The 56,715-nt window shown below is 72.5% G+C and carries 50 protein-coding genes, 1 tRNA gene and 1 pseudogene (2 of these 52 only partly in view); 38 read left to right on the forward strand and 14 right to left on the reverse strand.

The features are described 5' to 3' along the window. On the reverse strand, nt 1-1,153 hold the 5' portion of the coding sequence (locus ABH941_RS27415; RefSeq protein ID WP_370132203.1) for an ATP-binding protein. The gene continues 317 nt to the left of window position 1, outside the view; the window shows 1,153 of its 1,470 coding nt (coding positions 1-1,153); its start codon is at nt 1,151-1,153; its stop codon lies off the left edge, out of view. Nucleotides 1,154-1,356: 203 nt separating this feature from the next. Between ABH941_RS27415 and ABH941_RS27420 the strand changes: the two genes are divergently transcribed. The 3 genes from ABH941_RS27420 to ABH941_RS27430 all read left to right on the forward strand — a co-directional run bounded on the left by ABH941_RS27420 (nt 1,357) and on the right by ABH941_RS27430 (nt 2,265). Beyond that, complete coding sequence (locus tag ABH941_RS27420) at nt 1,357-1,557, forward strand: hypothetical protein (protein WP_370132204.1); 201 nt, start codon at nt 1,357-1,359, stop codon at nt 1,555-1,557. 17 nt (nt 1,558-1,574) lie between these two features. Further along, nucleotides 1,575-1,844 carry a hypothetical protein gene (locus tag ABH941_RS27425; RefSeq protein WP_370132205.1) on the forward strand — a complete coding sequence of 90 codons (270 nt, stop codon included), beginning with the start codon at nt 1,575-1,577 and terminating at the stop codon, nt 1,842-1,844. Nucleotides 1,845-2,121: 277 nt separating this feature from the next. Beyond that, a complete protein-coding gene (locus ABH941_RS27430) occupies nt 2,122-2,265 on the forward strand; it encodes a hypothetical protein (RefSeq protein ID WP_370132206.1) in 144 nt (47 codons plus the stop codon). A gap of 89 nt (nt 2,266-2,354) precedes the next feature. Here ABH941_RS27430 and ABH941_RS27435 read toward each other — a convergent pair. Continuing rightward, nucleotides 2,355-2,437, reverse strand: a tRNA-Leu gene (locus ABH941_RS27435). A 217-nt stretch (nt 2,438-2,654) separates the two neighbouring features. Between ABH941_RS27435 and ABH941_RS27440 the strand changes: the two genes are divergently transcribed. The 3 genes from ABH941_RS27440 to ABH941_RS27450 all read left to right on the forward strand — a co-directional run bounded on the left by ABH941_RS27440 (nt 2,655) and on the right by ABH941_RS27450 (nt 5,521). After that, nucleotides 2,655-3,977, forward strand: coding sequence for a M20/M25/M40 family metallo-hydrolase (locus ABH941_RS27440; RefSeq protein WP_370132207.1), 1,323 nt, complete (start codon nt 2,655-2,657; stop codon nt 3,975-3,977). A gap of 229 nt (nt 3,978-4,206) precedes the next feature. After that, a complete protein-coding gene (locus ABH941_RS27445) occupies nt 4,207-4,449 on the forward strand; it encodes a chaplin (RefSeq protein WP_370132208.1) in 243 nt (80 codons plus the stop codon). A gap of 271 nt (nt 4,450-4,720) precedes the next feature. After that, a complete protein-coding gene (locus ABH941_RS27450) occupies nt 4,721-5,521 on the forward strand; it encodes a chaplin (RefSeq protein WP_370132210.1) in 801 nt (266 codons plus the stop codon). A 70-nt stretch (nt 5,522-5,591) separates the two neighbouring features. Here ABH941_RS27450 and ABH941_RS27455 read toward each other — a convergent pair whose 3' ends face one another. Beyond that, nucleotides 5,592-5,801 (reverse strand): DUF5703 family protein, encoded by a 210-nt coding sequence (locus ABH941_RS27455; protein ID WP_279591927.1) that lies wholly within the window; start codon nt 5,799-5,801, stop codon nt 5,592-5,594. A 327-nt stretch (nt 5,802-6,128) separates the two neighbouring features. On the opposite strand from ABH941_RS27455, the gene ABH941_RS27460 reads away from it, so the two are divergent. Next, the gene (locus ABH941_RS27460; protein WP_134010953.1) at nt 6,129-6,749 is read left to right on the forward strand and encodes a hypothetical protein; all 621 of its coding nucleotides are present in this window, start codon (nt 6,129-6,131) and stop codon (nt 6,747-6,749) included. Between the two features lie 157 nt (nt 6,750-6,906). Here ABH941_RS27460 and ABH941_RS27465 read toward each other — a convergent pair whose 3' ends face one another. Together ABH941_RS27465 and ABH941_RS27470 are read right to left on the reverse strand one after the other, a co-directional pair. Continuing rightward, on the reverse strand, nt 6,907-8,928 hold the full coding sequence (locus ABH941_RS27465; protein ID WP_370132211.1) for an ATP-binding domain-containing protein: 2,022 nt from the start codon (nt 8,926-8,928) through the stop codon (nt 6,907-6,909). Next, nucleotides 8,925-9,905, reverse strand: a complete 981-nt coding sequence (locus tag ABH941_RS27470) for an aldo/keto reductase (protein ID WP_134010955.1) — start codon at nt 9,903-9,905, stop codon at nt 8,925-8,927. The genes ABH941_RS27465 and ABH941_RS27470 overlap by 4 nt, the downstream gene beginning before the upstream one ends. Before the next feature lie 238 nt (nt 9,906-10,143). Here ABH941_RS27470 and ABH941_RS27475 point away from each other — a divergent pair, with 238 nt between their 5' ends. From ABH941_RS27475 to mshC, 6 genes are all read left to right on the forward strand, one after another. Then, a complete protein-coding gene (locus ABH941_RS27475) occupies nt 10,144-11,211 on the forward strand; it encodes an LLM class F420-dependent oxidoreductase (protein ID WP_370132263.1) in 1,068 nt (355 codons plus the stop codon). 31 nt (nt 11,212-11,242) lie between these two features. Beyond that, nucleotides 11,243-11,944, forward strand: a complete 702-nt coding sequence (locus ABH941_RS27480; protein ID WP_370132212.1) for a histidine phosphatase family protein — start codon at nt 11,243-11,245, stop codon at nt 11,942-11,944. Between the two features lie 59 nt (nt 11,945-12,003). Continuing rightward, nucleotides 12,004-12,588, forward strand: coding sequence for a DUF3090 domain-containing protein (locus tag ABH941_RS27485; protein WP_134010959.1), 585 nt, complete (start codon nt 12,004-12,006; stop codon nt 12,586-12,588). After that, nucleotides 12,558-13,436: an SCO1664 family protein gene (locus tag ABH941_RS27490; protein WP_370132213.1), complete on the forward strand. Its 879-nt coding sequence runs from the start codon at nt 12,558-12,560 to the stop codon at nt 13,434-13,436. The genes ABH941_RS27485 and ABH941_RS27490 overlap by 31 nt, the downstream gene beginning before the upstream one ends. 136 nt (nt 13,437-13,572) lie before the next feature. Then, nucleotides 13,573-17,736, forward strand: a complete 4,164-nt coding sequence (locus tag ABH941_RS27495) for a beta-galactosidase (protein WP_370132214.1) — start codon at nt 13,573-13,575, stop codon at nt 17,734-17,736. Nucleotides 17,737-17,853: 117 nt separating this feature from the next. Then, nucleotides 17,854-19,080: a cysteine--1-D-myo-inosityl 2-amino-2-deoxy-alpha-D-glucopyranoside ligase gene (gene mshC / locus ABH941_RS27500; protein WP_370132215.1), complete on the forward strand. Its 1,227-nt coding sequence runs from the start codon at nt 17,854-17,856 to the stop codon at nt 19,078-19,080. Between the two features lie 161 nt (nt 19,081-19,241). Here the strand turns inward: mshC and ABH941_RS27505 are convergent, their stop codons facing one another. Further along, nucleotides 19,242-20,405, reverse strand: a complete 1,164-nt coding sequence (locus tag ABH941_RS27505; protein WP_370132264.1) for a glycosyltransferase — start codon at nt 20,403-20,405, stop codon at nt 19,242-19,244. A 79-nt stretch (nt 20,406-20,484) separates the two neighbouring features. On the opposite strand from ABH941_RS27505, the gene ABH941_RS27510 reads away from it, so the two are divergent. Further along, a complete protein-coding gene (locus tag ABH941_RS27510; protein WP_370132216.1) occupies nt 20,485-21,231 on the forward strand; it encodes a glutamate racemase in 747 nt (248 codons plus the stop codon). Nucleotides 21,232-21,299: 68 nt separating this feature from the next. Here the strand turns inward: ABH941_RS27510 and ABH941_RS27515 are convergent, their stop codons facing one another. Further along, entirely contained in the window at nt 21,300-22,247 is a 948-nt protein-coding gene (locus ABH941_RS27515) for a polysaccharide deacetylase family protein (protein WP_370132217.1), read from the reverse strand. 148 nt (nt 22,248-22,395) lie between these two features. Here ABH941_RS27515 and ABH941_RS27520 point away from each other — a divergent pair, with 148 nt between their 5' ends. Beyond that, nucleotides 22,396-23,277, forward strand: coding sequence for a spermidine synthase (locus ABH941_RS27520; RefSeq protein WP_370132218.1), 882 nt, complete (start codon nt 22,396-22,398; stop codon nt 23,275-23,277). Between the two features lie 36 nt (nt 23,278-23,313). Here ABH941_RS27520 and ABH941_RS27525 read toward each other — a convergent pair whose 3' ends face one another. Beyond that, nucleotides 23,314-23,997, reverse strand: a complete 684-nt coding sequence (locus tag ABH941_RS27525) for an O-methyltransferase (protein ID WP_370132219.1) — start codon at nt 23,995-23,997, stop codon at nt 23,314-23,316. An 81-nt stretch (nt 23,998-24,078) separates the two neighbouring features. On the opposite strand from ABH941_RS27525, the gene ABH941_RS27530 reads away from it, so the two are divergent. Next, nucleotides 24,079-24,657: a nucleosidase gene (locus tag ABH941_RS27530; RefSeq protein ID WP_370132220.1), complete on the forward strand. Its 579-nt coding sequence runs from the start codon at nt 24,079-24,081 to the stop codon at nt 24,655-24,657. Nucleotides 24,658-24,687: 30 nt separating this feature from the next. On the opposite strand, the gene ABH941_RS27535 is transcribed toward ABH941_RS27530, so the two are convergent. Further along, nucleotides 24,688-25,779: an O-antigen ligase family protein gene (locus ABH941_RS27535; RefSeq protein ID WP_370132221.1), complete on the reverse strand. Its 1,092-nt coding sequence runs from the start codon at nt 25,777-25,779 to the stop codon at nt 24,688-24,690. 125 nt (nt 25,780-25,904) lie between these two features. On the opposite strand from ABH941_RS27535, the gene ABH941_RS27540 reads away from it, so the two are divergent. Then, nucleotides 25,905-26,441, forward strand: a complete 537-nt coding sequence (locus tag ABH941_RS27540; RefSeq protein ID WP_370132222.1) for an NUDIX domain-containing protein — start codon at nt 25,905-25,907, stop codon at nt 26,439-26,441. Here ABH941_RS27540 and ABH941_RS27545 read toward each other — a convergent pair. Then, nucleotides 26,420-26,938, reverse strand: a complete 519-nt coding sequence (locus ABH941_RS27545) for a PTS fructose transporter subunit IIA (RefSeq protein ID WP_370132223.1) — start codon at nt 26,936-26,938, stop codon at nt 26,420-26,422. The two genes, ABH941_RS27540 and ABH941_RS27545, sit on opposite strands and share 22 nt — an antisense overlap. Nucleotides 26,939-27,089: 151 nt before the next feature. Here ABH941_RS27545 and ABH941_RS27550 point away from each other — a divergent pair, with 151 nt between their 5' ends. From ABH941_RS27550 to ABH941_RS27560, 3 genes are all read left to right on the forward strand, one after another. Beyond that, nucleotides 27,090-28,091, forward strand: a complete 1,002-nt coding sequence (locus ABH941_RS27550; RefSeq protein ID WP_370132224.1) for a ketopantoate reductase family protein — start codon at nt 27,090-27,092, stop codon at nt 28,089-28,091. A 124-nt stretch (nt 28,092-28,215) separates the two neighbouring features. Then, nucleotides 28,216-29,394 carry an acyl-CoA dehydrogenase family protein gene (locus ABH941_RS27555; protein ID WP_370132225.1) on the forward strand — a complete coding sequence of 393 codons (1,179 nt, stop codon included), beginning with the start codon at nt 28,216-28,218 and terminating at the stop codon, nt 29,392-29,394. A 62-nt stretch (nt 29,395-29,456) separates the two neighbouring features. Beyond that, nucleotides 29,457-30,260, forward strand: coding sequence for an SDR family NAD(P)-dependent oxidoreductase (locus ABH941_RS27560; RefSeq protein WP_370132226.1), 804 nt, complete (start codon nt 29,457-29,459; stop codon nt 30,258-30,260). 12 nt (nt 30,261-30,272) lie between these two features. Here ABH941_RS27560 and ABH941_RS27565 read toward each other — a convergent pair whose 3' ends face one another. Beyond that, nucleotides 30,273-31,730, reverse strand: a complete 1,458-nt coding sequence (locus tag ABH941_RS27565; protein ID WP_370132227.1) for a PucR family transcriptional regulator — start codon at nt 31,728-31,730, stop codon at nt 30,273-30,275. A 110-nt stretch (nt 31,731-31,840) separates the two neighbouring features. Here ABH941_RS27565 and speB point away from each other — a divergent pair, with 110 nt between their 5' ends. The 6 genes from speB to ABH941_RS27595 all read left to right on the forward strand — a co-directional run bounded on the left by speB (nt 31,841) and on the right by ABH941_RS27595 (nt 38,665). Beyond that, complete coding sequence (speB, locus tag ABH941_RS27570) at nt 31,841-32,791, forward strand: agmatinase (protein ID WP_370132228.1); 951 nt, start codon at nt 31,841-31,843, stop codon at nt 32,789-32,791. After that, entirely contained in the window at nt 32,788-33,207 is a 420-nt protein-coding gene (locus ABH941_RS27575; protein ID WP_370132229.1) for a nuclear transport factor 2 family protein, read from the forward strand. The genes speB and ABH941_RS27575 overlap by 4 nt, the downstream gene beginning before the upstream one ends. Nucleotides 33,208-33,255: 48 nt before the next feature. Beyond that, complete coding sequence (locus ABH941_RS27580) at nt 33,256-34,722, forward strand: cytosine permease (protein ID WP_370132230.1); 1,467 nt, start codon at nt 33,256-33,258, stop codon at nt 34,720-34,722. A gap of 218 nt (nt 34,723-34,940) precedes the next feature. Next, on the forward strand, nt 34,941-35,930 hold the full coding sequence (locus tag ABH941_RS27585; RefSeq protein WP_370132231.1) for a serine/threonine-protein kinase: 990 nt from the start codon (nt 34,941-34,943) through the stop codon (nt 35,928-35,930). 54 nt (nt 35,931-35,984) lie between these two features. Further along, entirely contained in the window at nt 35,985-37,109 is a 1,125-nt protein-coding gene (locus tag ABH941_RS27590; RefSeq protein ID WP_370132232.1) for a nitronate monooxygenase, read from the forward strand. Next, the gene (locus ABH941_RS27595) at nt 37,106-38,665 is read left to right on the forward strand and encodes an acyl-CoA synthetase (RefSeq protein ID WP_370132233.1); all 1,560 of its coding nucleotides are present in this window, start codon (nt 37,106-37,108) and stop codon (nt 38,663-38,665) included. The genes ABH941_RS27590 and ABH941_RS27595 overlap by 4 nt, the downstream gene beginning before the upstream one ends. A gap of 471 nt (nt 38,666-39,136) precedes the next feature. On the opposite strand, the gene ABH941_RS27600 is transcribed toward ABH941_RS27595, so the two are convergent. Next, nucleotides 39,137-40,753, reverse strand: coding sequence for an acyl-CoA synthetase (locus ABH941_RS27600; RefSeq protein ID WP_370132234.1), 1,617 nt, complete (start codon nt 40,751-40,753; stop codon nt 39,137-39,139). Between the two features lie 147 nt (nt 40,754-40,900). Between ABH941_RS27600 and ABH941_RS27605 the strand changes: the two genes are divergently transcribed. The 7 genes and pseudogenes from ABH941_RS27605 to ABH941_RS27635 all read left to right on the forward strand — a co-directional run bounded on the left by ABH941_RS27605 (nt 40,901) and on the right by ABH941_RS27635 (nt 47,738). Further along, nucleotides 40,901-41,704, forward strand: a complete 804-nt coding sequence (locus ABH941_RS27605) for a crotonase/enoyl-CoA hydratase family protein (protein WP_370132236.1) — start codon at nt 40,901-40,903, stop codon at nt 41,702-41,704. 14 nt (nt 41,705-41,718) lie between these two features. Further along, nucleotides 41,719-42,761 (forward strand): annotated as a pseudogene (locus ABH941_RS27610) (Zn-ribbon domain-containing OB-fold protein). Continuing rightward, nucleotides 42,761-43,852: a thiolase domain-containing protein gene (locus ABH941_RS27615; RefSeq protein WP_370132237.1), complete on the forward strand. Its 1,092-nt coding sequence runs from the start codon at nt 42,761-42,763 to the stop codon at nt 43,850-43,852. The pseudogene ABH941_RS27610 and the gene ABH941_RS27615 overlap by 1 nt, the downstream one beginning before the upstream one ends. After that, a complete protein-coding gene (locus ABH941_RS27620; RefSeq protein WP_370132238.1) occupies nt 43,849-45,042 on the forward strand; it encodes a thiolase domain-containing protein in 1,194 nt (397 codons plus the stop codon). Before ABH941_RS27615 ends, ABH941_RS27620 begins: the two co-directional genes overlap by 4 nt. 164 nt (nt 45,043-45,206) lie before the next feature. Next, nucleotides 45,207-45,449: a DUF397 domain-containing protein gene (locus ABH941_RS27625; RefSeq protein ID WP_243876924.1), complete on the forward strand. Its 243-nt coding sequence runs from the start codon at nt 45,207-45,209 to the stop codon at nt 45,447-45,449. Between the two features lie 545 nt (nt 45,450-45,994). Then, nucleotides 45,995-46,489: a hypothetical protein gene (locus ABH941_RS27630; RefSeq protein WP_030256225.1), complete on the forward strand. Its 495-nt coding sequence runs from the start codon at nt 45,995-45,997 to the stop codon at nt 46,487-46,489. A gap of 43 nt (nt 46,490-46,532) precedes the next feature. Next, nucleotides 46,533-47,738 (forward strand): acyl-CoA dehydrogenase family protein, encoded by a 1,206-nt coding sequence (locus ABH941_RS27635; RefSeq protein WP_370132239.1) that lies wholly within the window; start codon nt 46,533-46,535, stop codon nt 47,736-47,738. Between the two features lie 37 nt (nt 47,739-47,775). Here ABH941_RS27635 and ABH941_RS27640 read toward each other — a convergent pair whose 3' ends face one another. After that, nucleotides 47,776-48,873, reverse strand: coding sequence for an aminoglycoside phosphotransferase family protein (locus ABH941_RS27640; protein WP_370132240.1), 1,098 nt, complete (start codon nt 48,871-48,873; stop codon nt 47,776-47,778). A gap of 450 nt (nt 48,874-49,323) precedes the next feature. Here ABH941_RS27640 and ABH941_RS27645 point away from each other — a divergent pair, with 450 nt between their 5' ends. From ABH941_RS27645 to ABH941_RS27665, 5 genes are all read left to right on the forward strand, one after another. Then, entirely contained in the window at nt 49,324-50,823 is a 1,500-nt protein-coding gene (locus ABH941_RS27645) for a hypothetical protein (protein ID WP_370132241.1), read from the forward strand. Nucleotides 50,824-51,087: 264 nt separating this feature from the next. Then, nucleotides 51,088-52,512, forward strand: coding sequence for a HEAT repeat domain-containing protein (locus tag ABH941_RS27650; RefSeq protein ID WP_370132242.1), 1,425 nt, complete (start codon nt 51,088-51,090; stop codon nt 52,510-52,512). 111 nt (nt 52,513-52,623) lie between these two features. Then, nucleotides 52,624-53,835: a glycosyltransferase family 4 protein gene (locus ABH941_RS27655; RefSeq protein WP_370132243.1), complete on the forward strand. Its 1,212-nt coding sequence runs from the start codon at nt 52,624-52,626 to the stop codon at nt 53,833-53,835. Continuing rightward, nucleotides 53,832-54,974 carry a glycosyltransferase gene (locus ABH941_RS27660; RefSeq protein WP_370132244.1) on the forward strand — a complete coding sequence of 381 codons (1,143 nt, stop codon included), beginning with the start codon at nt 53,832-53,834 and terminating at the stop codon, nt 54,972-54,974. The genes ABH941_RS27655 and ABH941_RS27660 overlap by 4 nt, the downstream gene beginning before the upstream one ends. Next, nucleotides 54,971-55,837, forward strand: a complete 867-nt coding sequence (locus tag ABH941_RS27665) for an SGNH/GDSL hydrolase family protein (RefSeq protein WP_370132245.1) — start codon at nt 54,971-54,973, stop codon at nt 55,835-55,837. Before ABH941_RS27660 ends, ABH941_RS27665 begins: the two co-directional genes overlap by 4 nt. Here the strand turns inward: ABH941_RS27665 and ABH941_RS27670 are convergent, their stop codons facing one another. Continuing rightward, nucleotides 55,838-56,715, reverse strand: the 3' portion of a protein-coding gene (locus ABH941_RS27670) for a WD40/YVTN/BNR-like repeat-containing protein (protein ID WP_370132246.1). Its footprint extends 214 nt past the window's final position; the window shows 878 of its 1,092 coding nt (coding positions 215-1,092); its start codon lies off the right edge, out of view; its stop codon occupies nt 55,838-55,840.

Consider the following 56,715-nt stretch of genomic DNA (forward strand, 5'->3'; position numbering starts at 1 on the left):
GACTGGGGTAGTCGCCGAAAAGCTGATCGGGAGCGAAGTGTTGGGTCCAGTGGCGGCACAGGCGTTCGAGGTGGGGGCCCAGGACGTTGCCGACGAAGCGCCGTTGGGCTCGTTCCCACAGCCTTCGGGCGTCACGGGTGTGCTCCAGGTCGGACCAGACCGGGCGCATGACGGCGTGGTAGAAGGTGACCAGAGGCTCGGCGATGCGAAAGCTGGTGCGGTTGTCCTTGAAGACGTCGGGATCACGGGTGATCAGGCCGCAGTCCTGCAGCACGGTAAGCGGGTGGGCGAGGTCGCTGGATTTGCGGCCGAGGAAATTGGCGATGCCGCCGCGGTTGGAGTTGCCTGCGGCGATGGCAGCCAGGACGGAGTGGTACATCGCGGTGTCGTGCAGGTCCGGTTCGTCGGCCAGCAGATAGCGTGCTTCACGGAAAAGGGGGCTGGTCGGGGAGAGGACGGTGCGCAGGACCCAGGCATCGAAGTCGTCAGGTCCGGCGGGGGTGTCGTCCCGGGCGAACTCGCGGCGGTAGGCAGGGGTGCCGCCGACGATGGCGTTGACCTTGAGTGCGGTCAGCGGGTCGGTGACGCCCCAGAATTGGGCGGCGAGTCGGTGGTCCAGTGTTGGCACGACGAGTTCGAGGCCGGCGCGTCCACGCAGGGGCGCGTTGCCGCTCAGGAGGCGTCCCATGAAGGACATGGCCGAACCGCACAGCAGCAGCCGGGCCCGACTGTGATCGCGTTCGGGGCGCAACGGGGCCAGGGCGTTCTGAAAGATGGAGGGCAGGCGCGGGTTGGCGCGAGCGAGGTAGGGGAATTCGTCGATGACCACCGGAATCGCACGGTCGCGCCCGAGCGCGAGCAGGGCATCGACGACTTGGTGCCAGTCGTCGAAGGCCAGGGGTGCGGGTGAGTCGAGGTGGGCCGCGATCTGGGCGCCGATCTGACGTAGGGACTCGCCGTCGGTGGCTTCGTCGGCGGCGAAGTAGAAGCCTCCAGTGGCTTGGCACAGGGCCCGGAGCAGGAAGGTCTTGCCCTGGCGACGGCGCCCGGAGACGACGCCGAGGGTGGCACCAGCGCTGGGATCGGTGGCGAATGCAGCCAGGGCGCGCCATTCGTACTCGCGGTCGAACATCTCCACCGGGCGGGGCAGCATGGTGATCCCATTCCTCTCCGCAGAACCTTAAAGCCCAGTCTATGGTAACTCGACTTATGGTAACTGCAGGCACCCGGGTGTCCACCGGAACGGTCACGGATCACCCCCTGGTGGCGAATCCCGCCGCGGCCCCGGCTCGTTGACGCAGCGCCCGATAACGTGGACAGCCCACCGCGCAGGCAATGGGATGCGGAGGCCAGATCTTGTCCCACTCCGATCAGGTGCCGGAGCAGCGGGACGCTGCTCCCTCGGTCGAGGAGCTTCTTGAGCGCAGCGCCGCGCTGAAGGGCGAGCTGCTCGCCTTCGGACAGCAGCGAAGGTTCGCCTCGCAGCTGAACAAGCGCCTGCGGCAGGCGGCGGCACGGTCGCCGAACGTTTTGTCGCGCAGCGTCGTCCCGCCCTGACTACGGCCGAGGCGGAGATGGTGCTGGCCTGGCGCGACGTGGTCGAGGGCACCTTCGAGGTGCGAAGCGTTCGCGACGGGGTCCTCCAGGCGCACAACCTCATCGACGACCTGCCCTACCGCATCCGCTCGAACGCCGGGTCCGACGCCCTGCGCCCGCTGCGGCCGGGCACGTTCGTGATCACCCGGATCGTGCCGCTGGCCGACGACTGGATGAACTGTGCGCCTACCACGTGCACCGTCGCGAGCAGGCTATCGCCGCCATGGACGCCGAACACGCCGCCCTAGCGCGCGCCACCGCCCCGCCTGCCGGCACTCTGGCGCCGTTGCCCGAGGACCTACTGGACGCTGACTCCGTCGGCCTGCTGTACGACGAGACCGTGGGCCTGCACTTCCTGCGCGACTTGGGGCACCTGGACGCCCTCCTCGCAACGCCCGCACTCGCCCGCGACCGCGCCTACGCGTCGCGGCTGCGCAGCTACCTGCACGACGACTGCATCCCCCGGTCGTCCTGCGCCGCCTGGCGGCCCGTCACCCCGACACCGTCGACCAGGTCTTCCGCGCCGTGCTGCGCAAACCCGCCCTCACCTGGGACCACGACGGCGATGCCCTGTTGCGCCGCTACAAGCCCGAGCACTACGCCCGTCCGCCCGAACCCGCCCTCGTGGTGATCGGCGAGCGCCTGGCCGAACTCCTTCGCCAGGGCTGACCGGCCTACCAGCAGCTCTGACCTTCGAACCGGACCGGAAAACAGTGATCGCCGAGGCGGGTGCCCCGGCGATCATGTACCGAACGAAGTGTCCGAGGGGGGACTTGAACCCCCACGCCCCGAAGGGCACTAGCACCTCAAGCTAGCGCGTCTGCCATTCCGCCACCCGGACCGGGTGGTCATCGCGGCGTTGCCGTCGCGCTGACGTGGATAACCATAGCAAAGATCAGCCGGGGTTCCGAACGCGTTCCCGGCGGCTCGACCTGCGGAGATTAGGGGCAGGGGTTGGGATCGGGGGGTGGACGGGAGAGGATGGCGGGGTCATGCCGGTGGACCCCCGGGGTGGAGTGGAGGGGGCCCTGGTGCCGTACGGAGAGAGGCTGGACAGCGTGAGCGAGACCAATGCGACGCGGGTGACCGGGGAGAGCGAGGTGGCCGACCTCTGCCGGGAGCTGATCCGGATCGACACCAGCAACTACGGCGACGGTTCGGGGCCGGGGGAGCGGGCGGCGGCCGAGTACGTGGCGGAGAAGCTCGCCGAGGTGGGCCTGGAGCCGCAGATCTTCGAATCCGCCAGGGGCAGGGCCAGCACGGTGGCCCGGATCGCGGGCGAGGACCCCTCGCGACCTGCGCTGCTGATCCACGGGCACACCGACGTGGTGCCCGCCAACGCGGACGACTGGACCCACCACCCCTTCGCGGGGGAGATCACGGACGGCTGTGTCTGGGGCCGTGGCGCCGTCGACATGAAGGACATGGACGCGATGACCCTCGCGGTCGTCCGCGACCGGCTGCGCAGCGGACGCAAGCCCCCGCGCGACATCGTGCTGGCCTTCCTGGCCGACGAGGAGGCCGGCGGCGTCTTCGGCGCGCACCACCTGGTCGACAAGCACCCCGGTCTCTTCGAGGGTGTCACCGAGGCCGTCGGCGAGGTCGGCGGCTTCTCCTTCACCGTGAACGAGAACCTCCGCCTCTATCTGGTGGAGACCGCGGAGAAGGGGATGCACTGGATGCGCCTCACCGTGGACGGCACCGCGGGCCACGGCTCGATGACCAACAACGACAACGCGATCACCGAGCTGTGCGAGGCCGTCGCCAGGCTCGGACGGCACAAGTTCCCGGTCCGGGTCACCAAGAGCGTGCGGCACTTCCTGGACGAGCTCTCCGACGCGCTCGGGGTGGAGCTCGACCCCGAGGACATGGACTCCACGCTGGAGCGCCTCGGCGGCATCGCCAAGCTCATCGGCGCGACCCTGCGCAACACCGCCCAGCCGACCATGCTGGGCGCCGGCTACAAGGTGAACGTCATCCCGGGCCAGGCCACGGCGCATGTCGACGGCCGCTACCTGCCGGGCTTCAAGGACGAGTTCCACGAGGAGCTGGACCGCGTCCTCGGACCGCGGATCCGCCGCGAGACGGTGCACCAGGACAAGGCGGTGGAGACCGACTTCGACGGACCGCTGGTCGCGGCGATGCAGTCGGCGCTCAGCGCGGAGGACCCGATCGCCCGCGCCGTCCCCTACACGCTCTCGGGCGGCACGGACGCGAAGTCCTTCAGCGAGCTGGGGATCCGCTGCTTCGGCTTCGCCCCGCTGCGGCTGCCGCCGGAGCTGGACTTCGCCGGGATGTTCCACGGGGTGGACGAGCGGGTGCCGGTGGACGGGCTGACGTTCGGGGTCCGGGTGCTGGACCGATTCATCGACGCCTGCTGAAGCACTGCGGAGGATTCTCTCGAAGCCCGCCGGGCCCGGATTTACGGGTGCGGCGGGCTTCGGTCTTTTCCGTACGCACGCGCCCCGCGGCGCCCTGCTTTCGCTCGGGCGTTTGAGTGGATCACCGTTGCGGGTGAGAAAACAACCCGACTAGTACCCCGTTTGCCGCAGCCTCGTTCACTCATATGCAGCCCGCCGAACGGGCTGCGACGTCGACTAGGAGGACATTATGCAGGTCAAGAAGATCGCTGCGGTTGTTGCTGCCACGGGTGGCCTGGTTCTCGCCGGCGCGGGTGCCGCGTCCGCCCACGGGGGGGCCTCTGCCGAGGGCGCTGCCTGGGGTTCCCCGGGCGTGCTCTCCGGCAACGTCATCCAGGTTCCGGTCCACATCCCCGTGAACGTCTGCGGCAACACCGTCAGCGTCATCGGGCTGCTGAACCCGGCCTTCGGGAACGACTGCCAGAACAACTGACACCTGCCGGTTGATTCCGGACTTTTCTCACACCTGCGGTCCCGGGAGGCGCGCCATGCCTCCCGGGACCGCATCGTCGGCACGGCGTCAATCGGGTGGGGAACTCTCACCCGGACTGGTGAAAGGCGTATGCCGCCATGAACCGGGGCCCCGGCTTCTCGTTACGTGAATTATCACGTCACTGCAGGCCAATGTCCCATACACCATCACAGACAAACTGAGGGCAGGGCAATCCATGCGACAAGCTGCCAGACGCGGACTTCTCACGGTCATGGCGACCGGGAGCGTCCTCGCATCAACCGCAGGCTATGCCTACGCGGACGCCGGAGCCGCGGGCTCGGCCTCCGACTCGCCCGGGGTCGGTTCGGGGAACGCCGTCCAGGTGCCCGTCGACGTTCCGGTGAACGTCTGCGGCAACACCGTCGACGTGGTCGGGCTGCTCAACCCGGCCATGGGCAACAACTGCAAGAACGGTGCCGAGCACGCCAGGGGTTCCGAGGGCTCCAAGGGTTCCGAGGGCTCCGGGGGTGGGGCCGGGAGCCAGGGCGGTACGCATGACTCGCCGGGCGTCGGCTCGGGCAACTCCGCCCAGACGCCGGTGTCGGTGCCGCTGAACCTCTGCGGCGACTCGGCGAACGTCGTCGGCGCGGGCAACAGCGCCCACGGCAACAGCTGTGCCAACCACGGCGGCGGCACAGGCGTGCACACGCCGACCCCGTCGGCCCCGCCGGAGAACTGCTCCTGCACCCCGCCCCCGCCGCCCCCGGCCGACAACTGCCCGCCGCCGACCCGGGACCACCCGCAGCCGCCGCCCCCGCTCACCCCGCCGGCCAAGCCGCCGGTGACCACGCGCGGGCACCACAGCTCCCCGCCGCCTCCGCAGACGGTGACCAAGGTCGGCCGGACGAGCCACATCAGCACCTCGACGACCCGCAGCACGGCCGCCTCACCCACCCAGGCGGTCCTCGCCTCCACCGGCGCCGGCGACACCATGCTGATGCTGCCGACCGGGGCCGCACTGGCCCTCGGCGGGCTGCTGCTCTACCGCCGCTCCCGCGCCGGGCAGAGCTGACCTCTTCAGGGTTGATCGAGGGACGCGGAAGGGGTGGAGCACACGTGCTCCACCCCTTCTTCCGTCTGCCTCAGTCCGAGAGCAGCGACCAGGTGCGGACCTGGCGGATGATCTTCCGTCGGAGCACGACCTTGCGGCGGCCGTCCGGGAAGAGTCGCAGCCGGTCCAACTCCCAGTGCCCGTACTCGGCCTGCTCCGTCAGCAGGCGCCTGGCCTCGTTCCGGGAGACGTCGCGGGTCAGGAGCATGGAGCGGAACTCGTACTCGGGCTGTTGGATGATCTTCGGTGCTGCCAAGTCTTTCCTCCTGCAGAGCGCTCTGGGTCAAGCCTACGACGGGCCGCACGCGCGGCTGATCGGATCTGACAGGGGTTCAGCCCGGTGCCGAACCTGGTCCGGACAGGGTCCCACGAAGGACCGCGGCTGGACAGGGGACCGAACCGCCCTTCGCACGGACGGGTGAGCGCCGGTCCGCGCCGGTCCGCCGCGGGGCGCGGAGGGGTGTGAGGGGGTGCGGGGAGCGCTCCCCGGCACATCCGAGTGCTCAAATCGGGCGCGACCGGATAACTTCTGTGCACTACGGGCCCAACAGCGGATAGCGTCAGCACCATGCCTGATGTCGCGCAGCCCACCATCGCCGAGGTACGAAGCGCCGCCGAGGCGGTCAAGGCCGCCATCGACCGCCATCTGGCCGCCGTGGAAGCCCGTACCGGTGAGAACGACCCCGGTGTCGCCACCGCCTACGCGGCCCTCGCGGAGGCTGCGGACGCTTACGACGAAGTCCTCTACGACGCCTACGACGAGGTCACCCCGTTCGAGGTGCCGCACGACAGTGATCTCTCCCAGTACGCCGATCCGGACGACCCGGAGGCCATCAGCGTGCTGATCCGCAGGGACTACCTGATCACCGACCCGCTGCGGCTGCGGGCCGCGGCGCTGCGGATCGACGGCACGACCGCCGCGGACCCGGGCCCGGTGTCCGCCAGCGTCAGCGGGGCGCTCGGCGCGCTCTTCGGCGAGTACGAGCCCGACGAGATCGCGTCCCGGGCCGAGGAGTTCGGTCTTGAGGAGGGCGACTCCACGCTCTGGGTCACCGCAGCGGACCCGGCCGAGCCGGGTGACTGGCTCTCCGAGCCCTTTGACGACGCCGACCCGGACCTGCTGATCTGTCGCTTCGACGTCAGCGAGGTCTACGACGACGAGCTGGAGCCGCTTGATCCTGAGCGGTAGGGGGTTCTGCAGGATTATCGGCTGCGGACCGTAGCGGGCTGGTCGCGCGCGCTGTTCAAACAACACAGCCCCGCGCCCCTGGACGTTTGCAACTGGCCCAGTTGCAGCCACATAGGGGCGCGGGGAACTGCGCGACCAGCCAGGCACACGCCGCAGGTCAGCTCCCGAGCTCGGCCACCTGTTCGGCGAGAACGCCTCGCAAGCGGGTGGTCCGGGGCAAAGCCGGAACCGTGGCCACCGCCTGCGGGAGTGCGGGGCCGACCGCATGCACCACGGAGAGGTGCTGCTCGGCGCGGCTGAACGCGGTGTACACCCACTGCCGGGTCAGCTCGGCCGCCGCTTCGGGGGCCAGCAGCACCACCACGCCGGGCCAGCGCCGTCCGACGGCCTGATGGGCGGTCAGTGCCCAGCCGTGGCGGACGGTTCCGGCGACCTGCTCGCGCGGCACCCGGACCTCTTCGCCCTCGCAGTCCAGCACCAGCCCGGCCGAGCCGCCGGCCCGCAGCGTCCCGGGACGGGCCAGGCCGGGGGCGGGGGAATGTACCACGGCGTCGCCGGGATCGAAGCCGCCGAAGGTGCCGGGCCCCGGGTTGAACCGCTGCTTCAGTGCCGCATTGAGCGCGCGGGTGCCGGCCGGGCCGCCGTGGCCGGGCGTCAGCACCCGGACCTGCTCGGCTGGGATGCCCAGGGCACGCGGAATGGAGTCGTGAACCAGCTGCAGGGCCCGGTGCACCGCCTCGGCGCCGTCCTTGGCCGTGACGATCACGACCTCCTTGCCGGGCGCCTCGACCGGAAGCAGTTCACCGATGCCGATCCCGGACGCCAGCTCACCGATCGGGCCGAAGTCGGGTGTGCGGGAGGCGACGACCGGGCAGGCCTTGGCGGCCAGCACGTCGGCGAACACCCGTCCTGGGCCCGCCGACCAGAGCACCGCGGGGTCGCCGCTGAGCACCAGCCGGGCGCCGTCGGCGACCGACTCGACCAGGGTGGCCGCGAGCTCCACGTCCAGCGCGGGGGCGTCGCAGACCACCAGCAGGTCCAGTGCGAGCGTCCCGTCCGAGGCGCGGCCCGGGCCCTCGGCGCCGGAGAGCAGCCCGGCGAGGGTGACGGCCGCCTCGTCGTCCAGGCGGCGGCGTCCGTCCACGGTCGCGGCGGCGACCCAGGCCCGCAGCCCCAGGCCGCGGGCCGCTCGGACCAGGGCGACCGGCTCGGCGCGGGCGGCCTCGCCACCGGTGTGCAGCACCAGACCGGCCCCGGCGACCGCCTTGACCAGCGCGGTGGCGGAGGCCGACGGCGCGGCCCCGGCTGCGCCGTCCCAGTCCAGCGGGGGGACGTCGGCGCCGGCGCCGGTGCCCTCGGCTTCAGCCTCGTCCGGGTGAACCTCTGTGGCCGGGTTGACCGGATCGCCCTCGAAGGTCGACACCAGCCGGATCAGGCCGTCGGCGAGGCTCTCCTCCGCCAGGGCGAGCCGGTCCAGGGCGAGCAGGACCCGTACCGGGGTCTCCTCCTCGTCGTCCTCGGCGCGCGGCGCTGCTCCGGGCTGCTGGATCTCCTCCTGGAAGGCCATCACCCGGCCCTCGCCGAGGATCGCCGCGAGCGACCCCTCCGGGTCCGGGACGCCCTGCTTGCGCAGCCCGTCGCCGACGGCGGACAGCTCGACCGCGGTGTGGCCGCGCAGGGCGGCCCGCTCCAGCAGCCAGACCGCCAGCGCCTCGGCGCGACGCAGGTCGTCCGGGCCGCAGGCGTCGCCGAGCAGCCCACGCGCGAAGGCGTCGGCGTGCTCGGGGCGTACGCCGGGGACCGAGAGCAGCGCCCAGGGGTCCTCGCGCAGCGCTGCCGGAGCGCCCTCGCCCAGGGTGGCGACCACCGCGGTGACCAGCTCGGCGGGGGCGCCGCCGGCGGCCAGGACCTCGGCGGTGGCCTGCAGCACCTCGGCCCGGGCGGCGTCGGGCGCGACCGCGTCGGCTTTCCCATCCGCTGAGCCGGGGCCCGAGGCGGTAGCAGCACCCGCAGGGCTCGGGCCGCCGGTCGGGCCCGAGCCGCCCAGGGCCCGGATCGCCTCAGCGAGCTGCTCGGTGGAGGGCAGCGCGGCCGAGGGCAGGGCCGGGTCGGGAACGGCGGCGTCCTCCGACGTCGCAGGTCCGTCCTCCGTCAGCGTCCGGTTCGGCTCGTCGGTCACAGCGCGCTCCAGTCGTGGTCGGGGTAGAAGTGGATCGGCGCCGAGATGTCGTCCAGCGCTCGGCAGATCTCCTCCGGGAGCGTAAGGGACTCCACTGACAACGCCGCCGTGAGCTGCGCGGCTGTCCGTGCGCCCACGATCGGGGCGACCACCCCGGGACGGTCGCGCACCCAGGCCAGCGCGACCTGCAGCGGCGTCGCCGCGAGCCCGTCCGCCGCAGTGGCGACCGCGTCCACGATCCGCCGCCCCCGTTCGTCCAGGTAGGGCTGGACGAACGCGGAGTAGTAGGGCGAGGCCCCCCGGGAGTCGGCCGGCGTCCCGTGCCGGTACTTGCCGGTCAGCACGCCGCGGCCCAGCGGGGAGGCGGCCAGCAGGCCCATGCCGCTGTCCAGGGCGGCGGGCAGCACCTCGCGCTCTATCCCGCGCTGCAGCAGCGAGTACTCCATCTGGGTACCGGCCAGGGGCGTGCGACCCGGTACCGCGCGCTGCCAGGTCGCGGCCTTGGCCAGCTGCCAGCCGCAGAAGTTGGACACCCCCACATAGCGTGCCCGCCCCGAGGACACCGCCAGGTCGAGGGCGTGCAGGGTCTCGTCGGTGGGTGTGTCCGGGTCGAACGCGTGCACCTGCCACAGGTCCACGTAGTCGGTGCCGAGGCGGGCCAGCGAGGCGTCCAGGGCGGCCAGCAGATGGCCCCGCGAGCCGTCGAAGCGCCGGTCCTGGTCGGGGACGCTGCCTGCCTTGGTCGCCAGCACCAGGTCCGAACGCCGGACGAACTGCTCGATCAGCCGCGACAGCAGGTACTCCGAGCCGCCGTCGGCGTAGACGTCGGCGGTGTCGACGAGGTTGCCGCCGGCCTCGACGAAGGTCTTCAGCTGTTCCGCGGCGTCGATCTCGTCCATGTCCTCGCCCCAGGTCATGGTGCCGAGGCCGAGCCGGGAGACGCGGAGCCCGGTCCGGCCCAGATGTCGCAGTTCCACTCAGCTTCTCCTCGGGATGTCCGCGCGCGAAGGTCCACCGACCACAGGATCGCGTGGGGGCACGGGGGGTCGCCCCCCGAAAAATTGGAGCATGACGGGTGAGCGTAGTGGGCCTGTGGTCCGATGCGATGCAGGCCACAGCAGGGGCTGTGACGCAGTTGGCCGTACTGGCCGGTAGCTTCCGCCGGTCGCCCCCGATACAGTCGCGATGACGTCCACACCCTTCGGAGGCAGCACCGTGCGACTCGGCATCAATCTCGGCTACTGGGGCCTCGGCAACGACGCCGACAACATCGCCGTCGCCCAGGAGGCGGACCGGCTCGGCTACGCGGTCTGCTGGGCCGCCGAGGCCTACGGCTCCGACGCCGCGACCGTCCTGGCGTATGTCGCAGCCAAGACCGAGCGCATCGACGTCGGCTCGGCGATCTTCCAGATCCCGGCCCGCACCCCCACCATGACCGCGATGACCGCCGCCACTCTGGACACCCTCTCCGGCGGCCGGTTCCGGCTCGGGCTGGGCGTCTCCGGACCGCAGGTCTCCGAGGGCTGGTACGGCGTCAAGTTCGACAAGCCGCTGGCCCGCACCCGCGAGTACGTGGAGATCATCCGCAAGGCGATGGCCCGCGAACGGGTCGTCCACGACGGCGCCAACTGGACCCTCCCGCTGCCCGGCGGCCCCGGCAAGGCGCTGAAGCTGACGGTGCACCCGGTGCGCGAGCACATCCCGCTCTACATCGCCGCCATCGGCCCCAGGAACCTGGAGCTCACCGGCGAGATCGCGGACGGCTGGCTGGGCATCTTCTTCGCCCCCGAGCAGGCCGGGCTGTCGCTGGAGCACCTGACGGCCGGACGCGCCAAGGCCGGGAAGACCCTGGAGGGCTTCGACGTGGCCCCCAACGTCCCGATCGCGGTCAGCGCCAGCGACAAGCCCGAGGATCTGGCGGCGGCGGGCAACCTGTTCCGCTCGTACACCGCGCTCTACGTGGGCGGCATGGGCAGCAAGGAGCAGAACTTCTACAACCGGATCACCCGGCGGATGGGCTACGAGCAGGCCGCCGACGAGATCCAGGAGAAGTACCTGGCCAAGGACTACGCCGGCGCGGCCGCCGCGGTGCCGCAGCAGCTGATCGACTCCACCACCCTGATCGGCACCCGCGACCGTCTCGCCGACCGGCTCCAGGCCTACGCCGGCGCCGGGGTCACCACGCTCAACCTCACCCCGGGCGGCTTCACCCTGGACGAGCGGGTCGAGGCGCTGCGCACCGCAGCCGAGGCCCTGGAGCAGGCCGGGCTGGCCGAAGGCTGACCTTCCCGGCCCAGCGTTTACGCTGGACCGCATGCCGACTCTGCTGCTCGTCCGTCACGGCCGTTCCACCGCCAACTCCGCCGGGATCCTGGCCGGGTGGGCACCCGGTGTGGATCTTGACGCGCACGGCGAGCAGCAGGCCAAGCACCTGGCCGAGCGGCTCGCCGCGGTGCCGGTCAGCCAGGTCGTCAGCAGTCCGCTGGACCGCTGCCGGCAGACCCTCGCCCCGCTGCTGGAGGCCCGCCCGGAGCTGACCCAGCGGTTGGACGAGCGACTCGGCGAGTGCCGCTACGGCGACTGGACCGGACGGCCGCTGGCCGAGCTGGCCGGCGAGCCGTTGTGGAAGACGGTCCAGGCGCACCCCTCCGCCGCGGTGTTCCCCGGCCCGGAGGGCGAGTCCCTGCGCGAGCTCAGCCACCGCGCGGTGGAGAGCGTCCGCGAGTGGGACGCCGAGGTGGAGCGGGAGCACGGCCCCGACGCGGTGTGGCTGGCCTGCAGCCACGGCGACGTGATCAAGACGATCGTCGCCGACGCGCTGGGCCTGCATCTGGACAACTTCCAGCGGATCTCGGTCGAGCCCTGCTCGGTCACCGCCATCCGCTACACCCCGCACCGCCCCTTCCTGCTGCGCCTCGGCGACACCGGCGACCTCAGCGGCTTCGCCCCCAGCACCGACAAGCCGGCCGCCCCGGCCGGTGACGCCGTGGTCGGCGGCGACACCGGGGTGCGGTGACCTCCGGGCCGGATAGGTAGGGTTGGATCGAACAGCGACGACCAGATCTGGAGCAATCCGTGCCCCGCCAGGTGTTCTTCTACGATCCGCCCGAGCGATTCGTGGCCGGTACGGTCGGCGAACCCGGTCAGCGTGCCTTCTACCTGCAGGCCAGCGCCCGTGGCCGGGTGACCAGCGTGCTCCTGGAGAAGACCCAGGTGGCGGCGCTGGCCGAGCGGGTCGAGGAGCTGCTGGACGAGGTGGTCCGGCGCAGCGGCGGCAGCACCGCCGTGCCGGCGGTCGCACCCGCCGAGATGATCGACAGCGCCCCGCTGGACATGCCGGTGGTGGAGGAGTTCCGGGTCGGCACCATGGCCCTGGCCTGGGACGAGTCCATCGACCGGCTGATCGTCGAGGCCCAGGCGCTGATCGAGGTCGACCCGGAGAGCGACCTGGACGGCGACCCCGACGCGCAGGACCTGTTCGAGGACGACGAGAACGGGCCGCCGATGCTGCGGGTCCGCCTCAGCGGAGCGATGGCCAGGGTCTTCGCCAAGCGCGCGCTGGAACTGGTCTCGGCCGGCCGCCCGCCGTGCCCGTTCTGCAGCCTTCCGCTGGACCCGCAGGGCCATGTGTGCCCCCGTCAGAACGGATACCGGCGCTGAGCACCCCGCAGGAAGCCGAGGCGCCCGACGCCGACCCCGTGGCCTCCGCAGCCCTCGCCGCCGACCCGGAGCGCGCCCTGGCGCTGCTGCGCGGAGGTGAGCTGGAGATACACGGCCGGCTCACCGAGGCATCCAACGGGGTCTTCTACTGCACCGTCAGCGACGAGACGGAGCAGGCCGTCGCCGTCTACAAGCCGGTGCGCGGCGAGCGCCCGCTCTGGGACTTCCCCGACGGCACCCTCGCCGGGCGCGAGGTCGCCGCCTACCTGGTCGCCGCCGCGACCGGCTGGGGCCTGGTGCCGCCCACGGTGCTGCGGGACGGGCCGTTCGGCGAGGGCATGTGCCAGGTCTGGGTGGAGTCCGACCCGGACGCCCAACTCCTGGACCTGCAGGACGCGAAGGAGCCCGCCGAGGGCTGGCGCGCGATCGGCCGCGCGGACGTCGGCGGGGGCAGGACGGCCCTGCTGGTCCACGCCGAGGACCCCCGGCTGCGCCGGATGGCCGTGCTGGACGCCGTCATCAACAACGCCGACCGCAAGGGCGGCCATCTGCTGCCCGCCGTCGACGGCCGCCTCTACGGCATCGACCACGGCGTCACCTTCGCCGTCCCCGGCAAGCTCCGCACCCTGCTCTGGGGCTGGGCCGGCGAGCCCCTGGACGACGAGGCGGTCACCGCGCTCACCGGTCTCGACGACCGACTCAAGGGGACGCTCGCCGACGACCTCGCACCGCTGCTCACCGCCGCCGAGATCGACGCCCTCCGCGAACGCGTCGCCAACCTGCTCGCCAGCGGCCTGCACCCGGTCCCCTCCGGGGACTGGCCGCCCGTGCCCTGGCCGCCGATCTGACGCTGCCTGGTCCCGGTCGGTGGTTCCTGGGTGATTCTGAAAGATTTATTGACGCTCTCTGTGAGTTACTGCTCTACTCCGTTGGGTTCGGAACGTTCTGCCACCCGCGAACCTTCGACCCCAGCTGGAGCAGTTGATGCCTCGTCGCACCTCCAGAACCCTCGTCGCCGTGGCCGCAGCGCTCGCCGCCGCCACCGCCGGACTCAGCCTCCCCACCGCAGCCCACGCTGCCGCGCCCGCAGTTGCGGCCACCACTGCATTACAGACCGCTGCCGTGAAGTCCCCCACCCCCCACACCGTCACCTACGACGGCTACTCGCTGATGATCGACGGCAAGCGGACCTACATCTGGTCCGGCGAGTTCCACTACAGCCGGCTGCCCAGCCCGTCGCTCTGGCTGGACGTGCTGCAGAAGATGAAGGCGGCCGGCTTCAACGCCGTGTCGATCTACTTCGACTGGGCCTACCACTCGCCCAAGCAGGGGGTCTACGACTTCTCCGGAGTGCGGGACGTGGACCACCTGCTCGACCTGGCCGCCCAGGTCGGCATCTACGTCATCGCCCGGCCCGGCCCGTACATCAACGCCGAGGTCGACAGCGGCGGCTTCCCGGCCTGGCTGGACACGCTGCCCGGCAAGGACCGCAGCACCGACCCCGCCTACCTCGCCGCCGCCGACGAGTGGCTCAGCCGGATCGACCCGATCCTGGCCCGGCACCAACTCACCAACGGCACCGGCACCGTGATCACCTATCAGGTCGAGAACGAGTTCTACGACGGTTCCGCGGCCGGTCGCGCCTACATGACCCATCTGGAGGGCAAGGCCCGCGCCGACGGCATCACCGTTCCGCTGACCGGCAACAACAACGGCACCTTCAACAGCGGCGCGGGAGCCCTGGACATCGACGGCGCCGACTCCTACCCGCAGGGCTTCAACTGCTCCAACCCGCTGTCCTGGAGGGGCGTTCCCGACATCTCCTACGACCATGTCGCCGGAAAGCCGCTGTACACCGCCGAGTTCCAGGGCGGCTCGTTCGACCCCTGGGGCGGCCCGGGCTACGCCAAGTGCGGCCAGCTGACCGGAGCAGACTTCGCCGATGTCTTCTACAAGAACAACATCGCCGTCGGCGCCACGATCCAGAGCTTCTACATGACCTACGGCGGCACCTCCTGGGGCTGGCAGGCCGACCCCTCCCAGGTCTACACCTCCTACGACTACGGCGCGGCCATCTCCGAGGACCGTCAGCTCACCGCCAAGTACCAGCAGGACAAGCTGATCGGCTACTTCCTGCAGAGCGTCACGCCGATCACCAGGACCGACAGCCTGGCCGCCGCTGCGACCGACAACGCGGCCGTCGTCGACACCGCGCGGATCAACCCCGACGACGGCACCCAGTTCCATGTGCTGCGGCATGCCGACTCGACCGCGACCAGCACCGATTCCGCCCATATCGCGATCGACCTCGGCGCGCACGCCGGCTACACCTACGACGACACCGCCACCCAGCTCCAGTACACCGGGAGTTGGTCGCACGTCGGCTCCGAGCAGAGCTACACCGGCGGCGACTATCAGAAGACCGAGTCCTTCACCGACACCGCGGGCGACAGCGTCAGCATCCCCTTCACCGGCACCGCGATCCACTGGATCGCCTCCAAGGCCGCCAACCACGGCCTGGCCGACGTCTACCTGGACGGAGTCAAGGTCGCCACCGTCGACGGCTACGCGGCGAGCACCGCCAACCAGCAGATCCAGTACGCGGCCTCCGGACTCAGCGACGGCGCCCACACCCTGAAGATCGTGGCCACCGGTCAGAAGAACGCTGCCGCCAGCGGCACCTTCGTCTCGGTGGACGCCGTCGACCTGCCCACGCCCGGGGCCAGGTACTACCCGACCGTCCCGCAGCAGCCGGGCACCCAACTGACCTTCGCCGGACGCGACTCCAAGACCGTCGTCGCCAACTACAAGCTCGGCGCGTCTCAGTTGCAGTACTCCACCTCCGAGATCATGACCCAGGCCGAGATCGGCGGCCGGGACGTGGCCGTCCTCTACGGGCGGCAGGGCCAGGACGGCGAGACCGTCCTCAACTACCAGCAGCAGCCCATTGTCCAGGTCCTCTCCGGCAGCGTGCAGAGCAGCTGGGACGCGAGCACCGGCGACCTGCGGCTGAACTACACCCATGACGGGCTGGCCCGGGTGCTGATCACCGGCGGGGCGCGACCGCTGCTCTTGCTGCTGGGCACCGACCAGACCGCCGAGCAGTTCTGGCAGGCGCAGACCCCATCGGGACCGGTCCTGGTCTACGGCAGCGACCTGCTGCGGACCGCCGTGGCCAGTACCAACGGCCGCGGCCGGCTCGACCTGACCGGGGACAGCGCCTCGGCCCAGCCGGTCGAGGTCTTCGCCGACCCGGCCGTCACCGGCACCATCACCTGGAACGGGAAGCGGTTGCAGGCCAGGGCGACCGGAAGCGGCTCCGAGCTGAGCACCCTGCCCGGCGCGGCCGCCGTCACCCTGCCGGCGCTCACCGACTGGAAGCACACCCAGGAGTCCCCGGAGTCCCAGCCCGGCTTCGACGACTCCTCCTGGCAGGTCGCCGACAAGGCGACCTCCAACAGCACCACCACCCCGGCGACGCTGCCGGTGCTCTTCGCCGACGACTACGGATTCCACCACGGCGACGTCTGGTACCGGGGCCGCTTCAAGGGCTCGGCGGGCGCGACCGGGATCACCCTGTCCGCGATCACAGGCAAGGCGGGCGTCTACTCGGTCTGGCTCAACGGCGCCTTCCTGGGCAGCACCAGTCCCAACAACGGCGGCACCAGCTCGCAGACCTTCGCCTTCCCGGCCGGGGCGCTGAAGGCCGGCGCCGACAACGAACTCTCGGTGCTGGTGGAGAACATGGGCCACAACGAGGACTACAACCAGGCCAACAGCAACAAGGAGGCGCGCGGGCTGACCGGGGCGATCGTCGCCGGCTCCCCGCTGACCACACTCAGCTGGCGGATCCAGGGATCGAGCGGCGGCGAGAACCTGGTCGATCCGGTGCGCGGCGCCATGAACACCGGCGGCCTCTACGGCGAGCGGGCCGGCTCGAGCCTGCCCGGCTTCAAGGACAGCACCTGGCCCACCGTCAGTCTGCCCACCAGCGACGCCACTCCGGGTGTCTCCTGGTACCGCACCACGGCGACGCTGAACCTCCCCAAGGGCCAGGACACCTCAGTGGGCCTGCAGATCACCGATGACGCCTCGCGCCACTACCGGGCGCTGATCTACGTCAACGGGTGGCAGCTCGGCCGCTACGTCAATGACGTGGGTCCCCAGCACCTCTTCCCGATCCCCAACGGCATCCTCAAGGCGAACGGCGCCAACACCATCGCCATCGCGGTCTGGAACACCGACGGCAGCACCGGGGGACTGGGCACGGTCTCCCTGGTGAACCTCGGCAGTACCGCCTCCTCGCTGCGGACCGCGACGGTGGACAGCCCCCGTTACGACGCCGCCACCTACGCCCAGCCCAAGGCCCACCAGGCCACCGTCACCCTCGACGCCCCGGACACCGCGGCCGCCGGTACGGCCTACCCGGTCACCGCGATCTTCGCGGTGCCGGCCGGAGCACCGACGGCCAGCACGGTCCAGCTGGGACTGACCCTGCCCAGCGGCTGGACGGCCCAGCCGTCCGGTCCGGTCAGCGCGAAGAAGGTCGCCGCCGGAAGCTCGCTCAGCGGCAGCTGGACGGTCACCTCGCCGACGGGCACCCTGCCCGCGTTCTCACAGCTCACGGGGGTGGCCGAGTACCGCCAGCAGGGCCGGTCCCAGCAGCTCGCCGACGTCAGGAACGTGCGTGCGGTGCCGGTGGCCCCCACCGCCGACACCGAGGTCAGCGCGCTGCCGTTCTTCACCTCCTCGAACGGCTGGGGACCGGTGGAACGCAACACCAGCAACGGTGAGCAGGCCGCCGGGGACGGGAAGCCGATCACCATCGGCGGCCAGGTCTACGCCTACGGGCTGGGCACCAACGCGGTCAGCGACGTCGGGATCTACCTCGGCGGCCACTGCACCCGCTTCACCGCCACGGTCGGCGTCGACGCCGAGGCCGGCAGCGCGGGGACGGTCACCTTCAGTGTTCTGGCCGACGGCCGCAACCTGGTGACCACCCCGGTGCTCAAGGGGGGCGGCTCGACGGTCTCCATCGACGTCGACACCACCGGCGCCCAACTGCTCGACCTGGTGGTCGGCGACGGCGGGGACGGCAACGGCAACGACCACGGCGACTGGGCCGATGCCAAGGTCGCCTGCAGCTGACCTGAGCAGGTCAGAAGCGCGAATGCGGGGAGGCGGGCGACCGGTCACCCGCCACCCCGCACGCAGGGCCCGAGGCACTGGTGCGAAGATCACATCCGGCCGGTTAGAGTCATCTGTATGTATGCCTGGCCCGCCACCGACGTCCCCGTGCTCCCCGGTCAGGGGAGCCCCCTGCGTATCTTCGACACCTCCGCAGCCGGTGTGCGGACCTCAGAGCCGGGCCCGACCGCCCGGCTCTACGTCTGTGGGATCACGCCGTACGACGCCACCCACCTCGGCCACGCGGCCACCTACAATGCCTTCGACCTGATCCAGCGGGTCTGGCGGGACGCCGGCCACGACGTGGTGTACGTCCAGAACGTCACCGACGTCGACGACCCGCTGCTGGAGCGCGCCATCGCCACCGGCCAGGACTGGACCGAGCTCGCCGAGCGCGAGACCGCGCTGTTCCGTGAGGACATGACGGCTCTGCGGATGCTGCCCCCCGCGCACTACATCGGCGCGGTCGAGGCCATCCCGTCCATCGTCCCGCTGATCAAGGACCTGCTGGACTCCGGCGCGGCCTACCGCCTCGACGGCGACATCTACTTCTCGGTCGAGTCCGACCCGCACTTCGGCGAGGTCTCCCGGCTGGACGAGGCGCAGATGCTGCGCTTCTTCGCCGAGCGCGGCGGCGACCCGGACCGCCCGGGCAAGAAGCACCCGCTGGACCCCATGCTGTGGCTCGCGGCCCGGCCCGACGAGCCCGCCTGGGACACCGAGATCGGTCACGGACGGCCCGGCTGGCACATCGAGTGCGTGGCCATCGCGCTGCAGTACCTCGGCATGGAGTTCGACATCCAGGGCGGCGGCAGCGACCTCGCCTTCCCGCACCACGAGATGGGCGCCTCGCACGCCCAGGTACTGACCAAGTCGCACCCCTTCGCCCGCGCCTACGTCCACGCCGGCATGGTGGGTCTGCACGGCGAGAAGATGTCCAAGTCGCGCGGCAACCTGGTGTTCGTCTCCCAGCTGCGCCGGGACGGGGTGGATCCCGCCGCGATCCGGCTGGCGCTGCTGGCGCACCACTACCGCTCCGACTGGGAGTGGACCGACAGCGACCTGCTGCGCGCCCAGGACCGGCTGGCCCGCTGGCGCGCCGCGGTCTCCCGCCCCGACGGCCCCGACGCCGCGGCCACCCTGGCCGAGGTCCGCGAGGCCCTGGCCGACGACCTGAACTCGCCGCGCGCCCTGGCCGTGATCGACGCCTGGGCCGCCAAGCAGGACGCCGCGGGCGGCGACGACACCGGAGCCCCGGGTGTGGTGTCCAGGACCGTGGACGCACTGCTGGGCGTGGCGCTCTGAGGGATCTCCGGGCCGCTTTCGGCTGCGGACCGTAGTCGGTTTGTCGCGCAGTTCCCCGCGCCCCTATGGGGTTGCAAGTTCCCCACTGTGGGCAAGTTGCAGCCACCTGGGGGCGCGGGGAACTGCGCGACAAGCCCGCTACGGTCCGCAGCCGGGCCCCTTCAGAACCCCTCGCTCCGGGAGGGCGCGGGATACGTCCGCCCCTTCCAGGCCGCGCCGCGTCCGCGCCAGTGCTGGACCGCCGAGTCCACGGTCATCAGCAGATACAGCAGCGCCGTGAACGGCAGCAGCAGCGCGGCGAGCGGCGGCTGCCGGTAGTAGCGCAGCATGGGGACGTAGGTGCAGGCCATCAGTACCCAGGCCGCGCCGGACACCGAGGCCACGCGCGAATCCCCGGTCGTCAGCCCGACCACGGTCAGCACCGGCGGCACCAGGTAGACCAGGGAGAGCCCCAGCACCGTTCCGATCAGCAGCAGCACCGAGTGCCGCAGCTGGGCGTAGGCGCTGCGCGAGACCATCCGCCACAGCTGCCCGAACTCCGGGTACGGGCGGACGCTGTCCACCTGGTCGCCCAGCCCCAGCCAGGTCCGGCCGCCGCCGCGCTTCACCGCCTTCGCCAGGTTCACGTCGTCGATCACCGCGCCCCTGATCGCGGCGACCCCGCCGGCCCGCTCCAGCGCCTCACGCCGCACCAGCGTGCAGCCGCCGGCCGCGGCCGCGGTGCGCGACCCGGGCCGGTTGCTCCACCGGAACGGGTACAGCTGGGCGAAGAAGTAGACGAACGCCGGGACGATCAGCCGCTCCCAGCGGGTCTCGGTGCGCAGCCGGGCCATCTGCGAGACCAGGTCGTACGCGCCCCCGGTCGGCCCCTCGGCCGCGGCCACCAGGCTGTCCAGGGAGGCCGGCGCATGCGCGATGTCGGCATCCGTCAGCAGCAGGTACTCCACGTCCCCGGCCAGCTCGACGCCGTGCCGCAGCGCCCACAGCTTCCCGGTCCAGCCCTGCGGCGGCTCACCGGGGGAGGTGACGGTCAGCGGCAGCGAGCCGGGCGCCTCGGCGAGCTTGCGGGCCAGCTCGCCGGTGCCGTCCGTGCTGCCGTCGTCGACGAGGATCACCCGCGCGGTCCCCGGGTACTGCTGTGCCAGCAGCGACGGCAGGCTCAGCGGCAGCACCTCGGCCTCGTCCCGGGCCGGCACCACGATGGCCACCTCGGGCCGGGCCGCCGTCTCCGGGCGCGGCGGTAGCCGCACATCGGTGTGCCAGAAGCCGCCCTGACCGAAGGTCAGCCACAGCCAGGCCAGCAGAGACGCCACGGACACCCACATCAGCACGGTCACCTGCGCGAGTATGCCGCACCGCCCGGCTCGCACAGCGGCGACCGGTCATCCACTAAGGTCGAGTCCTATGAAGATCGCACTCATCGACTCCGGTCTGGGCCTGCTCAGCGCCGCCGCCGCGCTGCGGGGGCTGCGTCCGGACGCGGACCTGGTGCTGTCCACGGACCCGGACGGGATGCCCTGGGGGCCGCGTACCCCTGCCGGTATCACCGAGCACGCGCTGGCCTGCGCCCGCGCGGCGGCCGAGCTGCAGCCGGACGCGCTGATCGTCGCCTGCAACACGGCCTCGGTGCACGCGCTGGAGGCGATCAGGGCGGAGCTGGAGCCGGACATCCCGGTCATCGGCACCGTCCCGGCGATCAAGCCCGCGGCGGCGGCCGGCGGGCCGGTCGCGATCTGGGCCACCCCGGCGACCACCGGGAGCGCCTACCAGCGCGGTCTGATCAGGGACTTCGCGGCGGGCGTCGAGGTCGCCGAGATCCCCTGCCCGGGTCTGGCCGAGGCCGTGGAGCGGGCCGACGCCGACGCCGTGGCGCAGGCCGTGGCAGCGGCAGCCGCGCTGACCCCGCTCGGCACCCGGTCCCTGGTCCTCGGCTGCACCCACTACGAACTCCTGGACGACCTGATCCGCGCGGCCGTCCCGGGCCCGACCTTCTTCGGCTCCGCCCCGGCCGTAGCCGGCCAGGCCCTCCGCCGCGCCGCCCCGGCCGCCGTCGCCACCCGGGGCAACGGCACCCTCCTGGTCCTCCGCACCGGCCGCAAGGAAGAACTCCCCCCGGAAGCTCTCACCTACCCAGAGGGCCGCGCCCTTTAAGGCGCCGCAGGCGCCGTTAGGGGCGCGGGGAACTGCGCGCCCAGCCCCGAACTGAGCCGCACGCACCGCTAAACAGCAACCGCCCCCCGCAGCCGCCTAAGCCCCGGAGTCCACCCCGCCAGCACACTGTCAAAGATCCCCCGCGACGTCCCGGAATCCACCCCGAGCCGGCTGATCCTCAGCGGATCCGGCCGAACGGCCCCCACCGCCCGCAGGTCGAACAGCTGATCGTCGCCGAGGAACGCACTGCGGTACCCGTACCCCCGCAGCAGCGCCTCCGCGCGCCCATCGGCCACCCCGTGCGGATGCGCGAACGCACTCGGCTCCTCGCCGAGCAGCTCCGTCAGGATCCGGTGTCCGCCGACCACCTCCTCGCGGACGACGTAGTCGTCGCACCGGTCCAGCCGGGCGTGCCCGAGCGAGTGGTTGCCGATCACGATCCCGCCGTCGCGCAGCGCCCGCAGGTCGTCCGCCGTCAGCTGCGCGCGGCCGGGGACGGCCCGACGGGCCGTCACCCGCAGCTCCTCCAGGCAGCTGCGCCGGTCCGGGTCGGGCAGCGCCGCCATCGCGGCGACCGCGCCGGTGGGGCTGCGGCCCGGCAGCCGGCGGCTGTAGCCGCCCTCCTCGATGAGCAGCCGCGCCTCGTCCCACCAGTAGGGGCGCTCGCTGCCGACCAGTCCGGCGACGACGAAGGCCACCGCGGGGACCCGGCGCGCGGCCAGTACCGGCAGTGCCGTGGTGGCCGCGCTGCGGTGCCCGTGCTCGAAGGTGAGCAGCACCGCGTGCGGCGGCAGCGGCCGACCCCCGGCCAGGGTGTCCTGGACCTGGGTCAGTGAGACCGGGCTGGCGGTCCGCAGCAGCCGCTCCACCTGGGCCCGGAACGATCCGGGGTCGTCGAGTTCGCGGAAGGTCAGCACGGCGAGGCGCCGCGCCGAGCGCCCACGGGACCGATCCGCGCCCTGGCGGCTCTGACGCTCGACCGACCTGGGCAGGATGGTGAGGTTCGGCTCTCGCACGGACTTCCCTTCCGTCGCGCCGAGCTGCACCGGAGAGGGATGGCCGGTGCGGCTATGTCACCCAACGTATGGAAGACCCACACCCTGGGGTGAAGGTTGTACGCTGGCCGGAACAAGTTTCCGGCGGATTTCCGGCGACAATAGCCGCATGACCGTCGAAGCCCAGCCAACCGATCCCCGCCCGGTCGAACGCCGGGTGGACCTCGGCACTGCGCGGCTGCTCCCCGACCTGGACCGGCCCAGGGGCTGGCTGCTCACCATGGACGACGCGCCGCAGTCCTACGTCGACCTGGACAACCCGCTGCACCTGGAGTTCGAGTATGTGCAGCGGCTCGCCCACGCCGCCGACCTGGCCGCGCCGCCGGGACGGCCGCTGGACGCGCTGCACCTCGGCGGCGGGGCGCTCACCCTGCCCCGCTATCTGGCGGCGACCCGTCCCGGTTCGCGCCAGCGGGTGGTCGAGCTGGACGCGGCGCTGATCGCCCTGGTGCGCGAGCACCTGCCCTGGACGCCGGCCCGCGGCGGCGCCGAGGTCCGGATCGAGGTCCAGGCCGCGGACGCCCGCGCCGCCCTGGCCGCGAGCCCGGACGGCTGTGCGGATCTGCTGGTCGCCGACGTGTTCGGCGGCTCGCGCATCCCGGCGCACCTCACCTCGGTGGAGTTCCTCCGGGAGGCGGCGCGGGTGCTGCGCGCGGACGGCCTCTACGCCGCGAACCTCGCCGACGGCTCGCCGCTGGACTTCGCCCGCTCCCAGCTGGCGACCGTCGCCGAGGTGTTCCCCGAGGTGTGCCTGGTCGCCGAGCCCTCGGTGCTGCGCGGGCGCCGCTACGGCAATCTGGTGATCCTGGCCGGCCGGCAGCCGTTCCCGGTCGCCGACCTGGCCCGCCGTACCGCGGCGGACGCCTTCCCGGCCCGAGTGGTCCACGGCGACCGGCTCGACCTGCTCCGGGGGGACGCGCGACCGGTCACCGACGCGACAGCGACGCCCTCCCCGGCCCCGCCGGACGGAGCCTTCAGCCTGGGCTCCTGACGGTCCGACGGACTTACGCGCTGACGACCCGACGGCCTACTCGCCGACCAGAGCCAGCGCGAACCCGTCGTACCCCTTGCCGCCCACCGTCTGCAGCACGGTGCCCCGGAGCCGCGGTTCCGCGGCGATCAGCTCCACCGCCTCCTGGGATCCCCTGATCTCCGGCTGCTCCGACCCGACGTCCGCGAGATGGCCGTCGCGCACCACGTTGTCGACGATGATCAGGGTCCCCGGGCGGCCCAGCTCCAGCGCCCAGCGTACGTAGTTGCCGCTGTTGACCTTGTCGGCGTCGATGAAGACCAGGTCGAATGGGGCCGACCGCTCCTGCTGCAGCAGCGGCAGGCTGTCCAGCGCCGGGCCGACGCGCACCTCGACCCGGTCCGCGAGACCGGCCGCCGCGATGTTGCCCCGGGCCACCTCGGCATGCCTGGGGTCGAACTCCAGCGTCACCAGCCGCCCGTCCTGCGGCAGGGCCCGGGCCAGGCAGATCGTGGAGTAGCCCCCCAGGGTGCCGATCTCCAGGATCCGGCGTGCCCCCACCAGCCGCGCCAGCAGACTGAGGAACTCGCCCTGCGACGCGGACACGGCGATCCGCGGCAGCCCGGCGGCGTCGCTCGCCTTGAGCGCGGCGTCCAGCACCGGGTCACCGAGCCCCAGGGTCCGGTCGATGTAGCTGTCGACATGTCGCCATGTCTGCTCGTCCGTCGCGCCCGCGTTCATGCTGCTGCCTTCCGATCCCACCGCTGACCTGCCGTCCGATCGTCAACCTACCCGCCGCGGCGGGCCCCTACCATGGACGACATGCGCCTCATAGGAGAGATCGACCCTGCCCGCCCGCTGCTCGTCGTGGCCGTCGCGGAGGAGGCGGCGCACCTGGACGGGGGGCTGCCGGTGCTGCTGACCGGCATGGGCAAGGTGAATGCGAGCGTCGCGCTGGCGACCGTGCTCGCCCGGGGGCCGCTGCCCGCCGCCGTGGTCAACCTCGGGACGGCGGGGGCCCTGCGACCGGGTCTGGAGGGGACGCATGAGATCGGCGAGGTGATCCAGCACGACCTGGACACCGAGGTGCTGCGCACGCTCACCGGCGCGACCTTCGGCCCCCCGCTGACCCTGGACGCAGCCGGACCGTCCCGTCCGGTGCTGGCCACCGGCGACCTGTTCGTCGCCGAGGAGTCGGCCCGGCAGCGGCTCGCCGAACGGGCCGATCTGGTCGACATGGAGGGCTACGCGGTGGCGAGCGCGGCGCTGGCGGCCGGCGTCCCGGTCCGGGTGGTCAAGCATGTCAGCGACGAGGCCGGTGAAGGCGCGGCGCGCACCTGGCGCGAGTCCGTGGACGGCTGCGCCCAGGCCCTGGGGCTCTGGGCGCGCGACAACCTCTGACCCTGACGGCAACGGCGACGGCAACGGCGCCTACGGCTCGGCCAGCGGCCGGGCCGTGGCCATGCCGACCAGCAGGCCGGCGCCCGCGGTGATGCCGGGGAAGCTGAGCACCGGGCTGATCGCCGCCTCCGCCGCCAGCGCGGTGAGCGCCCCGGCGGCGGTCAGCGCCGCCGGGGTGGAGCCCGGCGAGCGGCGCAGGGTCCACATCATCCAGCCGTAGGACGCGGCCAGCAGGCACAGTCCGGGCACGCCCTGCTCCGCCGCGACCTCCAGCGCCGCCGAGGAGGCGCCGCCGGGGGTGGAGAAGTCCTGTGCGGCGGGGCTCAGTTCGGCGAACCGCCCGGGGCCGACGCCGCGCAGCGGGGCCCTTCCGGCCTCCTGGACCGCGTCGTGCCACAGCGCCGCCCGCTGCTGGGAGACCGGCAGTCCGCCGCTGCTCGCCGTCGGATCGGTGCCCGAGCGGGCCAGCAGCAGCGGGGCGGCGCCGGCCAGCACCGCGCACAGCCCCAACAGCAGCAGCGCGGGCAGCCGCCGCCTGGCCGTCCGCACCGCGACGGCCAGGATCAGGGTCCCGAGGCAGGCGAGGACCGCAGCTGTCGAGCCGGCCGTCACGGCCTCGGCGGTCAGCGCGCAGGCGATCAGGGCGAGGGCGAACGCCGGACGGAGGAGACGGCGCGCGTGGCGCGGCGTCCCGGCTGGTGCGGATCCCGCTGCCGGTGGTGTTCTGGCCGACTGCGCCGCGCAGCATGCGGCGCCGACGGCGAGGGCGATGAGCGCGCCGTTGGCGTCGGCGTTGTGCAGCGGGGGAGCGGCGGGGTCGCCGGACAGTCCGCCCGGCGCGACCAGCGCCAGCACGCCCACCGCGAGGGCGATCACGGCGGGCGAGCCGACGGCTGCGACGGCGCCGGCGATGCGTCCGGCCGCATATCCGGCGGCGACGGCCAGCAGCCCGAGCAGGACTCCCTCGGGATGGGCGTCGCGTCCGCTGGCGGTGTAGAGCGACCAGCTCGCGCAGCCGGTGAGCAGCAGTCCGCCGATCACGTCCACGGCTGTGTCGGAGGCGGCGCCCGACGGACCGTCAAGGTCGGGGGTGCCGATCGTCGATGTGCTCGCAGCCCCCATGCCGGCCCCCGTTTCCCGTCGATCCACGGTAGACCGGACCTGGCCGAATGACGCCCCTTCGCACAAATATTCGCTGGTCATGACAATGGCCGAAGGTGATCCGGCGGCCGGATAGGGTCGGGCCCATGCCCATACCAGAGTTTGTAAGCGAGCTGCGCAGCAAGGTCGGACAGTCACCGCTGTGGATGGCCGGGGTCACCGCCGTCGTCCTGGACGAGCAGCGGCGGGTGCTGCTGGGACGCCGTTCGGACACCGGCCGCTGGGCTCTGATCACCGGCATCATCGACCCGGGCGAGCAGCCCGCCGACGCGGCGGCGCGCGAGTGCCAGGAGGAGACCGGCGTGCACGCCGTTCCCGAGCGCCTGACCAGCGTGACGGTCTCTCCGCCGATCGTCCACGCCAACGGCGACCAGGCGCAGTACCTGGAACTGACCTTTCTCTGCCGTGCGGTGGGCGGCGAGGCGAGGGTGAATGACGACGAGTCAGTGGAGGTCGGCTGGTTCGATCCTGACGCCCTGCCGGAGGGCTTCGACGAGCGCGCACGGCAGCGGCTGCAGATTGCCCTCAGCGGGGCGGCGGAGGCGTACTTCAGCTTCGACGCGACGGCGGCCGAGTCCGCGGCGGCCGACGACCGGGCCGGTCAGAGCTTGCGCACCACATAGCAGTCCTCGGCCGACTCGATCACCGCGGACAGGTCACCGCCCGCCGAGGCGGTGGCCACCGCGGCGACCGCGCCCTCGACGAACGGGGCGTCAGCGAGCCGCACCGGGAAGGGCAGTCCGTGCGCCTCAGCGGCGGCGAGCACGCCCCGCACGGTGTCGACGGATGCGTCCAGGTCGACGATCACCGCGACGCCCATGCCCTGGTCGACCTCCCTGGCCGCTGCCGCCACCAGGGCCGGCCCGGTGCCGAGGCCGTCCTCGGGCATGCTCCCGGCCGTCGCGATCGGCGCGGGATCGCCGGTGCCCAGCAGTTCGGCCGCCATCGCCGCGACGGCCTCGGCCACGGCCCGGCTGTGCGACACCAGCACCACGCCGACCCGGTCCAGACCGGCCAGCGGCAGGACCCGCAGCGGCCTCGGTACGGTCTCCAGCCCGTGCGCCTCCTCTTCCGGAGCCGGATCCGGCCGCAGCGTCACTACCTGTGCCTCGCCACCCATGTCGCTGCTCCTCGGCTCCGTGCTGATTCCGCCAGGCTAGGACGTGGAGGCCGCCGAACCGGCGCGGCGCGCGGCGGTGCGGTCGTCGGGCCGGTCGGGTCCTCGGGCTGCGCCCTTGATCGCCGCACAGTTGAGCTGAAAGGGTCGGCCCATGCGCTACATCATCATCGGAGCGGGTGCGGTCGGCGGAGCCATCGGCGGACGGCTGTTCGAGGGCGGGCGTGAGGTCGTGCTGGTCGCACGGGGTGCGCACTACCGCGCCCTCGCCGAGCAGGGGCTGACGCTGATGACACTGGACGGCACCGTGGTGCTGCCGGTGCCGTCAGCCGACCGCCCCGAGGGTGTGCGGCTGCGGCCGGACGACGTGCTGGTGCTCGCCGTCAAGAGCCAGGACACCCAGGCCGCGCTGGATGCCTGGGCGGACCGCCCGGTGGCGGGCGGCGGGACCGCGGCGGAACTGCTGCCGCTGGTCTGCGCGCAGAACGCGGTCGAGAACGAACGGCTGGCGCTGCGCCGCTTCCGCCGGGTCTACGGGATGTGCGTCTGGCTGCCGGCCACGCATCTGGAGCCGGGCCTGATCGGGGCCGAGTGCTCCCCGCTCACCGGCATCCTGCACCTCGGCCGCTATCCGCACGGCGCCGACGACACCGCCCGGAGCATCGCTGCGGACCTGGAGGCGTGCAGGTTCCTGGCGCCGGTCTCCGAGGACGTGATGCGCTGGAAGTACGGAAAGCTGATCGGCAATCTCTCCAACGCGCTGGAGGCGGTCACCGGACCGATCGAGAGCGCCCAGGCGCTGGAACTGCACCACGCCGCCGGGGCCGAGGGGACGCGGGTGCTCGACGCCGCCGGGATCGGCTACTCCACCGACCAGGAGCGGGCCGAGGTGGTCGGCGACCGGCTGCGGTACCGGCCCGTCCCCGGGGTGAACCGCGGGGGCGGCTCCTCCTGGCAGAGCCTGGCCCGGGGCGCCGGCAGCATCGAGGCCGACTACCTCAACGGGGAGATCGTGCTGCTCGGACGGATCCACGGCCTGGCCACGCCGGTGAACAGCGTGCTGCAACGGCTGGCCGACCGGGACGCCAGGCTGGGACGGGGACCCGGTTCGACGACCCCGGCCGAACTCGCCGCACTGATCGCCAAGGAGAGCTGACGGACCGTCAATCCAGGTCGGCGGCACGCCTTCCCTTATTCTAGAACGTGTTCTAGCGTGGCGCCCGGCGGACGCGACTGCCGCTTCCACGGCGTTGCCGCCGTGCCGACCCGAGGGGATCGCCATGCACCTCGCCCACACGCCGGAGCAGCAGCGGCTGCGCAGCGAACTGCGCACCTACTTCGCCGAGTTGATGCCGCCCGAGGCGCACGGGCGGCTGAACGACCCGAAGGCGCAGAAGCGCTTCTACCGTGAGGTCAACCGCCGCCTGGGCGCGGACCGCTGGCTCGGCGTCGGCTGGCCGGTCGAGTACGGCGGGCGCGGGATGAGCCCGGTCGACCAGTTCGTCTTCTTCGACGAGGCGGCGCAGGCCGGCGTCCCGCTGCCGATCATGGCGCTGAACACGGTCGGTCCCTCGATCATGAAGTTCGGCACCGACGCGCAGAAGGAGTACTTCCTGCCGCGGATCCTGGCCGGTGAACTGGACATCGCCATCGGCTACTCCGAGCCGGACGCGGGCACCGACCTCGCCGCCCTCAGGACCCGTGCCGTGCGCGAAGGCGACCACTACGTCGTCAACGGCCAGAAGATCTGGACCACCAACGGCGACACCGCCGACTGGGTCTGGCTCGCGGTCCGCACCGACCCGAACGCCCCGGCGCACAAGGGCATCAGCATCCTGCTGGTCGACACCACCGACCCCGGCTACTCCACCACCGTCATCCGCACCCTGGCCGGGCACGACACCACCGCCAGCTACTACCAGGACCTCAGGGTCCCGGTCGGCAACCTCGTGGGCGCCGAGAACCAGGGCTGGCGGCTGATCACCAACCAGCTGAACCACGAGCGGGTCACCCTCGCCGCCCACGCCACCATGGCCAACCGCGCCCTCGCCGAGGTGCAGCAGTGGGCCAGGGAGACCGAACTCGGCGACGGCAGGCGGGTCATCGACCTGCCCTGGGTGCGCCAGCGGCTGGCCCGCACGCACACCCGCCTGGACGCCGTGAAACTGCTCAACTGGCAGATGGTGGACGCCCTCCAGCGCAACGCGCTGACCCCGCAGGACGCCTCCGCGGTCAAGGTCTACGGCAGCGAGGCCCGCCGCGACGCCTACTCCTGGCTGATGGAGGTCGTCGGCGCGGCCGGCTCGCTCAAGGAGGGCTCGGCCGGCTCTATCCTCCAGGGCAACCTGGAACGCGGCTACCGAAGCGCCGTCATCTTCACCTTCGGCGGCGGCAACAACGAGATCCAGCGCGAGATCATCTCCTGGATCGGCCTGGGGATGCCCCGGGTCCGCCGCTGAAGTGCGGCCGGCGCGCGGTTTGCCATGATGGGGGCCTCCTCTCTGATCGGAAGGGCTGTCGCATGGACCTCCAGCTTGCCGGTAAGCGCGCCGTGGTCACCGGCGCCAGCAGGGGTATCGGCTTCGCCGTCGCACAGGCGCTGGCCGCCGAGGGCGCGGATGTCGTGCTTGCGGCCAGGGGCAGGGAAGCGCTGGAGGAGGCGGCCGGGCGCATCGCCGGGACGGGCGGCGGCCGGGCGCTGGCCGTGGTCACCGACACCACCGACGACGATTCGGTGCGGGAGCTGGTCCGCCGTGCCGAGGAGGCGTTCGGGGGAGTGGACATCCTGGTCAACGCGGCTGCGACGCCGGCCAGCGCGACCGGCGCCCCGCCGGCGCTGGCGGACCTTGAGGACGACGGTCTCCGCCGCGAGATCGAGACCAAGGTGCTCGGCTATCTGCGCTGCGCGCGGGCCGCGGCACCGCTGATGGTCGCGCAGGGGTGGGGCCGCATCGTCAGTGTGAGCGGACTCAACGCCCGGCAGGCCGGAAACCTGGTCGGTTCGGTCCGCAATGTCGCGGTGGCGGCCATGACCAAGAACCTGGCCGACGAACTGGGCCCCCGGGGCGTCAATGTGACGGTCGTTCACCCCGGGACGACGCTCACCGAAGCCAGTCCCGCCAAGTTCGCCGCGATGGCCGCGGCGGCGGGGATCACTGAGGAGGAGCTCGTCCGGCGGCTTGAGTCGACGGTGAGCATCGGCCGCCTGGTCACCGCCGCGGAGGTGGCGAGCATCGTCGCCTTCCTGTGCTCTCCGCTGAGCGTGGCGATCAACGGGGACGCCATCGCCGTCGGCGGGGGCGCCCGGGGAGCCATCCACTACTGAGCCGCAAGCCTTTCAGTCCGTCAGCCCCAGCTGGCCGGCTGCCCGGATCGCCAGCCAGACCTCGGCGAAGGCCTCGGTGGAAGCCAGGTCGCGGCCGGTCAGCGCGCCGAAGCGGCGCAGCCGGTAGGCCAGGGTGTTGGGGTGGACGTGCAGGGCCTCGGCTGCGGCGTCGGTGCGCCGGTCCCGTTCCATCCAGGTGCGCACCGAGATCAGCAACTGGCCCGCGTGCGCGGCGTCGTAGCGCAGCACCTCGCCCAGTACGTGCTCGACCAGGGCGTTCAGCACCGCCGGGTCGTCCGGCAGCCAGCGTCCGGTGGTGTCGTTGCCGTAGCGGACCAGTGGCCGGCCGGACTCGACGGCTTTGGACACCGCCCACAGCGCCTCACGCTCAGCCACCCGCAGCGACTCGCCCGGAGGGAAGGACCGGCTCATCCCGGCAGCGACGCCCGGGATCCCGGCCACCGCGGCCCCCAGCTCGGGCGTCCCCAGCAGATAGCGCTCCTCGCCCCGGTTGAGCAGCAGGTACGGCAGTTCGTCCAGGGCCCGCAGCAGGTCGTCCTCACGGACCGAGCGCAGCACCAGCAGGACCGTGTCGTCGTCGCCCTCGATCGACAGCCGCTGCAGCCGCCGTCGGGCCGTCGCCGGGTCCAGCACGTCCTGGAGCAGCTCGGCCAGGGTCTCCGCGCCCTCGCGGCGCAGGGTCTCCCGCTCCTGTCGGACCATCGCCAGCTGCAGGGCGGCCACCGTGGCGATGTGCTGGACCACGGCAAGACCGGCCGGGCGGGCGCCCTTGCGCTCGAAGGCGACCAGGAATCCCGCCGTGCCGCCGGGCGCGAGCACCGGCAGGGCGAAGCCGCCGGGGATGGTCGGCGGGGCGTCCACCGAGTCGGGCAGCACCGCCGGGTCGGGCACCGGCACGCCGGGCAGCAGCGGACGGCCCTGTGGGGTGCACAGGAACACCTGGTAGCCGGAGAGCTGCTCCAGCCGGCGGAACAGCTCGGCCGTCTCCAGGCCCTCGGTCGCCAGCCAGCGCAGCGCGCCGAAGACCTGCAGCTGGGCGCCGAGCCGCTGCCCCGCGCCCTCCTGCACGGCGGCGGCGACCTCCTGCGCCACCGCGATGAAGGGGACCGCGAGCGGCACCTCCAGCAGCGGGAACCCGCGCTCCTCGGCCGCCTGCAGGAACGCCCGGTGCAGCGGCGGCACGTGCAGCTGGGCCGAGAGCGCCAGCCCGGACACCCCGGCGTCGTCCAGACGCTCCAGATAGGCCCGCTGACGTGCGGCGGAGCGGGGGACGGCGAGCCCGGTCGTCATGATCACCTCGGCCCCCAGCAGCCAGGGCGTGGGGTCCTCCATCTCGCTCACATGGGCCCAGGAGACCGACCGCCGCAGCCCGGCGGCGCCTGCCAGCACGCGCAGCTGGAGCGCGGGGGAGGAGAGCAGGTCCTCGACGGTCAGTTTGTGGTCAGTCACAAAACTGACCCTACTACTTCATGCCAGGGACAATTGCTAGCCGCATTCCGGCCACCGCACACTGAGGGCCACCCCGAACCGAACCACCTCACACTCGTAGGGACCGGCCCATGACCGACCACCCCCTGGGACCCGTCGACTCCTCGCGCGTCCCGCGCTTCGCCGGTCCCGCCACCTTCGCGCGGCTGCCGCGGCTCGACCAGGTCGAGCACTGCGACGTCGCCGTCGTGGGGGTGCCGTTCGACAGCGGGGTCTCCTACCGGCCCGGCGCCCGCTTCGGCCCCACCGCGGTGCGCGAGGGCAGCCGGCTGCTCCGGCCGTACCACCCGGGCCTGGACGTGTCGCCGTTCGCCACCCAGCAGGTCGCGGACGCGGGCGACATCGCCTGCAACCCGTTCAACATCGGCGAGGCCGTCGAGACCATCGAGCACGCCGCCGGGGAACTCCAGGACGCCGGCGCCCGGCTGGTCACCATCGGCGGCGACCACACCATCGCGCTCCCGCTGCTGCGCAGCGTCGCCCGCCGCCACGGCCCGGTCGCGCTGCTGCACTTCGACGCGCACCTGGACACCTGGGACACCTACTTCGGCGCCGAGTACACCCACGGCACCCCGTTCCGCCGCGCGGTGGAGGAGGGGATCCTGGACACCGAGGCGATCAGCCACGTCGGCACCCGGGGTCCGCTCTACGGCAAGCGCGACCTGGAGGACGACCGCCGCCTCGGCTTCGGCATCGTGACCTCCGCCGACGTGATGCGCCGTGGCGTGGACGAGACGGTGGACGCGCTGCGGCAGCGGATCGGCGACCGGCCGCTCTATGTCTCCATCGACATCGACGTGCTGGACCCGGCCCACGCCCCGGGCACCGGCACCCCCGAGGCCGGCGGCCTGACCAGCCGTGAGCTGCTGGAGATCCTGCGCGGCCTGGCCGGCGCCAACCTGGTCGGCGCGGACGTGGTCGAGGTCGCCCCCGCGTACGACCACGCCGAGATCACCTCGGTGGCGGCCTCCCATGTCGCCTACGACCTGGTGAGCCTGATGGCGCTGGGCGGCAAGGCATGAGCGCCGCCGAGAACGGCGGTGCTGCCGCTGAGGTACGGGCCGCTGAGGTGCAGGCCGCCGCCGACGCGCTGGTGGCCGCCTTCGCCGGGAACCGCCTGGACGACTACTTCGGCTCCTTCACCCCCGAAGCCACCTTCCTCTTCCCCACCACGCCGCAGCGGCTGGCCTCGCTCGCCGAGTACCGCGAGCTGTGGCGCACCTGGGTCGAGCAGGACGGCTTCCACGTACTGGCCTGCGCCTCCACCCAGCCGCTGGTCCAGGTCTTCGGCGAAACGGCGGTTTTCAGCCACCACGTCGAGACCCTCATCGCCACCCACGCGGGCGAGGAACGCGTGCACGAACGGGAGACCATCGTCTTCCACCTCCGGGCCGGTCGCTGGCTCGCCGTGCACGAGCACCTCTCCGCAGCGGCCTGAGGCCGTACGAGCACATCCCCCAGTGTTGACCAACAGGAGGCGCCGACCATGGCGGAAGCAACGAGCACACTGAACCAGCCGGACTCCAGACCCGTCGCCGCGCTGGGCGTCGAGGTCCGGTCGATCGACTGGGTCCCCGACGCCGAGCGGCACGGCAAGGTCTGGCACCAGGCGCCGCTGTGGTTCCTCGGCAACTTCCAGTACTTCACCATCGCGCTGGGCTTCATCGGCCCCTCGCTCGGGCTGCCGCTCGGTCAGACCATCCTCGCGGGGGTGCTCGGCATCGCCGTGGGCACGCTGTTCATGGCCTTCCACGCCTCGCAGGGGCCGGCCCTGGGCCTGCCGCAGATGATCCAGTCGCGGGCCCAGTTCGGCTACCGCGGCGTGGTCCTGGTCCTGATCGGCACCCTCTTCACCTATCTGGGCTTCAACGTCGCCGACCAGGTGCTGCTGTCGGAAGGACTGAACGGGGTCTTCGGCTGGAGCAAGGGCTTGGTGGCCGCGGCCACCGCGGTGCTGGCGATCCTGCTCGCGATCTACGGACACGACTGGGTGCACCGCGCGTTCCGCTGGCTGCTGTACATCTCGCTGCCGCTGATGCTGCTGGTCACGGCGGGGGTGCTGACCGGACACGCCGGCGGCCACACGTCCAGCACCCACCTGGCCTTCACCTGGGCCGCCTTCTTCGCCCAGTTCTCCGCAGCGGCCGCGTACAACATCACCTACGCCCCCTACGTCTCGGACTACTCCCGCTACCTGCCGCGGACCACCTCGGCCAAGTCGCTGATCCTCTCGGTCTTCTTCGGCGCCTCCGGCTCTGCGGTCTGGCTGATCGCGCTGGGCGCCTGGCTGGCGATCAGGCTCGGGGCCAGCGACGGGCTGGTCGGCCTGCGCGACGCCGGAGACCACTTCATCCCGGGGCTGGGCGCTGCCGCCGCGGTGCTCTCCGCGCTGAGCCTGATCGCCACCATGGGCATGAACGCCTACGGCGGCATGCTGACCGTGCTGACCGGCATCGACTCCTTCCGCCCGATCAAGCCCACCCGCAGGGCCCGGGTCGTCACCATCCTGGGCCTGGCCGCGGTCTGGTACCTGGTCGGCACGCTCATCTCGTCGAACGCGGTGTCCACGGTCTTCACCGCGCTGACCCTGATGCTGTACCTGCTGGTGCCGTGGACGGCGACCAACCTGGTGGACTTCTTCGTGGTCCGCCGCGGCCACTACGCCATCGCCGACCTGTTCACCCCCTCCGGGATCTACGGCGCCTGGGCCTGGCGCGGGCTCACCGCGTACGCGATCGGCTTCGCGGCCGAGATCCCCTTCATGGTCCTTCCTGACCTGGGCGGCTGGCACTACACCGGACCGGTCGCCCAGCAGCTCGCCGGAACCGACATCGCCTGGGTGGTCGGGCTGGCGGTTTCCGCCCTGGCCTACCTGGTGGTCGCCCGCTCGCTGGACCGGGAGGGGGAGAGCGCGGCCATGGCGCTGAGCGAGGAGGAGCTGGCCGGCGGCTGAGGCGCTCGCGCCGTCGCAACGCCCGACCGCGGCGGGAGTCCGATCCGTCCGATCCGGACTCCCGCCGCGGTTCCGTCGTCGTTCCGCCGTGGGCGTCGTACCCGTCGTACCCGCGTCGCCGCCCCTGGTGTCCCGGCTGTCACCCTCTGGGTCCATACTTCCTGCGGAGTTAGGGTGTGGACTGCATAGGCAGGTGAGCGAGCGGGGGCGGGAGCGCGGTGAAGGAAGGAACCCTGATCCAGGGTCGCTACCGCCTCATCAGCCTGCTCGGGCGTGGAGGGATGGGGGAGGTCTGGCGCGGCGAGGACGAGGCGCTGGGCCGTCAGGTCGCCATCAAGTGCCTGCGCGCCGACGAGCCGCACCGCAACCCGCGCCAGGCCGAGCTGCTCCAGGAGCGCTTCCGCAGGGAGGCGCGGCTCGCCGCCGGACTGCAGCACCCCGGCATCACCGTGGTGCACGACTTCGGGCAGGACGAGGGCGTGCCCTACCTGGTCATGGAACTGCTGGACGGCAGCGACCTGGGCGCGGTGCTGGACGAGGCCCCGGGGCGGCAACTGCCGATCGACGAGGTGGTGTCGATCGCCCGGCAGATCGCCGCCGCCCTCGCCTACACCCATGCCCGCGACGTGATCCACCGCGACCTCAAGCCGGGCAACCTGGTCCGCTGCTCCGACGGCACCGTGAAGATCTGCGACTTCGGCATCGCTCGGCTCGGCTCGGGGCAGGCAGGCCTGACCGCCCGGCTCGGCGGCGGCGCCGTTCCGGTCGGCACGCCGTACTACATGTCGCCCGAGCAGATCGAGGGCTCGGACGTCGACCACCGCAGCGACCTCTACTCCTTCGGCTGCGTGCTGTACGAACTGCTGGTCGGAGCACCGCCGTTCGCGGTCGGCGACCCGCTGGTGATCCTGCTCGACCACCGCGACACCCCGCCCAGGCCGCCGCGCGAGCTGCGCCCGGAGATTCCCGAGAGCCTGCAGGCCGTCGTCCTGGACCTGCTCGCCAAGGAGCCCGAGCAGCGGCCCTCGGACGCGGACGAGGTGCTGCGCCGGCTGGCCCCCTCGTTGACCCGGCGGCCGGTGATGCCGTCGTGGGCCCTGGAGATGGGTCCCATCCCGGTGTCGCTGGCCCGCATCGTCCGCGAGCACCCGGCCGTGGTGGAACTGACCCGGCCCTGGTCCAGCGGCGGTCGCCGACAGATTAACTGACAGAGCGTCAGATAATCTCTTCCAGTCTGCGAACGGCTGCGCCATGCTGCCCCCATGAGGACGGAACTCAGCGAACGGCTCGGAATCGAGCACGCCATCTTCGGCTTCACGCCCTTCCCCGCCGTCGCGGCGGCCATCACCAGGGCCGGGGGCCTCGGTGTCCTCGGCGCGGTCCGCTACGGCGACGCGGAGGAGCTGGCCAAGGACCTCGACTGGATGGACGCCCATGTCGGTGGACTGCCCTACGGCGTGGACGTGGTCATGCCCGCCAAGAAGGTCGAGAACGTCACCGTCGCCGACGTCGAGGCGATGATCCCCGAAGGGCACCGCGCGTTCGTCCGGGAGACCCTGGCCCGCTACGGCGTCCCCGAACTCGCGGAGGGGGAACGGGCCGGCTGGCGGATCACCGGCTGGATGGAGGACGTCGCCCGCTCGCATGTGGACGTCGCCCTGGAGCACCCGATCAAGCTGCTCGCCAGCGCGCTCGGACATCCTCCGGCGGACGTCATCGCACAGGCCCACGCGGCGGGCGTGCTGGTCGCGGCGCTCGCGGGGAGCGCCCGCCACGCCCGGCACCACGCCGAGGCGGGCATCGACATCGTCGTCGCCCAGGGCCACGAGGCCGGCGGCCACACCGGCGAGATCGGCACCATGGTGCTGGTCCCCGAGATCGCCGCCGCCGTCGCACCCATCCCGGTGCTCGCGGCCGGCGGCATCGGCACCGGTGCCCAGGCGGCGGCCGGGCTCGCGCTGGGCGCGGAGGGAGTCTGGCTCGGCTCGATCTGGCTCACCGTCGCCGAGTCCGAGCTGCGCTCGCCCGTGCTCCGGGCCAAGCTCCTCGCGGCCGGCTCCGGCGACACCGTCCGCTCCCGCTCGCTGACCGGCAAGCCGGCCCGCCAGCTGCGCACCCAGTGGACCGACGCCTGGGAGCAGCGGGACAGCCCGGGAACCCTCCCGATGCCGCTGCAGGGACTGCTGGTCGCCGATGCGCTGAGCCGGATCCAGGGCTACGAGACACCGGAGCTCATCGGCACGCCGGTGGGCCAGATCGTGGGCCAGATGACCGAGGAACGTCCGGTCGCGGCGGTGATGGACGAGCTGACCCGGGGCTTCGAACGGGCCGTCGCCCGGCTCGACCGGATCGCCGGCCGCGTGGCGGACAGGGGGATGGGCATATGACCACCGCGCCGACATCTCCCGTGGGCTTCTGGGCCCAGGCCGCCGCCGACCCCGACCGGGAGGTGATGATCGCCCCCGACGGCGAGGCCTGGACGGCGGGTCGGCTGCTCGCTGCCGCCAACCGGCTGGTCCACGGACTGCGCGAGGCCGGACTCGACGCGGGCGACGCCTTCGCGGTCGTGCTGCCCAACGGCATCGAGCTGTTCACCGCCTACCTAGCCGCCACCCAGGCCGGCCTCTACCTCGTCCCGGTCAACCACCACCTGGTGGGCCCGGAGATCGCCTGGATCGTCTCCGACAGCGGCGCCAAGGTGCTCATCGCCCACGAGCGCTTCGCGGAGGCCGCGACGGCCGCCGCCGACGAGGCCGGGCTGCCCAAGGAGCGCCGCTACGCGGTCGGCGAACTGCCGGGCTTCCGCCCGTACTCCGACCTGCTGGAGGGGCAGTCCGCCGGGGAGCCGGAGGAGCGTACGGCGGGGTGGGTGATGAACTACACCTCGGGAACGACGGGACGTCCGCGCGGCATCCGCCGCCCGCTGCCGGGACGGCCGCCGGAGCAGACCGCGCTCGGGGGGTTCCTCGGCATCTTCGGCATCAGGCCGGCCGGCGGGAACGTGCACCTGGTCTGCTCCCCGCTCTACCACACGGCCGTGCTCCAGTTCGCCGCCGCGTCGCTGCACATCGGGCACACGGTGGTGCTGATGGACCGGTGGACGCCGGAGGAGATGCTGCGCCTGATCGACCGTCACCGGGTCACCCACACCCATATGGTGCCCACCCAGTTCCACCGCCTGCTCGCCCTGCCACCGGAGACCCGGGCCCGCTACGACGTCTCGTCCATGCGCCACGCCATCCACGGGGCGGCCCCCTGCCCCGACCACGTCAAGCGCGCGATGATCGAGTGGTGGGGCGAGAGCGTGGAGGAGTACTACGCGGCCAGCGAGGGCGGCGGCACCTTCGCCACCGCGAGGGACTGGCTGGAGCGTCCGGGCACGGTGGGCAAGCCCTGGCCGATCAGCGAGGTCGTGGTACTGGACGAGGACGGGAAGCCGGTTCCGGCGGGGGAGTTGGGAACCGTCTACATGAAGATGAGCACCGGCGGCTTCAGCTACCACAAGGACGAGGGCAAGACCCGGCAGAACCGTGTCGGCGACTTCTTCACCGTCGGCGATTTGGGGCTGTTGGACTCCGACGGCTATCTCTACCTGCGCGACCGCAAGATCGACATGATCATCTCGGGCGGCGTCAACATCTACCCCGCCGAGATCGAGTCGGCCCTGCTCTCCCACCCGGCAGTCGCGGACGCCGCCGCCTTCGGCATCCCCCACGACGACTGGGGCGAAGAGGTCAAGGCCGTCATCGAACCCGCCCCGGGCCACGAGCCGGGCCCGGAACTCGCAGCCGACATACTCGCCCACTGCGAACGCCAACTCGCCGCCTACAAGCGCCCCAAGTCGGTCGACTTCGTGCCGGAACTGCCCCGCGACCCCAACGGCAAGCTGTACAAGCGGCGGCTACGGGACCCGTACTGGGAGGGGCGTGTCCGGCAGGTGTGAGGGGGCGGGGGTGAGCGACGGGGGAGGCGGGGCGGCGCCGCCGCTACGGGCAGGGTTCGTTTCGCGACCGAGCCCCCGTCCCGACGCCGTCTCTGACGTGCGTGTTCGCTCCCGCTGACTCGCCGTCGCCTCCGTGGGGCACGCCGGTCGGTCCCTGGCTCGGGTGGCTCGGCTCCGCCTCGCGGCAACCACGAGGAGCGGGGGCGGTCGGTGGGGCGTGCGTTGCCGGGCGGCGCGCCGGTGCCGGTGCTGCCCCCGAAAATCCGGAGAGGGCTGCTGTCGTCGGCTCGGGCGGTGCCGGTGCGATGGTCGGTCTGGTGGTCGCGCTGGTGTTCTGCTCGATCTTCACCCTGGCTGGGCTGATGTTCGCGGCCGCCGGGTTCGGGTTCGGGCTCTTCGCCATGGACGCGGGCACTGGTCCGTGACCTGGCTCCCCGGGCCCCGGCCCGGCGGGCTGACCGGGCTCGGCCCCTATCCTGCCACCAGGTCCTGGGCCCAGCGCATGTCCGGTTTGCCGGTCGGGGTGCGCTGCACCTGGGCGACCAGGTGGAGTCTGCGCGGGACCTTGTAGCCGGCCAGGTGCGCCCGGCAGTGGTCCTGGAGCTGTTGTAGCGTCAACTCCTCGGTGTCGGGCCGGGGCTGGACCAGGGCGACCACGGTCTCGCCCCAGCGCTCGTCGGCTGCGCCGACGACCACGGTGTCGTACACGGCGGGGTGACCCTTGATCACCGACTCGACCTCCTCCGGGAAGATCTTCTCCCCGCCGGAGTTGATGCAGGAGGAGCCTCGTCCCAGCAGGGTGATCCTGCCGTCCTCCTCGCGCACCGCCCAGTCGCCGGGGACCGCGTAGCGGGTTCCGTCGGGCGCGGTGCGGAACACCTCGGCGCTCTTCACCGGGTCGCCCAGGTAGCGCAGCGGGACGTTGCCCCGGCGGGCGAGTCGGCCGACCACCCCGGCGGGCAGCGGGTTGAGGTCGTCGTCCAGGACCTCGGAGTCGCCGATCGCGGTGGTGGTGACCCCGGCCCGCTCGCCCGTTTCGCCGCGGTACTGGCTGACGCCGCCGGCGCCGCCCTCCGAGGAGCCGATGGCGTCGCTCAGGTAGAGGTTGGGGAAGCGGTCCAGGAAGCGCTGCTTCACCGTGGTGGAGAACAAGGCCGCGCTGCTGACCAGGCCGAAGAGGGAGGCGAGGTCGTAGTCGGCGTCCGCCGCGTCCAGGGCCTCGACCAGGGGGCGGCCCATCGCGTCGCCCGTGATCATGATCAGGTTGATCTTCTCCGCCTCGGTCAGCGCCCAGACCCGGCCCGGGTCGAAGCGGTCCAGCAGCACTGCCCGGTTGCCCCGGAACAGTTGCTGCATCAGCCCCCACTGGGTGGCGCCGTGCATCAGCGGTGCGATCGGGAAGAAGGTGAGCTGGTTCTCGTAGGCGGTGGTGACGATCTCCTGAGGCGTCGCCATCCGGTGTCCGTTGGTGACGTCGATGCCGCCGCCGAGGGCGAAGAACACGTCCTCCTGACGCCAGACCACGCCCTTGGGCAGGCCGGTCGTGCCCCCGGTGAAGAGCAGGTAGTGGTCGTCCCCCGAGCGTGGGGCGAAGTCGCGTTGGGGTGAGCCCGAGGCCATCGCCTTCTCGAAGGGGACGGCGGGGAGCGCCTCCGCGCCGCCGACGCCGTCGCCGTCGTCGATGACCAGCAGGTGGCGCAGTTCGGGCAGGCCCGGGAGCACCGCGGTGACCTGGGTCGCGAACTGCTCGTGGAAGATCATCACTGTCGGCTCGGCCATGGCCAGCAGATAGCTCAGTTCGTCGGCGACATAGCGGTAGTTGACGTTGACGCAGACCGCCCGGATCTTGCAGATCGCGAGCAGCGACTCCACCCACTCGGCCCGGTTCAGCGCATAGACGCAGACCCGGTCCCCGGCGCCGACGCCTGACTCCTGGAGGTGGTGGGCGAGCCGGTTGGCGCGCTCATCGAGCTCGGCGAAGGTGCGCCGTTGCACCCCGGGCCCGTCGGCGCGGGCGCAGGTGATCGCCTCACGTGCGGGGAAGTGGTCAACCGCTTGCTCGAACAGATCGGCCAGGTTGAATTCCATGCGCGGAGAGTAGGAGCCGCAGGTGGAGAACTCCAGAGCGGTGACGCCCTTGCTCGTACCTCTTGCGGGCCCTGGACAAAGACTGCAACCTGTTCTAGATCTGACGGTGTGTCAAAAAGTGATGCATCACAAGCGGAGGGCTCCGGCATGACCGGCACTGAACACCTCAGCACGGAGCGGCACGGGGCCACCCTGGTGCTCACCCTGAACCGGCCCGAGGCCAAGAACGCGTTCTCGATCCCGATGCTGGTCGGGCTGCACGACGCCTGGCTGGAGGCCGACGCCGACGACGACGTCCGCTCCGTCGTGCTGACCGGCGCAGGCGGCGCCTTCTGCGCCGGGATGGACCTCAAGGCCCTGGCCGGCGGCGGGTTCAGCGAGGACGACCCCTACCGGGCCCGCCTCAAGGCCGACCCGGACCTGCACTGGAAGGCGATGCTGCGGCACTACCGTCCGCGCAAGCCGCTGATCGCCGCAGTCGAGGGCGTCTGTGTGGCCGGCGGGACCGAGGTCCTGCAGGCCACCGACATCCGGGTGGCCGCCGAGTCCGCGACCTTCGGCCTGTTCGAGGTACGCCGCGGCCTTTTCCCGGTGGGCGGTTCCACGGTCCGGCTGCAGCACCAGATCCCGCGCACCCACGCGCTGGAGATGCTGCTCACCGGGCGCCGCTACACCGCCGCCGAGGCCCGCGACATCGGCCTGGTCGGCAGCGTCGTCCCCGACGGCAGCGCGCTCAAGCGCGCCCTGGAGCTCGCCGAGGCCGTCAACGAGGCCGCGCCGCTGGCCGTCGAGGCCGTCAAGCGCTCGGTCTACGAGACGGCGGACCTCGGCGAGGAGGCCGGGCTGGCCCGGGAGCTGGAGATCGGCTGGCCGATCTTCGCCACCGAGGACGCCAAGGAGGGCCCCCGGGCCTTCGCCGAGCACCGCGCCCCCGTCTACCGCCGCCACTGAGGAGGGACAGCGCCATGTCCGAGGTGCAGAAGTCCGACGTGCAGAAATCTGACGTACAGAAGACAGAAGTGCTCAGTGCCCCCCTGGTCGTCGAGTTCCCCTTCACCCGCTCCACCGGTCCTGTCATCGGGGCCTTTCTCACCGGGCTGCGCGAACGCGTGGTCCTGGGCATCCGCGGCAGCGACGGCCGGGTGCTGTGCCCGCCGGCCGAGTACGACCCGGTCACCGCCGAGGAGTTGGACCAGCTGGTGGCCCTTCCCGGCACCGGCACCGTCACCACTTGGGCCTGGAACGAGCGCCCGCGGCCGTACCAGCCGCTGGACCGGCCCTTCGCCTGGGCGCTGGTCCGGCTGGACGGCGCGGACACCGCGATGCTGCACGCTCTGGACGCGCCGCCGCCGGACAGCGGTGATCCGCGCGCCGTCCGCTCCGGGCTGCGGGTGACCGTCCGCTGGGCCGAGCAGCGGACCGGGGCGATCACCGACATCGCCTGCTTCGAGCCGCTTGGGGAGGGGGAGGAATGAACACCGCAGAACTGCTGGCCGGCATCCCGGCCCTGGCCGGGGCCGAACCCGTCACCCGGGTGACCCTTCCGGCCCGGCTGGACTACACCTACACCCCCGGGGCGGCCCAGTCCCGCTTCCTGACCGCGCTCACCGAGCAGCGGCTGCTCGGGGAGCGCTGCCCCTCCTGCACCCGGGTCTACATCCCGCCCCGCGGCGTCTGCCCCACCTGCGGCATCGCCACCAGCGAACGCGTCGAACTGCCCCATGTCGGAACGATCACCACCTTCTGCATCGTCAACATCGCGGCCCGCGGCCTCGATGTGGAAGTTCCGTACTGCTACGCCTATGTGCTGCTGGACGGCGCGCATGTGGGGCTGCACGCCCGGATCGGAGGGATTCCGCACGACCAGGTGCACGTCGGCCAGCGGGTGGAGCCCGTCTGGCGCGAACCCGAGGCCCGCTCCGACCAGCCCAGCCTCGCCGCCATCAGCCATTTCCGGCCCACCGGCGATCCCGACGCCGACCCCGAGAGCTACCGGAGGTGGATGTAGTGAGAAGCACGCAGAGGGATGTCGCCGTGGTCGCCTTCGCCCAGACCGTGCACCGGCGCAGCACCGACCAGCTCTCCGAGGTCGAGCTGGTGCTCCCGGTCCTCCATGACGTACTCAAGCAGACGGGACTGACAACCGACCGGATCGGCTTCACCTGCTCCGGCAGCAGCGACTACCTGGCCGGCCGGGCCTTCTCCTTCACCATGGCCCTGGACGGGGTCGGCGCCTGGCCGCCGATCTCCGAGTCCCATGTCGAGATGGACGGTGCCTGGGCGCTGTACGAGGCCTGGGTGAAGCTGCGCACCGGGCAGGCCGACACCGCGCTGGTCTACTCCTACGGCAAGTCCTCGCCGGGCAGCGTCCGCGATGTGCTGACCCGTCAGCTCGACCCCTACACCCTCGCCCCGCTGTGGCCGGACGCGATCGCGCTGGCCGCGCTGCAGACCCAGGCCGTGATCGACGCCGGGCTCACCGACGAGCGCGCCCTGGCCGCCACCGCCGTCCGCTCCCGGCGCGCCGCCGAGGCCAATCCGCACGCCCAGCTGCGGGGCAGCGCCGGCGTCGACGAACTGCTGGAACAGCCCTACGAGGTACGGCCGCTGCGCCGGCACGACTGCCCGCCGATCAGCGACGGAGCCGTCGCCGTGATCCTGGCGGTGGGCGACACCGCCCGCGCGCTGCACCCCCGGCCCGCGTGGATCCGCGGCATCGACCACCGCATCGAGGCGCACCAGCCCGGGGTTCGCGAACTGACAGAGTCGCCATCCACCCGGCTCGCCGCCGTCCACGCCGGGGCCTTCGACGCCCCGGTGGACACCGCGGAGCTCCATGCACCGTTCAGCGTCCAGGAACTGATCCTGCGCCGGGCGCTGGGCCTGTCCGACGGCTCGGACGGCGACGGCGCCACCGAGGTCAATCCGTCGGGCGGCGCGCTGGCGGCCAATCCGGTGATGGCCGCCGGACTGATCCGGATCGGTGAGGCCGCCGCCCGGATCCACCGCGGCGAGTCCCGCCGAGCCCTGGCCCATGCCACCTCGGGGCCCTGCCTGCAGCAGAACCTGGTGGCCGTACTGGAGGGGGAGCAGTCATGAGCGCAGCGGCATTGCAACGGGCGGCCGGGCAGGAGCCGGTCGCCGTCGTCGGCATCGGCCAGACCAGGCACGTGTCCGCCCGGCAGGACGTGTCCATCGCCGGACTGGTCCGCGAGGCGGCCGTGCGGGCCCTCGACGACGCCGAGCTGACCTGGGCGGACATCGACGCCGTGGTCATCGGCAAGGCCCCGGACTTCTTCGAGGGCGTGATGATGCCCGAGCTGTACCTCGCCGAGGCGCTGGGCGCGGTCGGCAAGCCGATGCTGCGGGTGCACACCGCGGGCTCGGTCGGCGGCTCGACCGCGCTGGTCGCCGCGAACCTGGTCGCGGCCAGGGTCCACGGCACCGTCCTGACCGTGGCGTTCGAGAAGCAGTCCGAGTCCAACGCGATGTGGGGCCTGTCGCTGCCGGTCCCGTTCCAGGCCCCGCTGACCGCTGGCGCGGGCGGATTCTTCGCGCCCCATGTGCGCGCCTACATGCGCCGCACCGGGGCCCCCGACCACATCGGCTCGCTGGTCGCCTTCAAGGACCGGCGCAACGCCCTGAAGAACCCCTACGCCCATCTCCACGAGCAGGACCTGACGCTGGAGAAGGTCCGTTCGGCCCCGATGCTCTGGGATCCGATCCGCTACTCGGAGACCTGCCCCTCCTCGGACGGCGCCTGCGCCATGGTGCTCACCGGCGTGCGGGGGGCGAGCCGCGCCCCCCGGCGCCCTGCCTGGATGCACGGCGGGGCGATGCGCAGCGAGCCCACCATCTTCGCCGGCAAGGACTACGTCAGCCCGCGGGCCGGCCAGGACTGCGCCGCCGACGTCTACCACCAGGCCGGGGTGGTCGACCCGCGCCGGCAGATCGACGTGGCGGAGATCTACGTCCCGTTCTCCTGGTACGAGCCGATGTGGCTGGAGAACCTGGGCTTCGCCGCCCAGGGCGAGGGCTGGAAACTGGTCGAGGCGGGGGTCACCGAGATGGACGGCGACCTCCCGGTCAATCCCTCCGGCGGGGTGCTCTCCAGCAACCCGATCGGCGCCTCCGGCATGATCCGTTTCGCCGAGGCCGCACTCCAGGTGCGCGGGGCGGCCGGCGAGCACCAGATCGAGGGGGCCCGGCTGGCGCTGGGTCATGCCTATGGCGGCGGAGCCCAGTTCTTCTCCATGTGGCTGGTCGGGAGCGAGCGTCCGGACAGCTGATCGAATCCTTGCCGCACGCCGCCGGGACGGGGGCGAATCCACAGGAGTGGATCGCGTCAAAGCCCTCCTCCAGGCCCGTCGCCGGAAGTTACAGTGGCATCACGAGACGGGAGGATCACGACGTGGCAAGCGACTCATTCTTTGGTGACAGTGCGGGTGCGGGCATCCTCACCCAGCGCAGTCGGCTCGATGAGGGATCCGACAGGAAGAAGCCGCAGCTCGACCTGGGCGAGGCCGAGTGGATGTCCGGCAGCAACGGGGTTGGCGATGTCCAGATCGCCTTTGTGGAGGGCTACATCGCCATGCGGGACGGGCGGAGCCCGGACGGCCCCGCGTTGATCTTCACCCCGGCGGAGTGGCGGGCTTTTGTCCTGGGAGCACGCGATGGTGAGTTCGACCTGACCTGAGTCACCTGACCTGAGCCAGTGGCCCTGAATCAGTGGATGCGCCGCGCCGACCACCCCCACGGGGCCGACGCGGCGCATCCTTTTGGTCCGTATGCCTCGCACACCCCCACGCGGCGAAGCGGACGGACCCGTCCACGGAACCACCGCCGTCTCGGCATGTGGTCAGGACCCGCGGACGTGCTCGGTGGGTATCGGATCGGCCCGGTTGCGCCGGGGGAGCTGGTGGAGTCCGCGCCATGAAACCGCCATGGCCCAGGGGAATCCGCTGATCAGCCAGGATGGCGCCGATCCAGAGCAAGGGTCACGGACAGCGGGCGGACGCCACACGCTGCAGGTCGACATCACCTCTGCGGACACGTCGTACTGCTCTCCCCATGTCGCCGACCGTAATCGGAACGTGATGGGCTCGTCAACTACCGCCCGAGAACACGGGATGAACGGAACATTGCCCGCCGTCCCCACCCTTACCCGGCACCCGGAGGGGATCGGTCGGGTGCGGACGGGTGGCCGTCGGCACAGGTCCGGACGCCACGTACCATGTCCCCATGGCTTTCCTCCGCCGCCGTTCCGGCACACCGGCAGGTCCGGACTTCGACGTTCTCGCGATGGACCCGGGCGACTGGCCCGGTGACTTCGGAGCGGCCCTGCTCGCCGATCCGGAGGACGGCAGCTGCCAGGGGATCTTCCTCCGCTACGACCTCCTCGGCGGGCGGGGTCCGTCCATGCTGATCGGCAACCTGTGCGAGGGCTCGCCGGCGCGGGAGCCCGAGGACGGTGTGCCCTTCGAGGTCCGCCAGCTGTTCGCGGCGATCGGCAACGACGAGCCGGTCGGCGTGGTCGAGATCGAGGACTTCCCGGTGATGCTCGGTGACGACCTGCTGATCGTGAAGAAGGTCAAGCTGTCGGAGAGCCGCTGCTCCTGTGTGCAGTTCGGGCGCAGCGACGGCATCCAGGTGACTGTGGCGACCTGGGACCGCCCGATCACCGACGACCTGTACAAGCTGCTCAAGCCGCTGCCGGCGGCGATGTTCCAGGCATGACAGCTCCCGAGCGGCCGATGCTGACCCGACGCAGGAGGCCAGCGTGACCACCGCAGCCAGACCGCCGGGTCCCGGCAGCGCTCCCAGCCCTGACGCGCCCCTCAGCCCCGGGCGACGGGACGGCGCGGGGGGACACCAGGGGGTGGCCGCGGCCTTCGCCGGGCTGCCCCGAGTCGTGGACCTGCTCGCCGCCCGTGCCGAGGAGCACGACCGCGACGCCGGCTTCCCCTACCAGGGCATAGAGGCGGTGCACGACGCCGGGCTGCTCACGCTGACCGTGTCCGAACGCCACGGCGGCCCCGGCGCCGGCCTGGCCGACACGGTGCGGGCGCTGACGGAGCTCGGCCGGGGAGACCCCTCGGTGGCCCTGGTCACCGCGCTCACCCTGCTGGTGCACGCCCGGCAGGCCCGTACCTCGCAGTGGCCCGAGGCGGTCTACGCCGATCTGCTCGCCGACTCCGTTCGCGGCCCCGCCCTGGTCGGCGTGCTCGGTCCGGCCGACGGGCCCGGTCAGGGCGTGACCGCCCGCCGCGGCGACGGCTGCTGGCTGCTGACGGGCTGTGAGCCCGGGGTGGCCGGCGCCGAGGCCCTGGCCTGGATGGTGGTCACCGCCCGCACCGACGAGGAGCAGCCGCGGGACGGCCTCTTCCTGGTCCAGGGCGACACCCCGGGCGTTCAGGTCGAGCCGACCTGGGACCAGCTGGGGCTGCGCGCCACCGCCAGCCACGACGTCGTCTTCGAGGCGGTGGAGGTGGGCGACGACGCGGTCGTGCGCCTCGGCGCCCGCAGCGGTGACAGCGAGGACGACGAGCCGCTCGACCGCGCCTGGACCGACCTGGCCCTGCCCGCCGTCTACCTCGGGGTCGCCCGCGCGGCCCGTAGCTGGCTGGTCCGCGCGCTGCGTCCGGTGCTCCTCGAAGGCCGGTTCCAGGACGCCCAGCTCGAAGCGGCCGTCGGCAGCATCGAGGTCGAGCTGACCACCGCCGAGGAACTGCTGCTCGCCCTGGCGCGAGGCGTCGACGAGGGCTCGCCCGACGCACTGCGCCGTACCGCCGCCGGCCGGATCGTCGCCACCCGTGCGGCCGTGTCGGTGGTGGAGCAGGCCGTGGCCCTCAGCGGCAGCGCCGGGCTGAGCCGGGCCCACCCCCTGGAGCGGCACTTCCGCGATGTGCTGCACGCCCGGGGCCACGGACGGCGCGAGCACGAGCTGCTCGCCGAGGCCGGGCGGCAGGCGCTGCAGGGCCGCTGACGGCGGGCCTGCTGACGGCGGGCTTACTGACGCAGCCTCAGCGGGTCCCCACCGCGGCCCGCACCGCGCGCCGCGCCAGCGCCGCGTCCTCGTGCAGTCGGCGGATCAGTATCCGCTGCTCCTCGCCGGCCCCCGGCACATCGTGCAGCCGCAGCTCGCGCATGAGCACCAGGATCAGGTTCACCAGGAAGGCGTCCCTGGGCAGCGTCCCCGACGACTGCGCCACCTGGCTGATCTGCCGCCGCGCGGCGCTGTCCCCGGAGAGCACGGTCCACAGCACCGCCAGGTCGTAGCCGGGCAGGTACCAGCCGGCCTGCTCCCAGTCGACCAGCACCGGGCCCGAGGGCGCCAGCAGGACGTTGGTGAGCAGCGCGTCCCCATGGCAGAACTGCGGTGCGGTGTGGGCGAGTCCATGCAGCAGGTGCTGCAGATCGCCCGCGTCCCGGTCGGTCAGCAGGCCCAGCGCGTGGTAGCGGGCGATCTCGCGGGGGTAGTCCAGCGGCGCCTGGAAGGAACCGGCCGGCGGGCGCCACAGGTTCAGTGAGCGCACCGAGCCGAGGATCGCGCGGACCTCCCCGGGCGACGGGGTGTTGCAGGGGTGCCGCTCGTAGGCGGCCGGCCGCCCCGGAACCCGCTCCATCAGCAGTACGCAGCGGTCCGAGTCGGCCGCGACGAGTTTGGGCAGCCGGGCCGGCGGGCGGTGCCGGACGAAGGTGCGGTAGGCCGCGACCTCGTGCCGCAGGCGTTCCGCCGCCTCCCGCGCGGACCGGGTGGCCTCCCGTCCGGCGGGGGTGGGGGTCAGGCACTTGGCGACCACCGGGGTGCGTCCGGCGGTGCCGACCACCAGGACATGGTGTTCGTCCTCCCGCAGCAGTTGCCGGGGGACGAAGGCGGGGCATATCCGCGAGACGCCGGCCAGCGCGGCGCGCAGCGCCGGTGACTGCTCGGCGGGGTTGTCCAGCCTCGGCGCTCCACCGGCGGCCGGACGGGGAGCCACCATGCGGCGCGGCCCGACCGGGGCCAGGGCGCGTTCACGGGTGCGTGGATCGGAGCCGATGGCCGGACGGTGGCGCGGCTGGGTGACCCGGGTGGTGGTGGGCCCTACGGGGGCGGGGGAGATCGAGGGTGAGTACATGGGTGGTTCCGGGTCCCTTCCTGGCGGGCTGCCGCCGGCGGGCCGGACGGCCCACCGCGATCACTTCTCGTACCGGGACGTTGCGGGCGTTCCGGCACTGCGAGGCACTGCTGCGGAGGTACTGCTGAGGTACTGCCGTGCTGCGGGGCGGCGCGGGCGCAGGCCCCGAACCGTGACCGCCGTGGACCGCGCACCCTGGGGAGTGCGTGGTCCCGAACGGCCCCTGCGCGGAGCACTTCTGTCCGCGCCACCCCTTGCGCCACTCCCTTGCCCGGCGGTCCCCCGGGCAACTTCTGCCCGGTGGTCACGGGTTGGGGTGGCGCATGTCTACATGACACCCGACGACTCATGGCGCATCAGGTTGCGCACCCTGGCGAACCCTGGCGAATGCTCGCCTGGCACATGACGCACGGATAGCCTCGAAAGTGCCGAGGAACCTGGGGGCTTGACGTGAGCAGAGGCACCAACACCCGATTCGCAGACCTGTTCGCCCTGACCGGATGGTCGAAGGGGGAACTGGCGCGACTGGTCAACCGGCGCGGCGCGGCGGCCGGACAGCAACAGCTGTCCACCGACACCTCGCGGGTCCGGCGCTGGATCGAACGCGGGGAGATCCCGCGCGACCCGGTGCCGAGGGTGCTGGCGGCGCTGTTCACCGAGCGGCTCGGACGTGTTGTCACCACTGAGGACCTCGGGTTCCAGCGACAGCGGCATACCGGTTCGGGCGGCTTGGCGCAGGCCTCGTCGGACGTCCCCTCCCCGTACCCGCAGCCGGAGCGCACAGCCGAGGACCTCACCGAGTTCACGGGAATGGACCTCATGCTCAACCGACGCGGATTGATGAGTGCGAGCACCGCACTCCTGGCGGGCGCCGCCATCGCGGGCCCGCTCCACGACTGGATGGCCGGCTCCGACTCGGCCGTGGCCGCCGACGGCCCCACGTCGGGCGCGATACTGCGCAGCCCGATGGCCGCCGCCCTACCGGCGAGCGACTTCTACGAAGCAGGCCCGGTGGGCCTGGACGAGGTGGAGGCGCTGGAGGCCTCCGTCACGGTGTTCCGGGCCTGGGACGCCTCGCGCGGCGGCGGTCTGCAGCGCAAGGCCGTGGTCGGCCAGCTCAACGAGGTCGGCGGGATGCTGACCTTCCATCACCCCGAGCCGCTCGCACGGCGGTTGTGGGCGGTCGCGGCCAACCTCTCGGTGCTGGCCGGCTGGATGTCCCACGACGTCGGCCTGGAACCGACCGCACAGCGCTACTTCGTGATGGCCGCCCGCTCGGCCCGGGAGGCCGGCGACAAGCCGCGGGCCGGCGAGGCGCTGTCCCGGGCCGCCCGGCAGATGGTCCACCTCAACCGCCCCGGCGACGCGCTGGACCTGATGCGGGTCGCCGAGACCGGCAGCGGTGAGCACAACCTGCCCAGGACCAGGGCCATGCTGCGGACCGTGGAGGCCTGGGCGCACGCCTCGATGGGGCACTCCCAGGCCACCAGGCGCACCCTCGGCGAGGCCGAGGACCTGTTCGCCCAGGACCACAACGACCCCGGTCCCAGCTGGCTGCAGTTCTTCGACCGCGCGGACCTGCACGGCATGGAGGCGCTCACCTACCGCACCCTCGCCGCCCACGACCCCAGCGTCGCCCAGCTGGCCCAGTACCACGCCAAGCAGGCGCTGGAACTGCGCGGCGAGGGCCGTGACCGGTCCAAGCTCTTCGACTACCTCTCGATGGCCTCGGCTTGCTACATCGCCGGCCGCCCCGAGGAGGCCAACATCTACGCCAAGCAGGCGCTCGACTCCACCAGGGAGATGTCCTCGCTGCGCACCTGGGACCGGCTGAAGGGGATGTACGAGCTCACCGGGCGCTACGAACAGATCGACGAGGTCAGGGAACTGCGCGCGGAGATCCGCAAGTCGGTCCCGGCCTCCCTGCGGAGCCGCCCGCAGCCGATCTGACAGCCCCACGCACAGCCTTTCGGGGGCCCACCCGCCCCCGGAACGCAACTGGCCAGTGTCCTCCCAGGTGAGACCAGGCCTGGGAAAGGTGCAGAGGAAGGCGCTCGAACGGTACGATTTCGTGCCTCCTGCGAGCGGGAACCAGGGATTCCCGCCTCGTGGGCGACACGACTGCCCGCCATAGCAGACCCGTACCGCTTCGTGCCAGACCCCCAATCACGAAATTCCTTTGCCACCAGGACCGCCGCACCGGATGCTGACCTCATGTTCGAGCCCGCGATAGCGCCCAGCGCCTCCCTTCTCGGCCTGCTTCAGCGGGGCCGGGGGGACGGCACCCTGCACGCTCTGGCGGCCGAGCGTTCCGACGCTCTCGCCGCCCTTGAGGAGTGCGTCACCAGCGACCCCCGCCGCGACTGGCAGGTCGAGAACCGCTCCCTCTACTACGCACGCCTGTTCATGGAGCTGGAGGCCCCGCTCCAGCGCCTTGAGGACCATCTGTTCTGCGCCGAGGACCTGCTCGACGACGAGGAGTCACGCACCGGGCTCACCCTCGCCGTCCTCGGCCGGCTGGCCGGCTACGGCCGCCACGACGCCCTGCTGCTGCTGCGCCGCTATGCCGCCGACGGCAGCAACTGGGCCTGGGCCCTGGACGAACTGGCCGTACGGGAGGACGACGCCGCGCTGGCGGCCCTCGCCGGTCCGGTGCTGGCCCGCTTCCCCGAAGGTCCCGAGGGCGACGCCGCCCTGCGCGCCACCGTCCGCGACGCCTACGAACCCCGGCCCTGGCACCTGTGGGCGCCGACCCACCCGAGAGTGGCGGCCGCCACCGAGCAGGCCCCTTTCGACCTGTGGCAGCGCCAGCTCGACCGCCCCGGCACCACCCCCGCCTGGAGCACTCCGGCGGTACTGGCCTGGGCCGACGCGGCCTCGACCGCAGGCAGCGCAGTCTCCCCCGAGCAGTTCGAACGCCGGGTGGGCGCCGCTGTCCGCTGCCTGGCCGCCGTCGCCGGGCCCGAGGACGGCCCGCTGCTGCGCCGGACCGCCCGGGACGGCCAGGACGGCGCTCGCTGCGCGGCCCTGCGGCACCTGGCCGACCATGACGACGAGTCCGCCCCCGACCTGCTGGAACTGGCCGCCGCCGACATCTCCCGGCAGACCGCCGACTATGCGCTCGCCACCCTGTGCCGGGTGCGCACCCCGCGCTTCCTGGCCCGGGCCCGGGTCTGGGCCGCCGATCCCGAGGGCGGCCCGCTGGCCGACGCCTCGGCCCGGCTGCTGGCCTGCGCCGGCGGAGCCGGTGACGCCGCGGCCGTGGTGGCCGCGCTGCACCGCTGGATCTACCGCAGGGGCGCCGACGGCGACGGCCTGTCCGTCCTGGTGGAGGGCGTCGGGCGGCTGACGGCCGCCACCGGGGTCACCGCCCTGCGCCATGTCTACGCCGAGACCAGCTGCTCGCAGCTGCGCGGCAGCGCCGCACGCAGCCTCGCCGCCGTCGATCCCTGCTTCCCGACCGGAGCCGCGGTCGAGTGCCTCTGGGACTGCGAGGAGTCCACCCGCGAGCTCGCCGCCCGGCATGTGCTCACCAAGGGTGACGGCCGGGTGCTGGACCGGCTCCGCCGCCTCGCCGCGGATCCGGGCGAGGAGGCCGAGGTCCACGCCGCCGTCAGGGGCCGACTCAGTGGCGGCTGACCCCCGCTGCCCGGGATCCGCCCAGGGTCGGAGATGAGCGTTCGGTAGTCGTTCGTTCACTCGACAGACGGACGTGGCCGTGAGCACGTGTGGCGTCGGGATAACCCAGACATGCGTGTCGCCATCGTCACAGAATCCTTCCCGCCGGACATCAACGGCGTCGCCCACTCCGTCCTGCGCACCGCCGAGCACCTGGTACGGCGCGGCCACCAGCCCCTGGTGATCGCGCCCGCCCCGGCCGTGCCGCTCAACGCCCCCGACCCCTGCCCCGTGGTGCGCGTCCCAGCGCTCCCGCTGCCCGGCTACCCCCAGGTGCGGCTGGCCCTGCCGAGCCGTCGGCTGGAGCAGCTGATAGCCGGGCACCGCCCCGACATCGTCCACCTGGCCAGCCCCTTCGTCCTCGGCGCCCGGGCCATGGCTGCCGCCGACCGGCTCGGCATCCCCGCCGTCGCCGTCTACCAGACCGACCTGGCCGGCTACGCCAGGGCCTACCGGGCCGGCAGCGGTCTCGGCGAGGCCGCCGCCTGGCGGCGGATCCGCGCCGTCCACGGCGCGGCCGCCCGCACTCTGGCCCCGTCCACCCCGGCCGCCCAGGACCTCACCGCGCACGGCGTGCCCCGGGTGCGGCTCTGGCCGCGCGGCGTGGACTCCGTACGCTTCCACCCCCGGCACCGAGACCAGGCACTGCACAGCACCCTCGCCCCCGAGGGCGAGGTCCTGGTCGGCTACGTCGGACGGCTGGCCCCGGAGAAGCGGGTGGACCTGCTCAGCGGGGTCTGCGCGTTGCCGGGCGTGAAGCTGGTGGTGGTGGGGGAGGGGCCGAGCGAACCCGCGCTGCGGCAGACGCTGCCCGGGGCCGTGTTCCTGGGGCGGCGCGAGGGCGACGAACTCGCCGCAGTCTTCGCCTCGCTGGACGTCTTCGTCCACACCGGGCCGATGGAGACCTTCTGCCAGACCATCCAGGAGGCCATGGCCAGCGGCGTCGCCGTGGTCGGCCCCGCCGTCGGCGGACCGCTCGACCTGGTGGCCCACCGCCGCACCGGCCTGCTGGTGCAGCCCAGGGACGTGCGCGCGGTCACCGAGGCCGTCGCGGCGCTGGCCGCCGACCCGGCGCTGCGCGAGCGCTACGGCGCCCAGGCACGCCGCGAGGTGGCCGACCGCACCTGGGAGTCGGTCGGCGACCAGCTGCTCGACCACTACCAGGAGGTCCTGACCCCAGCGGCAGCGACAGCGGCGGCTACGGTCACAGCCACGGCCGCAGTCGTCGGGCCGGCCGCCGCCGCGCTCGGCGCGGTCCCGCAGCGGGGCGGTGTCGCGGCATGAGCCTGCGGATCGTACGCCTCGCCAACTTCGTCACCCCGGTCTCCGGGGGCCTGCGCACCGCGCTGCACCACCTGGGCGCGGGCTACCTCGCCGCCGGGCACCGTCCGGTGCTGGTGATCCCCGGTCCCGTTCATGGCGACGAGGAGACCGACCAGGGCCGGGTGATCACCCTGCCCGGGCGCCGGGTCCCGGGCATGGGCGGCTACCGGGTGCTGCTCGACCGGCCCGCCCTGGCCGACCTGCTGGCCGTGCTGCGCCCGGACCGGCTGGAGGTCTCCGACCGCAGCACACTGCGCTGGACCGGCGGCTGGGCCCGACGCCACGGGGTGCCGGCCGCGATGGTCTCCCACGAGAGCCTGGACGGGCTGCTGCGGGCCTGGGGCCTGGGGGAGTCCACGGCCCGCCGGGCCGCCGACCGGCTGAACCGGGGGACGGCGCGCGACTACAGCGCCGTCATCTGCACCACTGACTGGGCCGCCGCCGAGTTCCACCGGATCGGCGCCCGCAACGTGGTCCGCACCCCCCTGGGCGTCGACCTGGAACGCTGCCACCCCCGGCAGCGCAACGCGGCGGCGCGCAACCACTACGCACGCCCCGGCGAGGTGCTGCTGGTGCTCTGCTCGCGGCTCTCGCCGGAGAAGCGCCCCGAGCGCGCCCTGGACGCCGTCGCCGAACTGCGCCGCCGCGGCGTGCCGGCCGTGCTGGTGGTGGCGGGCGAGGGCCCGCTGCGCGCCCGGATGGAGGCGCGGGTGAGGACGGAACGGCTGCCGGTGCGGATGGTCGGCCACATCGGCTCCGCCGACGCCCTGGCGGCCCTGCTCGCCAGCGCCGACGCGGTGCTGGCGCCGGGGCCGATCGAGACCTTCGGCCTGGCCGCCCTGGAAGCGCTGGCCTGCGGCACCCCGGTCGTGGTCAGCGCCTCCTCCGCGCTGCCGCAGATCGTCGGCGACGCCGGCGAGACCGCGGCCGACACCGGCCCCGGCTTCGCGGACGCCGTGCAGCGACTGCTGGCCCGGCCCGAGGCCGACCGGCGGTCCCGGGCCCGCGACCGGGCCGAGCAGTACGGCTGGGACCGGGCCGTCGCCGGTTTCCTCGCCGCCCACCGGATACCGCAGCCCGTCCGAGGAGTCATGGCATGACGCTGCTCAGGGTCGCCGCGCTCGGCGACTCCCTCACCGAAGGCCTCGGCGACCCCGCGCCCGGCGGCGGCTGGCGCGGCTGGGCCGCCCTGCTCGCGGCCGGTCTCGCGCCGCTGGCCGAGGCCGTCGACCTGCACAACCTCGCCGTCAGCGGTGCCAGGGCCGCCGACGTGGCCCGCATCCAGCTCCCCACCGCGCTGGCGCACCGACCGCATCTCGCCTCCGTCCTGGTCGGCGCCAACGACACCCTGCGCGCCAGCTACGACATCGACGCGGTGACGGCCGACCTGGACGCCGTCATGGCCGAACTCAGTGCGGGCGGCACCGTGCTGCTCACCGCCTGCCTGCCGGACCCCGGCCGGCTGCTGCGCCTCCCCGGCCCGCTGGCCCGCCCGCTGGCGCGCCGGATGCGCAGCGTCAACGAGGTCGTCCACGCACTGAGCGAGCGCTATGCCGCCGTCCATGTCCACGCGGCCGAGGCCGACTGGATCGACGACCCGCGGATGTGGAGCGTGGACCGGCTGCACCCCAGCGAGCGGGGGCACCGCGCGCTGGCCCGCGAGTTCCACACCGTACTGGCGGCGCACGGTACGGCGGCGGGCCCCGCCCCGACACCGGAGCCCGAGAGCGCCGCACCGAGCCGGGCCGCCCAGACCTGGTGGATGGCCACCAAGGGCACCCGCTGGGTCGCCGAGCGCTGCACCGACCTCCTCCCCGACCTGCTCCGCCTGGCCGCGGCCGAAGCCAGGCAGCACGACCCTCGGGCCCTCGACCTCGCCGCCGCCCGCCGCACCGCGGCAGCCCTGGCCGCCGTGTCCGATTCCGACTCCAACCCTGCAAGAGGCCTGCGTGCTGTCAGCTGATCAACCGATCTCCGCCGCCCGGACACACAGCACGGCGGGCAGATGCTCCGTCAGCAACCGCCAGCTGTCACCCTCGTCCGCACTGCCGTAGACCTCGCCGTTGCGGTTGCCGAAGTAGACGCCGACGGGTTCGGCGTCGTCCAGGCAGAGCGCGTCGCGCAGCACCACCCCGTAGTGCGGCTCCTGCGGCAGTCCCTCGGACAGCGGCTCCCAAGTCTCTCCGGCGTCACGGGTGCGGTAGACCCGGCAGCGGTGCTCGGGCGGCAGTCTCTCGAAGTCGGCGACCAGCGGGAACACATAGACCGTGCCCGCCCGTCGCGGGTGCGCCGCGATGGCGAAGCCGAAGTCCGCCGGCAGATCGGCGTCGATCGGAGTCCAGTGTGCGCCGGAGTCGTCGCTGCGGTAGACGCCGCCGTGGTTCTGCAGGTACAGCCGGGACGGATCGCCGGCGTCCACCGCGATCTTGTGCACGCACTGCCCGAACTCCGGGTTGCGGTCCGGCTGGAACCGCGCCTCCACCCCGGTGTTCGACGGCGCCCAGCTCTCCCCGCCGTCCGCCGAGCGGTAGACGCCGCCGGTCGACACCGCGACGGTGAGCTGCCGGGGGTCCTCCCGGTCGACCAGGACCGTGTGCATCCCCTGGCCGCCGAAGCCGGCACCCCAGTCCTTGCGCTGCGGATGTTTCCACAGGCTCTCCACCAGCGAGAACGACTCGCCCCTGTCCTCGGACCGGAACAGCGCCGCCGGCTCGGTGCCGGCGTAGACGACGGTCGGCTGGTCCGCGCCGGCCGGCTGGAGCTGCCACACCCGCTCCAGTGAGGTCCCGGTCGACTTGGGGAAGCTCACTGCGGGCTGCTTGGGCTCCTGCCAGGTCGCGC

The organism is Streptacidiphilus sp. EB103A (assembly GCF_041261405.1).
Taxonomy (GTDB): domain Bacteria; phylum Actinomycetota; class Actinomycetes; order Streptomycetales; family Streptomycetaceae; genus Streptacidiphilus.

What these genes read in the sequence shown, in the direction of transcription:
- ABH941_RS27425 (WP_370132205.1), top strand. Translation starts at nt 1,575, where the DNA reads ATGGTGCTGGCCTGGCGCGACGTGGTCGAGGGCACCTTCGAGGTGCGA.
- ABH941_RS27445 (WP_370132208.1), top strand. Translation starts at nt 4,207, where the DNA reads ATGCAGGTCAAGAAGATCGCTGCGGTTGTTGCTGCCACGGGTGGCCTG.
- ABH941_RS27450 (WP_370132210.1), top strand. Translation starts at nt 4,721, where the DNA reads ATGGCGACCGGGAGCGTCCTCGCATCAACCGCAGGCTATGCCTACGCG.
- ABH941_RS27460 (WP_134010953.1), top strand. Translation starts at nt 6,129, where the DNA reads ATGCCTGATGTCGCGCAGCCCACCATCGCCGAGGTACGAAGCGCCGCC.
- ABH941_RS27480 (WP_370132212.1), top strand. Translation starts at nt 11,243, where the DNA reads ATGCCGACTCTGCTGCTCGTCCGTCACGGCCGTTCCACCGCCAACTCC.
- ABH941_RS27495 (WP_370132214.1), top strand. Translation starts at nt 13,573, where the DNA reads ATGCCTCGTCGCACCTCCAGAACCCTCGTCGCCGTGGCCGCAGCGCTC.
- mshC (WP_370132215.1), top strand. Translation starts at nt 17,854, where the DNA reads ATGTATGCCTGGCCCGCCACCGACGTCCCCGTGCTCCCCGGTCAGGGG.
- ABH941_RS27505 (WP_370132264.1), bottom strand. Translation starts at nt 20,405, where the DNA reads ATGTGGGTGTCCGTGGCGTCTCTGCTGGCCTGGCTGTGGCTGACCTTC.
- ABH941_RS27510 (WP_370132216.1), top strand. Translation starts at nt 20,485, where the DNA reads ATGAAGATCGCACTCATCGACTCCGGTCTGGGCCTGCTCAGCGCCGCC.
- ABH941_RS27520 (WP_370132218.1), top strand. Translation starts at nt 22,396, where the DNA reads ATGACCGTCGAAGCCCAGCCAACCGATCCCCGCCCGGTCGAACGCCGG.
- ABH941_RS27525 (WP_370132219.1), bottom strand. Translation starts at nt 23,997, where the DNA reads ATGAACGCGGGCGCGACGGACGAGCAGACATGGCGACATGTCGACAGC.
- ABH941_RS27530 (WP_370132220.1), top strand. Translation starts at nt 24,079, where the DNA reads ATGCGCCTCATAGGAGAGATCGACCCTGCCCGCCCGCTGCTCGTCGTG.
- ABH941_RS27535 (WP_370132221.1), bottom strand. Translation starts at nt 25,779, where the DNA reads ATGGGGGCTGCGAGCACATCGACGATCGGCACCCCCGACCTTGACGGT.
- ABH941_RS27540 (WP_370132222.1), top strand. Translation starts at nt 25,905, where the DNA reads ATGCCCATACCAGAGTTTGTAAGCGAGCTGCGCAGCAAGGTCGGACAG.
- ABH941_RS27545 (WP_370132223.1), bottom strand. Translation starts at nt 26,938, where the DNA reads ATGGGTGGCGAGGCACAGGTAGTGACGCTGCGGCCGGATCCGGCTCCG.
- ABH941_RS27550 (WP_370132224.1), top strand. Translation starts at nt 27,090, where the DNA reads ATGCGCTACATCATCATCGGAGCGGGTGCGGTCGGCGGAGCCATCGGC.
- ABH941_RS27555 (WP_370132225.1), top strand. Translation starts at nt 28,216, where the DNA reads ATGCACCTCGCCCACACGCCGGAGCAGCAGCGGCTGCGCAGCGAACTG.
- ABH941_RS27560 (WP_370132226.1), top strand. Translation starts at nt 29,457, where the DNA reads ATGGACCTCCAGCTTGCCGGTAAGCGCGCCGTGGTCACCGGCGCCAGC.
- speB (WP_370132228.1), top strand. Translation starts at nt 31,841, where the DNA reads ATGACCGACCACCCCCTGGGACCCGTCGACTCCTCGCGCGTCCCGCGC.
- ABH941_RS27575 (WP_370132229.1), top strand. Translation starts at nt 32,788, where the DNA reads ATGAGCGCCGCCGAGAACGGCGGTGCTGCCGCTGAGGTACGGGCCGCT.
- ABH941_RS27580 (WP_370132230.1), top strand. Translation starts at nt 33,256, where the DNA reads ATGGCGGAAGCAACGAGCACACTGAACCAGCCGGACTCCAGACCCGTC.
- ABH941_RS27590 (WP_370132232.1), top strand. Translation starts at nt 35,985, where the DNA reads ATGAGGACGGAACTCAGCGAACGGCTCGGAATCGAGCACGCCATCTTC.
- ABH941_RS27595 (WP_370132233.1), top strand. Translation starts at nt 37,106, where the DNA reads ATGACCACCGCGCCGACATCTCCCGTGGGCTTCTGGGCCCAGGCCGCC.
- ABH941_RS27600 (WP_370132234.1), bottom strand. Translation starts at nt 40,753, where the DNA reads ATGGAATTCAACCTGGCCGATCTGTTCGAGCAAGCGGTTGACCACTTC.
- ABH941_RS27605 (WP_370132236.1), top strand. Translation starts at nt 40,901, where the DNA reads ATGACCGGCACTGAACACCTCAGCACGGAGCGGCACGGGGCCACCCTG.
- ABH941_RS27620 (WP_370132238.1), top strand. Translation starts at nt 43,849, where the DNA reads ATGAGCGCAGCGGCATTGCAACGGGCGGCCGGGCAGGAGCCGGTCGCC.
- ABH941_RS27630 (WP_030256225.1), top strand. Translation starts at nt 45,995, where the DNA reads ATGGCTTTCCTCCGCCGCCGTTCCGGCACACCGGCAGGTCCGGACTTC.
- ABH941_RS27640 (WP_370132240.1), bottom strand. Translation starts at nt 48,873, where the DNA reads ATGTACTCACCCTCGATCTCCCCCGCCCCCGTAGGGCCCACCACCACC.
- ABH941_RS27650 (WP_370132242.1), top strand. Translation starts at nt 51,088, where the DNA reads ATGTTCGAGCCCGCGATAGCGCCCAGCGCCTCCCTTCTCGGCCTGCTT.
- ABH941_RS27655 (WP_370132243.1), top strand. Translation starts at nt 52,624, where the DNA reads ATGCGTGTCGCCATCGTCACAGAATCCTTCCCGCCGGACATCAACGGC.
- ABH941_RS27660 (WP_370132244.1), top strand. Translation starts at nt 53,832, where the DNA reads ATGAGCCTGCGGATCGTACGCCTCGCCAACTTCGTCACCCCGGTCTCC.
- ABH941_RS27665 (WP_370132245.1), top strand. Translation starts at nt 54,971, where the DNA reads ATGACGCTGCTCAGGGTCGCCGCGCTCGGCGACTCCCTCACCGAAGGC.